This window comes from Crocosphaera sp. Alani8 (assembly GCF_038442745.1).
Classification (GTDB): domain Bacteria; phylum Cyanobacteriota; class Cyanobacteriia; order Cyanobacteriales; family Microcystaceae; genus Crocosphaera.
On sequence record NZ_JARVCN010000428.1, the window covers coordinates 1 to 57,671 of the forward strand.

Consider the following 57,671-nt stretch of genomic DNA (forward strand, 5'->3'; position numbering starts at 1 on the left):
TGTGGTCATTCCCTAAAGCATATTTTGGAACTTTTCAGAATGAAATAGCCCTGGGTACTACCTCCCATTAAAGTTGTATAATATTGATGTTTAACTGAGCCAAAATCTACTAAAAATACTTTTCCTTTTTCATCTCGAATAATGTTACTGGGTTTGATATCCCGATGAATAACAGGAGAGTTTAAACTATGTAAATAAATAAGAATATTGAGTATTTGTTCAGCAATATTTTTAACCTCTTCTTCTGTGGTACGCCATCCTTCATTTACCCAATCTTGTAATGATTTTCCAGGGGCTAATTCTCGGATGAGATAAAAGGTTTTACCTGTTTCTGTTTCAATATCAAAATAATCTAAATATTGGGGAATACTTGGATGTTGTAAATTCTCTAAAACTGCTGCTTCTCTCTCTAAACATTCTATATTTGTCCAGTTTTCTGATTCTTGTAAAGAAACTATTTTTAAGGCAACTTTTTCCTGGGTGTTTGTGTTTTCAGCTAAATAAGTAATTCCCATACCACCTTGACCTAAAATATCAAGGATACGATAAGGATGCTTGTCTATAGGTAAGTGAGGAAAAGGAGAAGAAGTTAACATGGGATGATTCAGAAAAAGTGTAATTAGAGAGTTAATCAGTTACAGCAATCAGCATTATCTTTAGGAAGTTAAAGAGATTCCTCGTACCTCGGAATGAAACCGACAGATTCAAACAATGTCTTAATTAATCCTTGTATTGCTATATCCCGATTATTCTAGCTAATCATTTCTGAAAAAGCATATAACATGATCCGCAGGGGTGAACGGCCGTTTACCCCTACAAGATAAACATCTTTAACTAATTAACAATCCACCCCAAGCAAGAAATAAAGAAAAAACGATCGTAGCGATCGCCTGTTTACCTAACAGTAATAAGGCAAATCGAGAATATTTTAAGAATAATTATTATTCTCAAAATATTCATAACACAACAATGCTTTGTCTTTATTTACAATTGGGTTGGGTTAGGTGCATCACCATATACGGCTTTTGGATCAAATGTTTTCTCGCTTTCAGTAAAAGTTAACTGTAGTGGTTGCTGGGAAGAAACAGCACTTTCTCCTGTAGGAATACGGCGATAGAAACAAGAACGATAACCCACGTGACAACTAGCACCCGAACCAGCTACTATAACCTGCATCCAGAGACAATCTTGGTCATCATCAATGGTTAACTGTGCTACTTTCTGCACCAGTCCACTAGATTGACCTTTATGCCATAATTGCTGACGACTGCGACTGTAATAGTGAGCTTCTCCAGTTTCAATGGTTTTAACTAACGCCTCTTCGTTCATATAAGCGTGCATCAGCACTTCACCCGTGTTTACATCGGTGGTAACCACTGGAATTAGACCGTTAGAGTCGAATTTTGGAGCAAGGAACAAACCTTCTTCTACTTGTTCTACTGAGGTTCTGGCAGTAAATAAGGGATTCATATTGGCTCAACCTTTCGATTATGATAATCATTATCATATAAAAGGAATTACCCTTTGGTAACAAGGCAAACGCATTTAATTTTTGTTAAAATTTTTCCACTATATGGGAATCACTACCACGGAGTTTAAGCTTTCTAATATTATGATTTTATGACAAGCTGTTTAATGGTAAGCGAGATAATAAGGAAAACATTCCAAATACAATTAGTGAAATACCACTAACAGGATTAATCCAAGCAGACCAACGACGTAATTCTAACAAGTTTTTTAAGGTAGCTGTAAAGGTTCCTGCTAAAATTAAAGGTAGGACATAACCCACCGTATAAGCTAATAATAATACGCCCCCTAAAATCAAGTCTTGTTTTGTGGCAACCCATGCTAATAATGTTGCTAAAACTGGGGTGCTACAAGGGGAAGCAACTAAACCAAAAGTTAACCCAAGAAGGTAGGAACGAACTACAGGAGGAAGATCTTCTGTTATCCAGTTTGTTTCTCCCAAAGAAGGAAACTGAAATGAGATAACTTCTAGCAGATTTAACCCCATTAAAATAGCAATTAAACTGACAACAATAGGCAAACCTATGCCAATTTGTCCGTAAACTTTTCCTAAAGATGCTGCTAGAATCCCTAACCCGGCTAAAGTGGTTGCCAATCCCAAAGAAAACCAAGCAGATTGACGCATTCCTTGTAACTTTCCTTGAGATTCGTAACCACCAATATAAGCGATTGTGATGGGTAACATGGACAGCATACAAGGGGTTAAACTGGTTAATAGTCCCGCAAAAAAGATGATAGCAACGCTAATCAAGCTAAGGTGATCGAGTTGTAAAGAAACCAAGCGATTAGCAAATTGTTGAAGCTGATATATTTGTGTTTGTAAGGATTCGAGCATAAACATTGCGGTTTTATTCCTAGCTTTATTATAGCTTAAGCCTTGGGAGATTTACTGTTATCCCATTGAAGATGGCCCAAAAGGTGACCAATTAGATACAAAGAACCTGCTACAACGATTATCTGTTGAGAATTTTGCGTATTCACGGCTTTGTCTAAAGCAGAAAAAACGGTTTCTCTTGTTTCAATTTGTGTTAGTTGAGGACATATTTTTTTTGCCAGTTGCGCTAAATCACGGGTATTGGCGGTGCTGTGGTCGGGGACAGGAACTAGATATAAGTTATCATTTGCTTTAAGTAATTCTTGGAAAACTTTATCGTGTTCTTTTGTAGATAACATCCCTATTATCCAGATAACAGATTTATCCAAACTATCAACATAACCACGTAACATTTTAGCGGCGGCTGGATTATGGGCCCCATCGATCAGGATAGGATTATTTTTCCATTCTATCCATTGTATTCTGCCTGACCAATAGGTATTTTTAATTCCTTGCTTAATATGATTTTCAGTTATTTTCCATCCTTTATCTTGCAATATTTTAACAGTTTTTATAGCCAAAGCAGAGTTATTCAGTTGCATTTCTCCTAATAAAGATAATCGATAGGTGATATTTTTATATTTTGCCAAATTTTCAGATAGATAACTACTAGGTTTAACCCAAGTGTAGGGACAGTTTAAAGCTTCAATTCGAGACTGAAAAATAGGTTTGACTTCATCGGAAACCTGACCCATAATGACAGGACACTGAGGCTTAAAAATACCAGCTTTTTCTTTAGCAATATCTTTAACAGTCGGGCCCAATTGTTGCCAATGTTCGCGACTAATAGAAGTAATCACCGTTGCCAAAGGGCGATCGCAAACATTGGTAGCATCTAAACGACCCCCTAAACCCACTTCAATAACGGCAATATCAACTTTTTGCTGAGCAAAATAAACCCAAGCTGCTGCGGTAATAATTTCAAATTGTGTGGGAATATCTTCAGTCGTATTAATAGAGTTTTTAATCTTAATTAAAATAGTTTCTAGTTCTGTTTCTGCGATGGGTTGATTATTAATGCAAATTCTTTCTGTCCAATGGATTAAATGGGGAGAAGTATAACGCCCCACCCTGTAACCTGCTTCTACTAAAATAGAAGATAAGTAAGCACACACAGAACCCTTACCGTTGGTTCCTCCCACATGAATCATCGGAATGTTTTGATGAGGATTGTCTAAGCTATGCAGTAAAGCTTTGATACGATCTAACCCTAAGTGAACACCAAAACGTTTGAAGCTTTGTAAAGTAGAATCAATACTCATTTGTAACTCTGATTGGAATCATTCCCCATCATTTAATAGATGCAAGTAGTCAATTAACAATAATAAACGTTAAGGTATACGAGACTCAAAATCAGTATGCCAGCTAGAGAGGTAGAACTATCAGATATGCTCAAATCTATCTGAGACTTTTATCAGTAAAAGTAATATCAAGGATAGCTTCACAAAAGTTAAACTTATATGTGAGCCAATCAAAAAAAGCTGTGTATAATGGGATGATGAGTGAGGCTATAAACTCTGTAGTCAACCTAATGGTGTGAGGAAAGCTGAAAATGCTAAAATTGTTATGGAAAACCCTGCTGGTTAGTCCAGCATTTATGGGAGTTGTACTAGCATCTAACTCGGCTGCTGCCGAAAGTACTTCCCAGTACGAATTTAATCATAGTGCAGACCAGGGCTTAGAAATAGCCCAAGCACGAGACGAATTATTAGACAAGCTCGAAAGCTACAGCCAAGAAGGCAACTCAAATAACCTTAATGAGCAGGTTACCAGCGTCAGTGAACTACGTGATGTTTCCCCCACTGACTGGGCTTATGAAGCATTGAGAAGCCTAGTTGAGCGTTACGGTTGTATTGTTGGTTATCCCGACAGAACCTTCCGTGGTAACCGTGCTACCTCCCGTTGGGAATTCGCCGCAGGTTTAAACGCGTGTTTGAACACCATGGAACGTTTGATCCAAGAAAACGTAGCGGTACTTCGGGAAGATATCGAAAAGCTCAAGCGTTTAATGCAGGAATTTGAAGCAGAACTAGCTGCTTTGGGCGCACGAGTCGATAACTTAGAAGGTAGAGTTGCTTTCTTAGAGGATCACCAGTTCTCCACCACTACCAAGTTAGTCGGTGAAGTAATCATGGCTGTGACCGCTGCTGGTGGTAGCCGTTCTTCTGAGGACAACCAAGCTGTCTTCCAAGATCGTATCCGTTTAGCTTTTAACACCAGTTTCAGCGGAGAAGACCTCTTAGTTACCCGTTTATCCGCTAGTACAGGTACTGGACAAGACCGTTTTACCCTAAACGAACCTAACCTACGGGTTCTCAACCCCAACACAGGTCAGCCCATTGGTATTGCCTTCGCAGAAAATACCCTAATCAACCCCACAGCTACCCAAACCTTCAACATCGGTCCTCGTCGTAACGAAAGCGATAACGACGTAACCATTGACTGGGTTGGTTATTATGCTCCCATCGAGCCGTTAAACGACTTTAGAATCAACACCTACATCAGTCCTTGGGGTGGACGTTGGCACCACTTCGTTCCTACCTTAAACCCCTTCTTCGAGGACTTTGACGGTGGTAAAGGTTCTTTAAGTACATTTGCTCAGCGTAACCCCATCTACCGTATTGGTGGTGGTGCTGGTGCTGGTATGAGTTTCCAACTTGGCTTCCTGGAAAGTTTGCTCGGTCCTACCTCTCTTAGCTTCGGTTACTTAGCAGGAACCGCTAACGATCCTTGCCTCAACGGTGGTGGAGAAAACCCCGACGGTAGCACTCGCGGTTGTCAAACTGGTAAAGCTATCAACCCCGCTACCGGTCAAGAGTACGCAGCCAGCGACGGTGGTAACGGTTTATTCAACGGTAACTACGGTGGCTTGGCTCAAATCAACGGTAACCTCTTTAACGTAGTCAATATTGCTTTCACCTACGTTCACGCTTACCACAAGCCAGACTCCCCCATCTTTGGTCAAGGTATTCCTACCGGACCTGGAGAAGTGGGAACCTCTTTTGCTAACTTCTCTCGTTCTCAGTTAAATAATGCCTTTGCGGCTGGTTCTGTTGGAGAACCCGGAACTCCTACTTTGGACTACAACACCAACGGTACGAACTCCAACGATCCTTTACAGGTCAACCCCTTCGACATCGGTGGTAAAGTAACCAACAGTTATGGTGGTCAAATGACCTGGCGTGTTGCTGAATGGATGAACTTCAGCGCATTTGGATCTTTCACTAACGTTCGTTTCATCGGTCGTGGAAAGAGTGCTGAAGTCTGGACTGGTGGTGGCGGTTTTGCCTTCCCCGATCTCTTCAAAGAAGGAAACCTATTAGGTATCTTTGCAGGGGTTCAACCCTATCATGGTGGTCGTCAACGTCCTTTCTTGGGCGAAAGACAAGGTTTCTTTAACCTTCCCAGTCGTAACCCCATCACTGCAGAAGTGTTCTACCGTTACCAAGTTACCGACAACATTTCCGTAACACCTGGCGTAATCTGGATCTCTAACCCTGACCAGTTTGTTAACATCCAAGGTGCTGACGATGAGGTAATTGGAACCCTCCGTGGAACCTTCTCTTTCTAGACTTTGATAGTCTTAAATTGATCTAAGCTCAAGTATGAATTAACCCTGTCACTCGCAGGGTTATTTTTTTTTATAATAAGAATTGAAATATAAAAAAATAGTTTAATTTATGTTGTTGAACCCCCATCAAAGAGAAAAACTTGATCCTGGTAACGATCGAGAATTTTATGCTTTTCCCCGTTTTGTGACCCATGTTGATGAGGGATTTATCGATCAATTGACTAACCTTTATCAACAACATTTACAACCCCAAACACGGGTTTTAGATTTAATGAGTAGTTGGGTGTCTCATCTTCCTGATGATCTACAATTTGACCATGTGGAAGGTCATGGAATGAACCAAGAAGAGTTAGCAAAAAATCCTCGTCTTGATCATTATTTTGTACAGAATCTTAACGATAATCCCAAATTACCTTTACAAGATAACGATTTTTCTGCTGTTTTGATTGCTGTTTCTGTTCAATATTTACAGTATCCTGAAGCTATTTTTTCAGAAATTCATCGCGTTCTCAAACCTGGTGGTATTGTTATTGTTAGTTTTTCTAATCGGATGTTCTATCAAAAAGCAATTTCTGCTTGGCGTGACGGTACAGATGCTCTGAGAATTCAGTTAGTTAAAAACTATTTTCGGTCTATTCCTGGGTTTAGTAAACCGGAAGTAGTTATGAATGTCTCTCCTCTGCCAAGTTTCTTACAAATGTTAGGTATGATGGGTGCTGATCCTTTTTATGCGATTATTTCCCAGAAAGTCTAGCTATTAATTTTTGGTGCAATTAATTAATTGCACCTATTTTAAGGTAGCATTGCTACCCACTGATGTTGAGCAAATCGAAGGGAGAAAGTAACTAGTAATAAGCTAAAAAATGCTAAAACAAAATAACCCCAACGGGAAGATTTGGAGACAGTTACACCTAAAGCAATAGGCAAAGAAACAATCCCATAAGCTAAACGATTTAAGGAGATAGTTCCCCCAGAAGATAATAATAGTCCCAACCCGCACAAACCATAGATATAAACAACTAAACTTAACTGTTTACGGGAACACCATAATAATACAAGTCCCCCTAAAACAGATAGGGTATTTAACAGAGAATCTCCGCCTAAAAGCCATAATAAAAAACATAAACTACACAAACTGTAATCAAAATAAACTTTAGGAATAAAAGCTCGACAATACCATAATCCGTACATCATAACCATGATTAATAAAAATAAGAAAGGATGCAAAGGATCAACAATGGTCCCAGCAGCCCAATTTTTTCCCCCGATGGTAATTTCTGCTAACATTTGACCCCATCCGTTCCAATCAATTCCTTGTTTCCGTTGCCATTCTGTATGTTGTACTGTAATAAATGCAAAAGGATTATCAAAATAAAACCAACAGTAAAGACTATACAAAAAGGTACCCCCACTACTAGCAAAAGCTGTAATATAAGCCATCCAAGATAGCTTTTTACGCCAAGCAATAAACAAAAAAGTAGGAATTAAAGCTAGTCCTGTAATTCGGGTAGCTGTTGCCAATATTCCCCAAACAATTGTTTGAGCATATTGTTTGTTTTCAAAGGTGCATAAAGCCAAACTACTAAATAATAAAAATACTCCTTCCGTATAGATAACTGTGCAAAAAATAGACAAAGGACACCAAGCTAAAATAGCCACAACCCAACGCGCAACTAAAAGACTATTAGTTTTTTTGATCCAGATATAAACGACAAATAGAGTTATAATAAATGCAGTATTATTAACAACAATACCAACAATATTAGCAGGAAATCCCAGCAGTATACCTAATCTAATTAATAAAGGAAATAAAGGGAAAAAAGCAATATTTGAACCAGGTTCAGATCCTGTTGTATCATAACTATTAACTGCGATTTGTTGATATAAAATGCTATCCCAAGCAGAAAATACTTCCCATCCAAAATTAATTGAACCATCCCCTGAATCGATATGAATTAAAGGAGCAATTCCTATCATTGTGGTAACGATAAGTCCCCTACTTAGTAACCCCATCAATAGAACAAAATACCATTCATTATTTAGTATTTGACGAAAAAAACACAGCATTATTTTCTCAGGCAATAAATCCACAACTCTAATATGTCATACTTTGAGACGGTTTTTACAAATTTAGATTTTAATCTTTTCCAACATCAAACTGATTAATTCTCTCTTGAAATTTGTTAACTTTTCCACTATATTTAATAGGTTGAATAAATTAAACATCATTATGTCTCTCGTCTTTTCTGATCGTCTTAGTCCCATGAATTGGATTAAAAAGAATCTTTTTAGTAGTTGGCTTAATGGTTTTCTTACTTTAGTTAGTCTTATTTTTATTTTTGGAGTTGGTTCACGGTTAATCTCTTGGACATTATCTCAAGCACAATGGGAAGTTATTACAGCTAATTTGCGTTTATTTTTTGTCGGTCAATATCCTGTAAGTTTATTATGGAGAGCGTGGGTAACTTTAGGCATTATTTTTAGTTTAATCGGTTTTTCTTGGGGCAATTTATCAAATTCTAATAACTTATTCAATACTATTAATTTAGCCTTTTTAGGACTAACTACCGTCCTATTAGCATTGTTAGCTATTCCTATTAGTTTAATTTCTAGTGCGAGATTATTAGGTATTTTACTATTATTCGTTTTCTTTGCGTTAGTCGGCAAAAAAATAAGGGACAAATCACCTAAATTTAGTAATTACTTATCCTTGATTTGGGGATTAACTTTCTTTTTTATATTAGGATTATTACAAGGAGCTTTGTTTTTACGTCCTGTTAGACTAGATGATTTTAGTGGTTTAATTTTAACCCTGCTTGTGTCGATAATTAGTATTATTTTGTCCTTTCCTTTTGGGGTATTATTAGCACTAGGAAGACAAAGCACTTTACTTGTTATTCGCTGGTTATCTATTGCTTATATCGAACTAATTAGAGGTTTACCCTTAATTGGTGTACTGTTCATGGCACAGGTAATGTTACCCTTAATTTTACCCCAGGAAATGCGCATTCAACGGGTCATTCGAGCCATTGCAGGATTTACTTTATTCAGTGCCGCTTATCTAGCAGAAAACGTTAGAGGAGGTTTACAATCTATTCCTAGAGGACAAACCGAAGCGGCTAAAGCATTAGGATTAAATACATTTTTCGTCTTAATTTTAGTAGTCTTACCTCAAGCACTAAAAGTTGTTATTCCTACTATTGTTGGTCAATTTATCAGTTTATTTAAAGATACCTCCCTACTAGCTATTGTCGGGTTAGTTGATTTATTGGGAATCTCTCAATCTATTTTAGCTAACCCTAAATTTATCGGTCGCTATGGGGAAGTATATATTTTTGTAGCGATCATTTATTGGGTATTTTGTTATTCTATGTCCTTATTAAGTCGTCGATTAGAAAAGGGGTAAAAATCATTTTTAATCATTTTTCACCCACACCCCAATCATGAAATCTTTAGTAATAATCGATCAACACTAGCATTATGATCGATAAAGGAAAATAAGTGCTTATATTCTATTTTTCCTGTTTTATCCAACAAAAACTGTGCTGGAAGTGGCGCACCCAAAGCCTGTCCAGTACGATACATTCTGAATACCCGACAATCGGGGTTACTCAGTAAAGGCATCTTTAAACCCAAATCTCGAACAACAATTTGACTTTGTTGAATATCCGTACTGGTAATCATTAAAACCTCTACCCCACGCTCAATAAATTTTTCATAATGTTTATTGAGACTGATAATGTGGGGATAACAAAAAGGACAATATTGTTTTTCTGTGAAAATACGAGTAAAAGCTAAAATAACCGGCTGTCGATCAAAATAATCATTTAATCTGACCTTCCGATTGTTCGTAATGTCCGGTAAAGTAAAATCAGGAGCTGTGCTTTCTAATAAGATCTGATTTGTGGCAGGAATAGGGAGAAAGTTATTAAAAAAACGCCGATTAATTAAACCAGAAAAGTCCGTAGATGTTAACATAACCCTGTCATCTATTGTTACTAAAGGATAAAAACTATCTTGATAATTTTCTACGGAAATCTTGAGCTTGTTGGGGATCAGGTATTTTACCTGCTAATGCCTTTACAAAATCTGCTGGAGAAATGCTCGGATTCTTTTTAAGAGTTTTCTGACATATTAAAGAAGCCATCGGTCCGATAAGCTCGGCTAACTCTGTTTGACACTGCTCAAGAAAACTAGCCTCAATCGTTTCTTCAACCTCATTAGACCCGAAAACTCCCGTTTTAGGGGGTAATGGCAAAGGCTGATTAGGAGGAGGTACGCGAGTGGGAACATCATCCGTATTATCACTGACTGGATTAACAGAAAAAGTACCTAAAAAGCTATCTGAGTCATACAAATTATGATATATCCTCTCTAGCTGGTTGAGTATAACCTGAGCCGAGGAAGGTCGTTGATTCGGTGAGCGAGCCATCATTTGGTCTAGCACATCGGCAAAATCAGAGGATGAGTCAGAAACCTCCTCTCGCCAATTTAACCGATCAACATGGGAATCATACAATTCACTGGGATGTTTTCCAGTTAACAGATAAATAAAAGTCCGTCCCAAAGCAAAAAAATCCGACTGAGGAACCGCCTTACCATTCAACTGTTCGATAGGGGTGTAGCCCGCCGAAAACAGCCCTGTAACCCCTCCGCTCGATTGTTTTGACAAATAAGTCTCCGTCACCTCTCTAGCGGTGCCAAAATCGATTAAAACCAATTGTCCCGTAGAACGCAACATGATGTTGGAAGGCTTAATATCTCGGTGGAAAAAATTATGATGGTGAATCTCCTCCAAAATGCGCAGCAGTTGCATCAACCACTGAACAGCCATTTTCTGGGAAATATATTTACCTCGTTGCACAATATACTGGCTCAAATTTAGCCCCTCTATTCTCTCCATGACTAGACAGTACAGAGGTTTATCGCTATCTTTTACATGGAACTGGAAATGAGCATCCGGCTCAACTTGAGGAATTCCCGGATGACTAAGACGGCTTAAAACCTTGATTTCTCTGTCGAATAGTTCAACGTACTTGGGATGATTATGAATTAGGACTTTGAGAACCTTACGAGCAGGCTGATTTTTATCATCAAAGTGACGACTGTCTTGTACCTCGTAGGTTTTGCCAAAACCGCCACCTCCTAGCTCTTTAAGAACACGGTAGCGTCCGTCGAGCAGCAACTCTGAGCCACAACTCTGACAAAATAAGGATACGTCCTGGTTTTCCGGATTAGAACACTGGGGGTTAATGCAAAGACTCATCTGGAGTTGCCACGGGTCAATCTTTCTCTAGTTTAGACTGCCTGATTCAGTTATACACTAATTTTTCTCAGGTTTTATCAGATGTTAATAATTGACACTATTAGTAGTGGTTAAATAGTAAAATAAATGGTATTATAGGAGATTGCAGTATTTATTAAATTATTTTTATGAGTTTAACCGCTAGGGAAAAGCAAACTCTGATTAGTGAATACCAAGTTCACGAAACAGATACCGGATCAGCCGATTTACAAGTAGCTATCCTCACTAAACGTATTACCCAGTTAACTGATCACCTCAAGCAAAATCCCAAAGACCACGCTTCCCGCAGAGGACTCCTAAAAATGATTGGTCGTCGTCGTCGCTTATTAGCCTACATCAACGGCAAAGACAGCAACCGTTACCAAGCATTGATTCAACGCCTTGGTATCCGTCGCTAAAAAAAAGAGGAAGTTTTCATAGGGTTAAAATGTTTCACCTCTGATCCTTCCTCCTCTCCTGACTGCTTGTGAGTAGCTAGACTCCTGCATGTCCTAAAGCTAATCCAGCTACCAACATTCCTAACACCAGAAAAGGTTGTGCGCTGGCTTGGTATTTAACATCATTTTCCAAGGGCGCACGCAAGAAATACATATCTTGGAAAGTAATCTGAGGGATCACCAATAAAAGCAAAATAGCAGCGTATAGATTTTGATGGATGTAAATCAAATAAGCCCCGATACCAGCTTGAAACACATCTATCATGATGACACACACCCAAGCCGCAGTATTAACCCCAAACATCACAGGTAAGGACTTTAACCCCAGTTGGCGATCGCCTTCTACACTCTTAAAGTCATTAACCACCGCAATACCCAGGCCAGCCAAACTATAAAATAGGGTCAAAATCACAATTGTCCAGTTCAACTCACCGAACAAAGCATGACCCGCCCACCAAGGTAAAGCAATATAACTAGCCCCTAAGGCATAATTTCCCAACCAACCGTTCTGTTTTAACTTCAAAGGGGGTGCCGAATAAATATAAGCAAGGAATGCCCCTCCCAAGGTTAAACACAACATAATGGGAAAATCATGACCCACCCATGTGTCCAAACCATAACTTAGAGCAACGGCCACACCTAGTAAAACTAGAATTTGTGTCACCACCTGAGGAACAGAAATAGCCCCAGAGGGAATAGGACGATAAGGTTCATTAATTGCATCGATCTCGCGATCGTAGAAGTCGTTGAGGGTTTGGGTGTATCCTGCCATTAATGGTCCAGACAAGAGCATACAAGCCGCTGCCATCAAAAACTTTTCCGGACTCCAGGTATAATTTCCCGATGAAGCAGCACCACAAACCACACCCCAGATTAAAGGTATCCAGGTAATGGGTTTCATCAACTGTAACCGTAGCTTCCAAATGGAAGTCTCTCCAGAACTCGCACCTTTCATCCCTAATAGTTGACGAGTCTTGCTACTTTTTTCGTTAATTTTGGAAGAAGAATCAGACATAGATAAATAGATAATGAATCATGGATAATTAATTTCCGGAATCACAGGGGTATTCGATATTGCCAAAATCATAACCCCAAGTTCTAAACTCAATTGCTGTTAATTAATCGAACCAACCAATATCGTCATTGGTTAATGGTTTACTGGTTAAAATTGGTGCAGCAAAAGGTTGCAACTCCTTTGCTTGACGAGTTAAAGCTGTTTCTTGTACCACTAATTCTTGAGATGAATCAGTGGAGGAAAGGGGAGGAGAATCTTCTTGTAATTTAGCTTGTAGAGAAGCAATTATTTCGTTCTTTTCCGCTAATTCTCCTGCTAATTCTTCTTTTTGTTGCAGTTGAGCATATAGTTTTTCTACTAATTTCTTTTGTTCGTTGAACTGAGATTGATAGTTCTCTGCTGCTTGTAATTCATTTTGCAGACGACTACTCAATTCCCTTTCATCTTTGATCTCGCCTTCTAAAGTATTAACTTGATTTTGTAAGGTATCAACTTGTTGTTTTTCTTGTTGCAAGGCTCGATTTAATTGGGTAATTAGTTCATCTAATTGTGCCTTGGTCATACGAGTACGATTATCGGGAACCGTCGGACTAACAATTGTTTCAGAGACGGTTTCTGATTGATTTTTTACTTCTTCTTGTATTAAATCTGATAACTTTTTTGTGGTCATAATTGATTCCAATCTCGTTGTAATTCTTCTACGACTCGACGATAATCAGCTTGCGCTTCTTTGGCATTTTTGCCACGCCATTCGGTAATAGGAACTCCCTCCAAAACCGCTCGCTCGTGGGCTTTATATTGACGAATAAAGGCATGACAAGCAGGAATTCCCAACTCCAGCAAAGTGTTTTGAGCCTCTAGAGTTTCCTTTAAACTGCGAGAGTCGACTTTTGTTAATAATACCCGATGAGCGACCTTTAGAGGCATCACTGCAGTTTTAACTGTTTCGATCAATGCCGTTAAATCCATGGCGGCAGGAGGTGTGGGTAAGATTAAGTAATCTGCACAGGCCATCGCCGATTTTAAGGCTTCGGAACGGAGGGCAGGGGGAGTGTCCACAACAATAACCTCGTATTCTTGGATTTTACGCAGTTTTTCCAGAATTTTAGGGTTATTCTCAGTGGTTAAATCAAAATCTATCCCCTCTTCACTTCGTTGTGTCCACCAACTCGCTGAACCTTGGGGATCGGCATCCACCAGTAAAACATCTTGTTTTTCGGCTAGAATAGCAGCTACATTAACCGCAGTGGTGGTCTTTCCCACCCCTCCTTTACCATTGATGATGCCGATAATGGTAGTTTTGGATGGATTAGACTCCGATGCAGAATTATCCTTACTCATGTTTTCCCATATCAACCCGCCCCATCATTATCCCATCTAATGTTGACATTTTTTATATTTCCTTGGGGTTAACTGTCTCACGGTGAGATAGTTCGCTGTCAAGGGTTTTAGCTATGGCAGGTAATTGTAGATAGCTGGGATAAGTTCCCTCGTCTTTTATGCGTTGAATTTCGTTTTCAGCAATGGGTAATTGATGGTGGGTAGCGATCGCTCGAACGATATCTCCACGATCAATAATTCCTGCTACGGCACCTGCAGGAGACAATACGCTAATAGAATGCTCATTGATAGCTTCTAGGGTCTTAATTACCGTAACTACAGGGGTTTTTTCTTCTACGGAGGCAATGGTATTTAAAGGGTGAACAATATCCCATAGGGTTAAGCTATCCCATTGACTGCGTTCGATATTTTGTAGATCTTCGACAACAATTAATCCTCGATAGCGTCCTTCTGAAGCGGCGAAATAGACAATATGATCCTGAAGTTCTCCTATAAGATAATCCTGGGTAAATTGAATCAAACTCAGATTAGCATTAACCACCCGAAACCTTCTTCCCATGATCTCCTGAGCAGTAATTGTTAGGAGACTTTCTTGTAGTTCGGTAATGTGTTGATAATTTTCTGCGTTGCGTCGCACAAACCAACCGATAAAAACGATCCAAAGTCCGCTTAGGGTTCCTGTTAAGAAAATGATGAATAACCCCAAACTAATGCCCAACCACCCTATTAACTGACCACTAGTGGCTGCCCAACGAACTCCCGTGAAGCGATCGCCTTTTAGTTTCCAGACAATAGCTTTGAGAACTTGTCCCCCGTCTAAGGGAAGGCCAGGAATTAAGTTAAAAATTCCTAACACCAGATTAATTCTGGCAGTATCTTCTATCATATAAATGATAAGACGGTGGATAGTGTCTGAGTTATGAGAAAATCGGACACCAGAGGAAAGGGTGAACAATAAAACCGATAATCCTAAGCTCACCAAAGGACCGGCAATGGCTACCCAAAACGCTCCTGTGGGATCTTCTGATTCTCTCTCCATGGCCGCTACTCCCCCGAATAAAAATAGGATTATGGAATTAACGTTGATCCCTTGGTACAGAGCTACTAAACTATGACCTAATTCATGGAGAAGTACGGAAATGAAAAGAAACAAAGCTAAAATTAGCCCTGCGATCCAGGCTAACCACCATGAATTTTCTACTAAATTAAGCTGAGTGATTTCTTGAGAATTGACTAGGGTAACTAATCCCAAAATAAAGAACCAAGAAGAGTCAACATAGAGGGGTATCCCCAATAAAGAACCAATTTGCCATTTTCCGTTCATGATCAAAGGGAGTGGGTTTTTAAATTTTTCTTAACAATTTTTAGACCAATGCCTTGCTATTTTTAGTTTTAGCTGTGGAGTGGTTTATTGCTCATCGCTACAATAAAGCTTCTACTTATATTTTAACCTAAACCCGTTTTCTTAAACAAGGAACAAATAATAACCGATATTACTATTTAATTAAGATTAAGTCCAAAAGCAAAAATTAATAGTTTTACCATGAAGGTGCTTTATAAACTTCGCACTTAATGTTTATCTAATTTTATTTCGTGTTTTTTATATACAATCCTAACTTCTAAGTCCAAGAATAGAATTTCTTCAACGGTTATACTGACATTTTGCACCAGTACATAAAAACTTAAATTACTAAGCAGTTCCTCACTCCGTAGGGCGCGCTATCGCACAGCGTTCGGCTTTCATGTCTTAGCTGAAAGCGTTAAGCTTATGTTTAATCTCACTCACAGTAGATGATAGAGATTGATATGTTTCAACTGATGGCTGATAGCTGATAGCTGAACCCTTACAAACTAGCCAGTTTTATCGAAGGTGCAAGATGTGAGTTATATTCTCTTGTTTTGCTTGGGTTACGGTCAGAACTTCGTCCCATTGCTGAGAAAACTCTTTTACTGATGACATCTCCTACATATTGCAAGATGTAGGAGAAAACATAATCTACTTCTATGGATAACTCAATGACCCAAAAACAACCAATTAGCGATATTTTCTAAAGGCTAATGTCACATTATGACCACCAAAGCCAAAAGAATTAGATAAAGCCACATCAATCTCTAAAGGGCGACTTTTGTAGGGGACATAATCGAGATCGCAATCAGGATCGGGGTTATCTAAATTAAGAGTTGGGGGAATGCGATCGTTAGCTATAGCCATTACCGTAGCCACCGCTTCGATGCCTCCAGAACCTCCCAATAAATGACCAGTCATGGATTTAGTAGAACTAATGGCAATGCGATAAGCGCAATCACCCAGAGCCTTTTTAATAGCCTTAGTTTCAGTCACGTCATTGGCTGCGGTGCTGGTTCCGTGGGCGTTAATATAGCTGACTTTTTCAGGAGAAATGCCACCATCTTTTAGAGCTAACTCCATAGCCCGAGTAGCCCCCCTACCGTCTGGTACTGGGGCTGTGATGTGATAAGCATCACAAGTCATCCCATAACCAACAATCTCCCCATAAATTTTAGCTCCTCGTGCTAGAGCGTGTTCTAATTCTTCGATGATCAAAATTCCTGACCCTTCCCCCATAACAAAACCGTCCCTATCCTTATCAAAAGGCCTGCTTGCTCTTTGTGGCTCATCGTTACGGGTTGATAAGGCTCTAGCTGAGGCAAAACCGGCCACAGACAGAGCGGTAACCGCCGCTTCTGTACCACCGCAGATCATGGCTTTAGCGTAGCCTCCTTGCACGATACGAAAGGCATCACCGATTGCATTAGACCCGGCGGCACAAGCGGTTACAGTACAGTTGTTTGGACCTTTGGCACCAGTATTGATAGCAGTCAACCCTGAGGCGATGTTGCCGATCATCATGGGAATCATAAAAGGACTACAACGACTTGGTCCCCGATTCAAATAAATTGCTTGTTGATCTTCGAGAACCTTGATTCCCCCCACCCCTGTACCAATAATTACCCCGATTTGTTCAGCATTAAGGTCATCAATCACTAACTCTGAGTTAGCTAAAGCCTGTAAACTAGCTGAAACTGCCAACTGAGCAAAACGGTCCATCCTTTTTGCTTCCTTGCGATCCAGATAATCGTGGGGGTCAAATCCTTTGACTTCACCAGCAATCCGACAAGCATGTTTGGATGAGTCAAAACGAGTAATCTCAGTGATACCACTTATTCCGTTCATCAAACCTTGCCAATAGTCTGTTAAAGTGTTGCCAATGGGGGTGATTGCACCTAACCCGGTTACCACTACTCGCTTTAATTGTGAATTTGTCATGATTTTCCCTTATTAAAAAACTGATCCGCCCTACATTGCACTTATGGAGGGAGATGGGGGGATTAAATATACTTATGGTTTCTATTTAGCTTCAGCCTTTTCCTTGTCGATATATTCTACAGCTGCTTGAACTGTGGAAATTTTTTCCGCAGCTTCGTCAGGAATCTCAATGTCAAATTCCTCTTCTAAAGCCATCACTAATTCTACTGTGTCTAAAGAATCAGCCCCTAAGTCGTTGGCAAAGTTAGCCTCTGGGGTGACTTCTGCTTCTGGCTTTTCCAGTTGTTGGGCAACGATGGTTTGTACTTTTTTAAATATTTCTTGGTTCATTAATCTTCAGGTGTACCGCTAACAACCCCGTTGGACTAACCATTACGGAGAGGAAATGGGGCGGAATTTACCATTCCCTAGAGTTGATTTTACAATTAAGGTTTATTGGCCATTATTCATATTAGTCTAAGATTGTACTTTTTAAAAGATCGCAAGTCTGGGTGGCATTCAGCCTCCTTGTTTTGGTCTCCACTGTTTCCTATTTTTTCCATACGCACTAAATTGGTTACCTTATCATTAAAATATAAAGTCCTCGCTTACTGTAGGAGGAACTAAACTGTCTACGTCTAGGATAAAAATAGTTAATAAGCGATGATTTTGCTGGACTCTGGTGACATGACTGGCTATTTCCAAAGTATCTCCGCGACGATAGGAATCTGGTAAAGTGCGGATCTGATTGAGGGGTAACTCAAACAGGGAAGGGGTTTGAGGCACTAAAATGCCAAACAGTTCTTCTGTGCTATTTTTCACCAAAATAAGAAATTGTCTCCCCTCGTTATGGACTTGGGATACTTTAAAAAGACGTTTATGAAGATCAATGGCCGTCAGTTCTCTTTCATCGACGTGAATCAGTCCTATGGCAGTGGTTCCACTACCCTGCATAGGTGTGTAGTGAGTGATCTTTTTTACCGACTCCACTGGCAAAGCTAGATTAAGCTTACCCATTTGGAAGACTAACAATTTACGAAAATTGCATTTCTGTTGTTGCGAATAGGCATCAATACTCTTTGTGTGAGGGGAATTTGTTTTAGTATTCATGGATTTTTAAAGGCAATAATTGAGATTATTAGTTGAATTAATTGATCACTTTTGATTGGCAATCATCTTTTCAATAGTTTCAAGGAATTGTTGTTCAATATATGGTTTGGTGAAATAAGCACTTGCCCCTAAATGGGTGGCTAACTGACGATGTTTTTCGCTACAACGGGAGGTCAACATAGCCACAGGAATACTCATCAATTGTTGATTAAGACGACGTTGACCTAAAAATTCAAATCCATTCATATTAGGCATTTCTACATCACAAATCACCAGTTTAATGCCTAAATTTTGTTGTAGTTGTTCTAGAGCTTCTCGGCCGTCCTTAGCTTGCATAACTCCATACCCCGATTTTTGCAAAGTTAGTACCAAAGTTCGTCTTAGGGTGGCTGAATCATCTACCACTAAAATAGTGGCATTTGGTATCATTGGTCGGGGGATAGCAGTTTCCTTACCAGCACTTTCCACTTTAATACCAGCAGATTTTTCTGAAGAATGATGAGAATTTAAACGCTCCTCCAGTAAGATGGTGCCATTGATGACAGGAATTAACGTTCCGTCCCCTAAAATCGTGCAACCGTAGGTGTATGGAGGGGCTGCGATGGCTTTCCCAAAGGGTTTAATTACTAATTCTTGTTCGGTAATCAAACGAGTCACCTCTAGTGCGTATAAATTCTCCCCTCGTCGTAACACTAGCAGGGGTTGACCCCAGTTATTGGGTGTAGAGATTCCCTGAAGAGACTGGGAATCAAAACCGTGGGTAAAAGGACTATGATAGTCGAGCAGGTTTTTAACGGGGTAAATGGGAATGATCTCCCGTTCCCAAGCCAAAAACTTTTGTTCTCCGGATACTTTAATTTGTTCGGGTTCCGGCATAATAATTTCTTCGATGCTATCGGAGGGTAAAGCAATGGCTGCTCCTTGATGGTGACTATCGTGTTGAATCAAACAGACTAACAGTTTGGCAATGGTGAGGGTAAAGGGTAAACGGAGGGTAAAAGTAGTTCCCTCCCCAGAAGTAGAATTCACAGAAACCGTACCTTTTAAAGCGGTTAGTTGTTCTCGGACTACATCCAAACCCACACCACGACCGGACAGTTCACTCACTTTATTGGTGGTGGAAAATCCAGGCTCAAAGATCAAACTTTGTAAAGCTTCTTTGGTCATTGTAGCCACCTGTTCTGGGGTCACTAAACCAGCTTCAACGGCTTTTTTGGCAATTTTATCCAAATCCAAGCCTCCGCCGTCATCGCGCATTTCAATGATGGTCTGGTTGCCTTGGTGATAGGCTCGAATTTCGATGTGTCCCTGCTCGGGTTTCCCTAACTGACGGCGAATTTCTGGGGGTTCAATACCATGATCGAAACCGTTTCTCAAGAGGTGTTGTAGGGGATCGTATAACTTTTCTAAAGCGGCTTTATCTACCAATACAGAGTTGCCTGTCAGCTTTAATTTAACGGGTTTTTGATACTTGTTGGATAAATCTCGTAAAACTCTGGGGAAGCGGTTTAAGACTTCTCCTAACGGTAACATTCTTGCCCACATCAATTCATCTCGAAGTGAGTTGAGCATTTGTCGTTGTTGTTCTAATGTTTGATTAGAGGTACGGGCAAATAAAACAATATCATCTACTGATTCTTCTAACTGCATCATTTCTTCGAGTAAAGTCTGCACAATAGAATAAACATTGCCATAAGAATCCATTTCTAAAGAATCAAAATCCGTAGTTTCTGAAAGGGAAGAAAGGTTCAAATTGGGTTCTGGAGTGAGGTTTTTGTTCCCAACATTCGCTGATTGATAATTTTCGGGAGCAACTACTATTTGGTCGGATAATTGTTTGAGGTTTTCTGTTATTTTTTGAAAGTGAGAAAATCGCTCGACTAAGTCTCTAACTTTATTTTGTAGTTGATCGTTTTGTAAGGATAAGCTATTACGATTAATGACTAATTCCCCAACTAAATTATTCATTTTTTCCAAGCGATCAAAGTCCACCCTAACGGACAGAGAAGTTCTGGTTTTCTTTGTTTGTGATCCCTCTTTTTTCCTCGAACTTCTTTTTTCTGTAGACGAATTTGAATCATTGGAACCACTACCTGGTTGGGGTTTAGGAGATAGTGGTTTTTCCACAACCAATGATTCACCTTCTTGTTCAACAGTGGGTAAGGTTTCAAAAATATCTTCTACTGATTCTACAAAGGTATGGAGATTTTCTTGGATTTGTGTTTCATCCACTGGTGGAGGTATTTCCCCAAACAGATGGTCTAAAGATGGAACAAAAGGCACCTCCTCCCCAGATTCTCCAAACACATCATCTAACCCTGGAGACTCTTCCCAGTTAGGTTCTTCAGCAGTGGCTACAGTAGTCTCAAAAATCTCATCTAAAGGAGGTGTCTGGTTAAACTCGAGAACCTCATTTTCTCCCTCAACCGTCTCTGTTTCCTGTCTAATCTCGAGGAGATTTCCCCCTGCTAGACTTAACAAATCTTGAGAAGGTTGACCCCCCGAAGTGCGATCGCCGTCCACCAAAACTAAATGCTGACTCTGTTTTAAATCCTTCAAAGCCACTTGAGCGATAGCTAGTGCTTCTGAAGGCAACGCCTCAAGAGCTTGCAAAGTCTGCTGAACAATCTCCCCAAACCCTGGTAAACCTAGGAGTTCAGCAAATCCACTAAACACTTCCCCTTGATTGCGTAAAGTTTGAGTAATTTGTTCATTGTCCCCAGAAGCCAAAACCCTTTCAATTTCTTCTAAACCCTGGACTACATCCACCTCAAACAAAGAAGAAACAATATCAACACCCAAATCAGCCGAAGACGGAATGTACTGTTCTCCTTGAGCCATACTATCCCCTAAAATAGCCTCAATAGCTTCAAACACAGGTACAGCAGTTGAGATCGCCCCCTCTTCATCGAAATTTCCTGCTTTTATTTGTGCTTGTAGAGGATCTCTTAAGCGGTCAAATGCTTCCAATAATAGGCTTTCTAGCTCATCATCGATAATTACTGTTTCATCGTAGAGAGCCTTAAAAATGTCTTCGAGACGATGAGCAATAATTTTGATGGTATTCAGTTCCACACTGGCAGCCCCACCCTTAAGAGAATGAGCCGCCCGCATGATTTCGTGAACAGTAGATGTATCACGTTCTTCTTTGAGAGTCAGTAGCCCAGTTTCAATAATATGTAGAAGTTCGGGGGCTTCTTCAATAAAAAATTGATAGGCTTGGTCGCGGATTTCAGGATTCATCATGGTTTTTAGGAAAATCAAGGCCAAAGAGGAAAGGGAAGACTTGAGTTGGGTGTTAGGAATTAGGGGCTGAATCTCTTGTTAGGAAATAAATAATGGGTGTTTGTGACTAATCAACTTTAAACTGTTCCACATTGGCTTGTAATTGTTGGACAAGGATGAGTATGTCTTTGAAGGAATCGGCTAAATGGTTAGCAGAAACAGAAGTATTCTGGGCAATGTCTACAACGTCCCCCATGATTTCATTCATAGATTCAGAGGTCAAAGATTGCTCTTTAGCGGCCTCAGAAATGCCCCCTACTAAGTCATTAATATGTTGAGAAGCTACCGTGATTTGCTGAAGACTAGAACGAGTTTCTTCCACCAACTGCGTACCTCGCAAAACTCTTGCAGTTCCAGCTTTCATGGTTTGGGTTACTTCTTTGGTTTCCCTTTGAATGCTATTGACCAAAGTTTCGATCTCTGCCGTAGCTTCTGCGGAACTGGTGGCTAAACCTCTTACCTCATCCGCAATAACAGCAAAACCTCGTCCCTCTTCGCCGGCACGGGCTGCTTCGATGGAAGCTTTGAGAGCCAGTAAGTGGGTTTGGGCAGCAAAACGGCCGATCAAACTCACCACCTTAGAAATTCTTTGGGAAGACTCTCCTAAGTGTTGCATTTTTGTCACTGTTTCCGTCACAGTGTCTTGAATGGAGATCATCCCGTCCACTGTTTCGTTGATTGCTTTTTCTCCTGCCACCACACTCTGAGATGCTTCTTGAAAGGCTGTTAATGTCTGTTGAGCGTTGTGGGTGACCAAACCAATAGAACTACTCATAGCGGTGAGGCGATCGCCGGCTACTGCGATTTCTTCTACTTGTTTGAGGGCTTTACTAGCTAAAGTTTCAATTAAATGCTCACTATTTTCGGTGGTGTTGGTAAATTCTTGAGCTACGGTTTTAACCTGAGTAACCAAAGATCTGAGATTTTCCACCGTTGCATTGTAAGAATCTGCAACAGTCCCAATTTCATCTTCTGTAACCTGAGCGCGAACCGTGAGATCCCCTTTACCGATGGGTTCGACCTCCATCAACAATGCTAAGGCTCTCTTTTGTAGTTGTTCTTTGGCTATACGTTGTTGTCTACAAACCAAGGTTTGCTCATCTAGAAGTCTTGTCCGTTCTAAAGCTACCCCAATTTGTAGAGCAACCTGGGTTAAAAAGTCAATTTCCACCTGTTCCCAACGACGAGGACTTTCGCAATGGTGAGCAATGAGTAACCCTAATAATTCTCCTGTCACTACAATAGGAACAACCAGATTAGCCTGAATCTCTAAACTTTCCAGTTGCTGGAGATAGCAGGGGTCTAAAGCCACCTCATGGATGTTAGAAAGAGCTTGAACTCGTCCTTGACGGTATTTATCCACAAAGGATTTAGCAAAACAAGGATCGGGAATATTTTTTCCTAGAGCTTTGGGATAGAGTGGATCAACAGATTCTGCGACAATGGTTCCTTTCCAACTGCCATCAAAACTGTACACAACCACTCGGTCTGTATTGAGGGCATCACGACTATGTTCTACCGCTAAATCAAAGAGACTTTGGGGATTCACTTCTGTGGAAATCCTTAAGGTAACTTCTTTGAGATCACGAGCTAACCCAGATTCTAATTGTTTCCTTTGAGCAAGGGTGACACGATTAATGGTGGCTTGTAGTTGGGTGACAAATTGTTTGAGAAAATTAATTTCCGTTTCTTGCCAAGGTTGCTCATGGTTGCAACGATGGGCAAACAAAAAGCCGTAAAGGGTTTTTTGATTAAAGATGGGGATAATCAATTGCTCTTTGACTTGAAAATCCTCTAAACTATCTCGATATTGGGAGTCTTTGGCGATAATATCTAGTTGTTCGAGGGTCCACTCTTGTGTTGATGGAGTTTCTCGTAATTGTTGTAATAAGTTGGAGGAAACCATCTCTCCATGATGGTCTTGTTTTGAAAGAGAGGCATAATCACCCCTAACCACTTCGTACTTTACTTGTCCTCTATTGTCTTGATCGAAGTGATAGATAAATAGACGATCCAATTGAATTAAACTACTTGCTCCCTCTAAACCTTGATGGAACCAACGATCTAACATAATGGAGTCGAGGGTTTGGGGGGAAGAAAGTTCGGCTAAGAAGCGAAACATTTGTGTTTTTTGTCGTAACCCTTGTTCGTGAGCGGCAATATTCGTGGCCATCTCGTTGAAATAAGTTCCTAACTCCCCCACTTCGTCTTGAGAAAGAACATCAACCCTAGCATGGTAGTTACCATTAGCGAACTGTTGGGTCACTTTTTGTAAACGTTTAATGGGTTTGATGATCGCAGAGGCAATAGTATTGGCCAGCACAACCACAACCCCCAAAACTATCACCGATAGACTCAGTTGTAACATTAAACTGTCTTTGAGGATCTTATTTAATCCTAGTTCTGGATCACCGTAAACTAAAACGGCAATTTCATCTCCTTGATAATTAGGAATGGCTCTTGCTGCTAAGGTGTAGTTGTGGTTGGTAATGTATCCTCTTTGCGCTACAGATCGGCCTTCAGCTGCCACCGCTCGTTGTAGGATTGATGGATCGGGAAGGGGTGTGTTGAAATTAGCGTCTCGCAACTCTGTTTTTTCAAAGGCAGTGGCGAGGGAAAATTCTTTATTTTCGGGATGATAGAGATAGACAGCACTGTAACCTACCCCTTGAAAAGTCTCTACTGTTTTTTTTACTATATCTAAATTGCCGTTAACAATATCCCCAGAAATGAGGCTACCAATCACGTTTTGTGTTCCTGGGAGTTTAACAGGGGTGATGGTATAACGCATCAAAGCAGGTTGACTATCTAATCCTGGAGGGAGAGGGGCGTTTTCTTTGGTCAATTCTTCCCAACTAATCAACTCACTGGTGCGAATTTGTTTTTGTTCTTTGGTGGCCTGAGTAACTAACCCTTGGGGGTTGAATACTTCCCCGTCACGTCTGCTGTTGGCATTGGCAATGATGCGCGAGTCTTTGTCCACTAAGGTAGCATATTCGAGATTGTATAGTTTTTGCTGATTTTTTAAAATAGATCGTAATTCGCTGCGAATTTCGGGGGATAAAGACTGTCCTTGACTTAAAATTTTAGTGGCTTCCACCACGGTAGGATGCTCAGATTCTGCTGTAAAACCCAAGCCCATAGTTTCTAGATCGGTATTATAATTGAGTTCTGTAACCGCTAATTGAGATTTTGTTTGATAAAGTAAATGAGAGCGCAAGCTACCCACCAAAGAAGTTGAGCCTAACCCAATTAATCCCCCTAGTGCTAGAAAAATTAGAGCGGTCATCATTTGAGTTTTGCGACTGATGGGCAAGTTAAAGAACTGCTCAACCAAAGGCAATACAGGGGCATGGGAATGATTTGGGGTAGTTGTAGTGTTAGAAGATAAAGGTGGGGATACCCTAGAAGGAGAATGATTATAAACTGGCTTAACAGGAGTTTGCATAATAATGGATCGAGAAAAATTAACAATTAAGAATTAAGAATTGAGATACCTACCCACTTAGGTGGTTTCGGTGATATTGAGTTCAGAGTTATGATTTTTTTAGGTAGATAATGAGGGTTCAAGACTTCTGCTTTCGGTCAGTTGTCTACAAGTTCCCTGATATCGAACCGAAGTTGACTTATATTCGTCGTCCGCTAAAAATGTTTAATTTTCTATAGGTAAATTTACTAAAATACCTCCCATGACATCTCCCACCTTAAACACTTTTTGGGGATAACGTTGTTTATGGACTGGATGTTGATTATGACAGTCGATACAAGCGGCAGAAACGGCTTTATCAGGATAAAGAGCTGAAAAGTATTTTTTACCATCTTTGACTTGATAATCTTTATAAGGTAAACCAGTTTCCAGGATATTCTGCATAGCCCTTTCCTCAAATTCAGTGTTAGGACTATTATTCTGATTGAGACTCCAAGGAGAAATAGCTCCGTAACTAAAAGCACTATTTTCTGAGGCCAACTCCGAACTCATGCGAAACATTTGTGCTGGTAGGGGCAACGATTTCTCCTGTTGCCAATGTTCAGAAGCCATAACCACATTTTCATCTTTGAGCCGCTGCACAACATGTTTACCGTAAATAGTGCGTTCGGACCAGATAATCCGATAAATGTAGTCAGCCACTAAATCAGCAGGTACTTTTGCTCCCAATTGCTTACCATCCAGGGTGCCACAAGAGACAACCACAAACCAACTGGCTACCCCTATGATCATCAAAGTAATTAGGCGTACAGGGAGTTTTATTCGTCGGAAATATCGGATTAGTCGATGTATCATGGTTTTTTAGCAATATGGAAGTGGGTTTGAGAACTTATGGGGCAATGGGAAGGACAGAGCGCATGGAAAGAATGGAAAAGTAGTAGTTTTTTTTGTGTCCTCCCTCTTCTCTATCCTTCATGGAACAGTATTGCTACTTAACTTTGAACTGTCGCACGCTCTCCTCTAAGGATTGAGCAACAGCTAAGAGTTCTCGGAAAGAGTCAGATACTTGAGCTGCTTCGGTAGAGTTTCTATCGGAGATGGCTGCCACTTGAGTCATAGTTTGTGTTACGGTTTCACTGGTTTGGGACTGTTCAATGGCAGAACGGGTAATAGCTTCGACCAACTCGCTAATTTGAATACTAGCTGCGGTGATCTGATTAAGACTCTTACGGGTTTCATCCACTAGTTTTGTTCCTGTTACCACCTGTTCTGTCCCTGCTTCCATAGCGGCTACTACTTCGTTGGTTTCGGCCTGAATGCTAGCCACTAAAGCTTCAATGTCTGCTGTGGCAGCTGCGGACTGACGGGCAAGGGATCGCACTTCGTCGGCAACCACCGCGAAGCCTCGTCCTTCTTCTCCTGCGTGGGCAGCTTCGATGGAAGCATTCAAGGCTAGTAAGTTAGTTTGGTCGGCAAAATCACTAATTAAGTTGACCACTTTAGAAATCTTCTGGGACGACTCCCCTAACCGTTTCACTTTCTTAGCGGTTTCGGCTACGGTTTGACGAATGGCCATAATTCCGTCCACTGTACGGTTCATGGCTTCTTCCCCCTGCTCTACGGTTTCAGTGGCTTGTTGCACGGTGGCTTCTGCTAACTCTGCATTAGCAGCAACAGCACTAATAGACTCGTTCATAGCTTGCAGTTTATCCAAGGCAGCAGAAATATCCTGTGCCTGTCCCAAAGCTTCTTGGGAGAAAGATCTAATAGCCGAGTCGTTGTGATGGGTTGTCTCTGAAAGTTGACCGGTGGCGTTTTGTACCTGGTTAACAATTTTTCTCAAGTTTTCTATGGTGGCGTTATAGGAGTCGGCAATGGTGCCAATTTCGTCTTCTGTCACCCTAGCTCGAATGGTAAGATCCCCTTGAGAAACGGGATCAACCTCCATCAGTAATTCCAATGCCCGTCGTTGTAGTTGTTCTTTGGCAATTCTTTGTTCTTCTTCCGATTGTTTCTGTTCTAAAAGTAGATCAGCCCTCTCTAGGGCAAAACCAATTTGGGCCGCTACTTGGGAGAAAAAGCTAATTTCTGAAGGATTCCAGTTTCTTGGCCCTGAACATTCGTGGGCAATATATAAGCCCAATAATTTCCCTTTATGTATGATGGGGGCAACCAAATTCGCACGGACTTCAAAGGTTTTGAGTTCGTTGAGGTGACATTCGGTTAATCCTGCGTTGTAAATATCTGAAGTCGCTTGGACACGACCATTTACGTATCTATCGACGAATTTTACAGCAAAACAAGGGTCCATAATTTCGGCGTTTAAGGCTCGGGGATATCCTTCGGCCACGTCCTCGGCGATGATAGTTCCTATCCATTTTTCATCGAAAGTATAAATTAGAACCCGATCAGTTTTCAGCGTCTGACGCATCTGCTCAACAGCAACTTGCATAATCTCTTGTGTATCGAGAGCACTAGCAATGTTCACGGTAACATCTCGTAACTGTTGACCGAGTCTGGCATCTCTGCGTTGCTGTTGCTGCAGGCCAATACGATCGAGGGTAATGGTTAACTGTTCGGCCACCCGCTCCATAAAGCTGATTTCTTGATCTTTCCAGGCATGAGGTTGTTGACAGTGATGGGCGATCAATAAGCCAAATACATCCCCTTGCTTGAGGATGGGAACCACTAAATTAGCCTCAATCTGGAAATCTTTCATCAGTTGATAGTGTTCAGGGTGGAACCCTGCTTGGTGGACATTGTTGGTAGGCACAACTCGCCCTTGACGGTATTGTTGAATGAGAGCAGCAGGAATACAGCGATCGCTAATTTGCAATTCTTTGGCACTGGGATAGGCTGGATCTAAGGATTCGTATGAAACAAAGGCACTACCGTCTAGATTAAATTCATAAATCACTACTCGATCGACTTTCAAAATATCTCGCAACCCTTCTAAAGTTCGCTCCAAAGTCTTTTGTAGGGCTTGACCGTCAGAAATGATACTACCTGCAATTTCTGCTAGCAGGTTGGCTTGTTGGGTGAAGAGGGTTTGTTTTTCCACTAACCCATAAATCCGTTGACTCATGGTGTTGACGTTTGTGGCTAAAATAGCCAATTCATCTTGTCCTGAGACTTCTATTTCCACACTTAAATCCCCCTCTCCAATTCTTTTCACTGCTCCAGTAACACGGCGTAGGGGACGGGTAATTTGTTCAGATAGTAAAATAGCCATAGCCCCTGTCAATCCCGCAGTGATTAAGGTTCCTAAAAAGATGGCGGATAAAAGTTTTCTTTGGGGAGCAAAAACTTCGGCTTTATCGAGAGCAATCACCGTATTCCATCCTAGGTTTCCTAGTCCATCGATTTTAGGAAGAGGGGCTAAAGCTAACACTTTTTCGTTGTCTATGGTAACTCCTGGTTTTTGCTGATCTGAAAGAGCATTATAGGCGGAGAACAAAGATGTGGCCTGAACAACTTCTTGCTGGGATTGCTCATCTCTCTGATCTATTTCTCCTATACTGTTCATGGAAGTCATTTGCACTCCTTCAGGAGCAAGAAACACCTCTTGATTTCGGTTAACTAAGTAAATATTTTCTTCGTTTTGATATTCTTGTTGTTGATTCTTTTGGTGAATCATTTTCTGTAGATTTTTTACTGGCATCCTCGAGCGAATAACCCCAACCATCTCACCTGTCTGACTATCCTTTACAGGGGCGGCAAAATAGACATTAAACGTTCCATCTGTAGCGGAAATAAGGGGTTGACTGATGGTAGCCGCTTTAGTTTTGAGAACCTCTTGAAAATAACTACGGTTCTGATAATTTTTGAGGGGATTCCCTTGGGATTGGCCAATAACATTTCCTTCCAAATCAAAGACGGCAATACTGTCGTACAACCCATAAATACTAATGTAACGGTCCAAAATTTTTTGTTTTTCTGCAGCAGAAACAGTATCTCTTAATTGCGCTTCGGTAAATACCTCCAAAGTTCCCAAGGCCTGGATATCCAAATAATGATCGCTCATAAAACGAGAAACCTGACCACTTAACCCTTCAACATGGGCGATTTCCGCATTTTTAATTTGACGGTAAAGAAGTTCACTAGAAATCTTATAGCCCAGAGAACCCACAACAATAACTGGGGTGATACCGATAACCGTGGCAGCCATAATACTTTTGGAGCGTAGGGTTAAATTTTGCCACCATTTCATCATCGGACTAGAATGCTGAGGAGAAGAAATTGAGAGGTTTGTCGGTGGTTCATCCGATAAGTCAAGTTCTTTTTCAATGGCTAAGATAGACTCGGTATCAGTGCTATCCAAGGATTCATTCTGATCTACTGAAACTGCTTGGTCAACAGAACCATTGTTTTCGTTATTATCTTGAGGATTGAGGTTAGGAGGAATCTGAGTCATGGTATTAACCAAAGTAATAAATATCAATAAGCGGGTGCTGTGCTGTTACATAGGAGGCAAAAAGAAGAAATTTTAAATCTGTAAAATTTAGAAAATAAGTGCTACAACAAAGGGAATCAAAGCTTATTACCCTGATTTTTTATTAAGTAATCTTTTAAGTTTTTACTTCAGTCCTGAAGAAGGTTGGGGCATAGCCGCCAGAATAGCCTCTGGGTCCAAAACCGCCCACATTTCAGACTGAGGGGGTAACCAATAACCGCGGAGAAAACGGGCTAAATTGGAACTAATAGTTGAGCCAAGGGGAGATCGAATCTCATCGGAAGGACACCATTCGATATCGTCAACTGCACTAACCACTGCTCCTAGATGTTGACCCTGAGCTTGAGGATTTTTTTGGGAGACTGTTCCCGAATGAAGGACAATAGTACGATAAATGGCTTTTACTTGATCCTGCTCATACCAAGGTGTTAACCCAAGTAATTGTCCCAAATCCATGATCCAGAGAATCTCTCCTCGCCAGTTATAGACTCCCATTACCCAAGAGGGCATATCAGGAATGGGAACGATCTGACCGAGAGGAATGGTAATCACTTCGGTGAGTTGAGTAACAGGCAAAAGTAGGGTAGTGTCCGGAACTAGGCGAAACTGCAAAAATTGTTCTAATCCATCGGGGTTTTGAGTGTTTAGGGAGGTTGTTGCAAAGTTGGTCTGAGAAAACTGAGGTTGAACCACAATAACGGACTCCTGATAAATTTAAGGAATTAGTTTTTGAATGGTGTTCAAAAAAGTATCTTGATCGATGGGCTTAGGTATATAAGCATCGGCTCCTTGTCGTTTACCCCAAAATTTGTCCATATCGGTGTCTTTTGTCGAACAAATAATAATCGGAATTCCACAGGTTCGTTCTTCCCCTTTAATAGCCCGACAAATCTCGAACCCACTTAGTCCTGGCAAAACCACATCGAGGACAATCAAATCAGGAAGCTCTCCCTGCAGTTTTTCGAGGCCTTCTTCTCCACTGGTGGCGATCGAAGGTGTAATTCCTACTAGTTTTAAATATTGGGTAATAATTTCTCTTTCGGTTAAGGAATCTTCAATAACAAGGACAGTTCCCATAATTATTTTTACCTCGGTTAATGATTAATTGATGTTGTTCGATTGGGATTCTCTAGTGTTAGGATTCCCTGAAAATCGAGGAAAGTAACATCTTTCACCCATAAGCGTGCGAGAATTGACAAGAGTGAAAAAGTATGTTTTCTAAGCAAAGGTTTCTGGTTTCAGGTGTTTGCGAATGGCACCTAAAACTAAGTCAGGATTGACGGGTTTACCCATAAACTCGCTTGCTCCAACCATTCTGGCCCGAACTCGATCGACAATGCCGTCATTACCGGTAAGAATAATAATGGGGGTATGACGGAACAAGGATAGTTTTCTCAGTTGTCCACAAATTTCGTACCCGTTGGCGTTGGGCATAACCAAATCTAGGAAAATAGCGGCCGGTTTACGGGCTAAAAGAATGGCGATCGCTCTGAGGGGATCGTTAATGCCCAAAAATTGATAGTTTGCTCCTACCAGGATTTTTTCTAGGGTTTGGCACATTAAGGGACTGTCATCAACACAGGCGATTAAGGGACCAGCAGGCACTTCTGGGGCGATTAAGGTGGGATTTTGGGGTGGTAGTGATATGGGAGGGGATAGATCTTGGATCGTGATCAATTCTACTAACCCCATCTGTACATAGGGCAACAGGGAACTGGTTAGGGTGACTACATCTCTCTTCATGCGCACTGAGAGATCCCGTAGGGTTTGATTACCGTCTAGGAGTTGTTTGAGGGTTTGATAGACTTGGGGGGAGGTACGTTGTTGTAATTCGTCCCCTTGGCGAATAATTGGGGCTGCGTTGGGGGAGCGATCTGCTACTTTTGCCCCTTGCCAAGCGTGCCATTGTTTTTGTGCTTCGTGAATCAGTTGATCGGCATCGATCAAAACTAATCGGGTGGCTAACAAGTTATCTTGTTTGAGTTCGCAAGTCACCTCCATGCTTTGAGTTATATCAAATAGCACTTCGATGATGACTGAACGAATCATTCTCGCTGCTTGTTCGCGACTCACTTTCTGTTGTTCAACCCACAAACAGAGCAGTTGATATTCCCAGCACAGTCGGAAGTCTTGATTCCCCAGACTGGCTAAATCTAGTTGTAGAGAAGATAATTTAGAGGCAACTTCGGGTAAATAGCGGGCAATGTGTCTTCGCCACCTTCTCACGGGATGGGTTCCTCCGGTGGCGTACATAATTCGCCCCAAGTACAAATAAAAAAACCATGTTTCTTGTCTGTTATTGGTTAGAATCAGTTGACCGCTAAATCTAGGTTGTTTGAGGCTATCAAAAAACCCTGCTTGTCTTGATGCTGTAAATTCTGGTATGGAAATTGGGGTTTGAAGGGGATAGGCAGCTGTCATCATTACATCTTGAATAAACTGAGTAATCACAGTGTTACGGTTATAGGATTCCCTGAATTTTCAAAAAAATAACATTAAGGAACAGCTAGTATTTTGATTGTGGAGAATTTTTTTTGTGATCGAGATAACAGGTTTCAAAACCTGGCTTTTGAAATTGCAATTTTTTTGAGGCAAGGCTTAAGTCCTCATCTCAAAAATAAGTTTTGATGTGAAATCAGCTTAATTACTTATCATGAAAATTATCAGTGCAAATCCTCACCTCTTGCTTCCTCTGCCGCCTCTGCTCCCCCTACTCAATTCAGTAAAAAGTATAGCGTTCAAACAGATTTTATCTAACTTCCAAGTTCGTTAAGATTGACGGTTAATTATCTTGATTTTCTGAGAGTTGTTGATAGGCGACGGCTTTCAATTTTCCGTAAAACTCTGAAGTGTCGTAAAGGGGAATGAATCGGTTAATGGGACAGTTTTTTTTCTCTTTTTCTTTACTGCTTTGGTTATATGATTGTTGTTGATCGATTACTAATTTTTCTTTTGGTAATTCTTGGAGATTAGTATTTTTTAATAACGTTTTACTGTTTGTTTTGCTGGTTAATATTTCTGAAGGAAAAGAAATAGGTACGGGAATTTTCTTTACTAATTCTTGAATTGGAGTTAGGGTAATGATACTCTGGTGGATGGATGGTGAAGGTTGTTCTGGAGTGGATGGCTTTTCTTGAGGTGGTTCTTCAGTTGTTTTACGACTGATAACGTCCTCGATAAATACATTCCGACTGATAAACCGTTCAAATTCGTAGGTAAAATGGTAAGTGGGGTGTCCCAATCGTTTCCAAAGGGCAAGAATATGGTCTACAGAAATGGCTTTGTAACGCCCTTGATAAATTGCTTCAACAATGGCTAAACGAATCCAGTAGGGGGAGTAAGATGCTACCCATTCTTCTATTAACTCAGAAAGGGGAACTTGTTTGACTTCAAATCCGTAGCGAGTCAATAGTAGTTTTATCTGATTGAGGTTTTTGTCATTGCATTGGTGCATCACATCTTTGACTATTCCTATCGATACTTTTTTAGCACATTTTTATTTTAGCAATGTAGCAATTTGTATTTCTTTTGGGGAAGGAAACAGGGATTCGAGCCATTGAAAGGTCCTATGGTTAGGACGGTCTGAACAGAGAAATATCTATTATTTTCATACATTTAAACACATAATACTATGACCATGATTTCGGTTCAAGAAGCTCAAACAATTATCCTGAATTTAGTCGACAGCTTACGGGAGACGGAAAACCTTGAGTTAGATGCGTTGACGGGAAGAATTTTAGCTAAATCTATTACTAGTAGTCTCGATTTTCCCTATTGGAATAATTCTGCTATGGACGGTTATGGAGTACGTTTTGAAGACGTTAATCAAGGAAATACAGATCAACCAATAACCCTAAAAATCGTCGATGAAGTTCCTGCAGGGGTTCAACCGAAAATATCCCTCAAATCAGGGGAAACTTGTCGCATTTTTACTGGTGCGGTGTTACCAGATGGGGTTGATACTATAATTATACAAGAGAATGTACAAAGACAAAAAGATAAAATTGTTGTTTCACAATCTCCTAAATATTGTGGTGAGTTTGTTAGAAAAAAAGGAGATTTTTATCGCTCAGGAGATACATTATTGAGTTTGGGAACTAAAATTAATGAGCCAGAAATTGCTATCTTGGCAACAGCACAATGTTTCCCTGTGACCGTATATCGTCGTCCTCGTGTGGCTATTTTATCTACAGGAAATGAATTAATTACCCCCACTGAAAAGTTACAACCTGGACAAATTATTGATTCCAATCAATATGCTCTCAAATCATTTATTCTCAAGAATGGGGGAATTCCTATATCTTTAGGAATTGTTGGAGATGATCGTGATCTTATTAAGAAAAAAATTATCGAAGGAATAAATAATGCTGATTTTGTTCTTTCAACTGGTGGAGTTTCTGTTGGTGATTATGATTATGTAGACAAAATTTTAGCAGAATTGGGCGGTAAAATTAAGATTAATAGTGTTGCGATAAAACCAGGGAAACCTTTAACAGTGGCTAAATTTGACAATGGATGTGTATACTTTGGTTTACCAGGAAATCCAGTGTCTGCTTTAGTGTGTTGCTGGCGATTTGTGAAACTTGCTTTAGATAAGTTATCAGGAATAGAAGGAGATCATAAACCAAAATTGATTACGGCAAAATCTGACCATGATTTATCTTCTGGTGGTCAAAGAGAAACTTACGTTTGGGGACAGTTAAAGTTGGTGGATGGTGAACACATATTTACTTTAGCTAAAGGGCATCAAAATTCTGCTAATTTAATTAATTTAGGATTAGCAAATGGTCTATCTATTCTACCTGTGGGGGTAACAAAAGTTAAACAAGGGGAGAAAATTCAAGTTCTTGCACTATAGAAAAAGTGATAAATATTTACATTTTTTTATCTTTTAAGAGAGTATTCTATGCTATTTTTGAATCAGTATTTAAGTTAACTAATTCAAAATGAATAGCAAGAGTGCATTCTATAGGAAATGGGTAAAAATATTTGTAATTATAGTAATAATCACTTTTTGTTTATTTCCCATCAAAACCCAAGCAGAAATAAATAACAGTGAGACTCGAAGTAAGCAAGTTGTCTTAGACATTGAAGAAGCTAATAAGAGTTTAGAAGAACCTATAAAATATGAAAAGTATTGTCGTCTTGCTAATGCTGCTTTTCCATTTTATCGAGCAACTAATTATTTATTTTGGAAAGATTTTTCAGAAGATAATAGTCTGAAGCAATTTTCTAGTACGCAAACAAAAACTTGGATATCTGGTGATTTGCACGTTGATAATTTTGGAACTTATAATAATGACGAAAATGAAGTTATTTTTGATCTGAATGACTTCGATGAATCCGTTATTGCTGACTATCAATATGATATTTGGCGTATGGCAACTAGTATTGTTCTTGCCATGAGTAATAGTCAACCCACTATTTTAAATTTAGACGAAAAAGAGAAGATAGCTGATGTTATCGATCAATTTACAGAATCATATCTAGATACTTTAGGGGAATACAAAGGCAACAATAAGGAAACAGAAACCTATTTTGCAAGAAAAAATACTAATGGTAAAATAAAAGACTTGATTAGTTACGCTGAGGAAAAAAGTAGAAAAAAATTACTTAAAAAATGGACAATTAAAGAGAATGATCAAAGACGCTTCAAAACTCCAGCAGAAAAAGACAAGTTAGGGGTTGCATCTTCGGAAGAAAAAGAAGAAATTATTTCACAAATGATTGCTTACAGAAACACTCTAGGGAAAAAAGACTACAATAAAGATTACTTCAAAGTAAAAGATATTGCCCCAAGATTAAAAGCTGGGTTAGGCTCTTTAGGAACCCCTCGCTATTACATATTAATTGAAGGAGAGTCAGATTCTTTGAAAGATGATCGCATTTTAGACATAAAACATCAATCTAAACCAGCACCTTATCAAGTCTTTAACATAGGAGAAAAAGCAACGTACAATGATTTTTTTGATAACGATGCAGAACGTCATGCGATCGCCTATCGTGCCTTAATAAAGCATACTGACGATCTCCTAGGTTGGATATATCTTTCTGATCAAAAAGCTAAATTTTCGGGTTATTATTCTGTTAGAGAAATATCTCCTAGTAAAGCATCTTTAGACGATCTTAAAGATGAGAATGGAAATAATTTTACTTGGGACGATGCTAAGCAGTCAGATTTACTAAGTATTGCCGAACTATGGGGTAAAATCTTAGCAACAGATCACGCTCGTGCTGACAAAGATTTTAAAGAAAAATATATTCCCTATTCCTTTGAAAAGGAAGTTACAAAATTGACAGATGGAAAACATAAAGAATTTCGTGAATTGGTTAAGAAAACTGCTTTTAATTACGCTAATCAAGTTGAAACAGATTATCAAAGCTTTGTCAACTTTCTAGCTGAACTAAAGCTAGAAAATGCAAACAGTGCTTACCCAGATTGTGAGTAAAAGATAGTAATTTTTATCCTGTAAAAAGGTAAAGATATTTTCTAAAAAACTAAACAATAATCTAGATTTAGATAGACTAGAAATGTTATGATGTTAAACGATAGAATTAGTTTTAATCTAAAAACATGGGTAACACCTTCGGCCATCTATTTCGTATTACAACATTTGGAGAATCTCACGGGGGAGGAGTGGGTGTTATCATTGATGGTTGTCCTCCTCGTTTAGACATATCAGAAAGCGATATTCAATGGGACTTAGATCGTCGTCGACCTGGACAAAGTAAGATTACTACACCTCGCAAAGAAACCGATACCTGTGAGATTATTTCAGGGGTTTTTCAAGGGAAGACATTAGGTACTCCTATTGCTATTTTAGTCCGTAATAAAGACGTGCGATCGCAGGATTATGATGAAATGGCGGCGAAGTTTCGTCCTTCCCATGCAGACGCAACCTATGAAGCAAAATATGGCATCAGAAATTGGCAAGGTGGGGGACGATCTTCCGCTAGAGAAACTATTGGTAGGGTAGCAGCTGGTGCTATTGCTAAAAAGATATTAAAACAAGTTGCTAATGTTGAAATTATTGGCTATGTAAAACGTATTAAAGATATAGAAGGAGACGTTGATACTAATACCGTTACCATAGAAGAAGTAGAGAGCAACATTATCCGTTGTCCCGATCAAAAAATGGCAGAGAAAATGATCGATCTCATCGACCAAACTCGGAGAGATAAAGACTCTATTGGTGGTGTGGTGGAATGTGTTGCTCGTCATGTTCCCAAAGGACTAGGAGAACCTGTTTTTGATAAACTAGAAGCAGATTTGGCTAAAGGTGCCATGTCTCTTCCTGCTAGTAAAGGGTTTGAAATTGGTTCAGGTTTTGAAGGAACATTATTAACAGGAAGCGAACATAATGATGAATTTTATATCGACGATAGCGGAAATATTCGTACTAAAACTAATCGTTCAGGAGGTATTCAAGGAGGAATTAGCAACGGAGAAAACATCATTATTCGTGTTGCTTTTAAGCCCACTGCTACCATCGGTAAAGAACAAAATACCGTTACTTCTGGAAGCGAAGAAACAACATTAGCTGCCAAAGGAAGACATGATCCTTGCGTTTTATCGAGGGCAGTTCCTATGGTAGAGGCGATGGTTGCTCTCGTATTGTGCGATCATTTATTACGTTGGCAAGGACAGTGCAAAGTGTTAGATTAATGATTTAATTTTAGGGTTCAAATTTCAACAGAGTGATATTACTAATCTTGATAATCAAGACGGGGAAAATGGAAAAAGTTAGTTGCTAAATATAATAAGAAAAGCACTTGGAAGTCTTGCCATGTTTCGACCCCAAGTGTTTTTCTTTTTGAGCTCTCACACCACACGATCACTCTTTCACACCACAATCGAATTCAATCGATTAATAATAAAGATAAGAATTTTATACTTGATGTTCAATCTAAAATAGACACTTTTAAAAGTGTCACATTATTGGTTTTAAATAATAAAATTTTTCTAAAAATAATCTATAGATTTAATAAAATTTTCTGGGTTATACTCAAATTTAAGCTAGTCATAATTGGGGTATTTAAAGAAATAATAAATTATTTACAATATCATAGTCTTTTTGCTGTATATCAAATGTTTGAAGAGATAGAATAATTTTTAGGAGCTATTGACACCATTGAAGGTGAAAAAATGAAAGATAGATGGAGTAGTTATAGAGAAAGAACTGAAAATGATTAGTCTAAATTAAAATATTTAGATTCCTTGTAAATGAATTTTTATTAATAAAAAATATTCATAAAAGAAGTAAAAAGTAATATTAAATTTCAGTGAATACAAACTGCTATAAAATAAAAGGTAGTCCTAAAAACTATCAATAATGATTACCATTGCACTTCCCAAAGGAGCATTATTATCAGATTCCATCGAACTTTTTAAAAGCGTTGGATTAGATTTTAGTGCTTTTTTAGACTCGAAGAACCGTCAATTACAAATAACAGATCCTACCAATACCGCCCAAGGACTCTTAGTTAGAGCAACCGATGTACCCGTTTACGTCGAATATGGACAAGCACAACTAGGAGTAGTAGGCTACGATTTATTACTAGAAAAAAACCCAGAAGTTGCCCACTTAGGAGATTTAAAATTTGGCGGTTGTCGGATGTCCGTAGCCGTTCCTGCTACCAGTCCTTACCAAACCCCCACAAAATTACCCCCTAATAGCAAAGTAGCCTCGAAATTTGTAAACTGTGCTAAAACGTATTTTCAGCAACTAGACCTACCCGTAGAAATTATCCCTCTCTATGGTTCTGTCGAACTCGGTCCCATTACCGGAATGTCAGAAGCCATTGTCGATCTAGTTTCCACCGGTCGCACCCTGAAAGAAAATGGACTGGTGGAGGTGGATACCCTATTTCAGAGTACGGCTCGCCTCATTGCCCATCCCCTCAGTTATCGGTTAAATTTAGATAATCTTAATGATTTGAGCGAACAAATCAAAAATTCTGTGTCAAAATCATAAAAACAATCGACCAAAAAACCCTATTAATGGAGGAACTAGGACACAGTAACTACAAGAAAACGCAAAAACAGTAGTCATTGCTACAAAATTTGACATAAGTAATCTCGACAAAAAAGCTGTGTTAAAATCAGCTTACAAGGGCAAGCAACAGGTGATGGATTAATAAAGATATGTTTGAACGCTTTACAGAAAAAGCTATTAAGGTAATAATGCTGGCGCAAGAGGAAGCTCGTCGCCTCGGTCACAACTTCGTTGGCACTGAGCAAATTCTTCTTGGCCTCATCGGTGAAGGTACTGGAGTAGCGGCTAAAGTTCTCAAATCAATGGGGGTTAACCTAAAAGATGCTCGCATTGAAGTTGAGAAAATCATTGGTCGCGGATCAGGTTTCGTTGCCGTAGAAATTCCTTTTACCCCAAGAGCAAAAAGAGTTCTTGAACTCTCCTTAGAGGAAGCAAGACAGTTAGGACACAACTATATCGGCACAGAACACCTTCTCTTAGGTCTAATAAGAGAGGGAGAAGGCGTAGCCGCCAGAGTTCTTGAAAACCTCGGCGTAAATCTCTCCAAAGTTAGAACCCAGGTCATTCGTCAGCTAGGAGAAACCGCAGAGGTAGCCGCCGGTGGTGGGACACCAGGACGCACGAAAACCCCCACTCTCGATGAGTTCGGTTCCAACCTAACCCAGTTGGCTGGTGATGGTCAACTTGACCCTGTAGTTGGACGACAAAAAGAAATCGAACGAGTAATCCAGATTCTTGGCCGTCGCACCAAAAATAACCCCGTTTTAATCGGTGAACCTGGTGTGGGTAAAACAGCGATCGCAGAAGGATTAGCCCAACGCATCGCTAACAAAGACATTCCCGACATTCTCGAAGAAAAACGAGTTGTTACCCTCGATATCGGCTTATTGGTAGCTGGAACCAAGTACCGTGGGGAATTTGAGGAACGTCTCAAGAAAATTATGGACGAAATTCGTCAAGCTGGAAACGTGATCTTAGTGATTGACGAGGTTCATACCCTCATCGGTGCCGGCGCAGCGGAAGGTGCGATCGACGCAGCTAACATTCTCAAACCAGCTTTAGCAAGGGGCGAATTACAATGTATCGGGGCAACCACCCTCGATGAATACCGTAAGCATATCGAACGAGATGCCGCCCTAGAAAGACGTTTTCAACCCGTCATGGTAGGAGAACCCTCCATCGACGAAACCATCGAAATTCTCTTTGGTCTTCGGGAACGTTACGAGCAACACCATAAGCTAAGAATCTTGGATGAGGCTCTAGAAGCAGCGGCCAAACTCTCTGACCGCTATATTTCTGACCGTTATCTCCCCGACAAAGCCATCGACTTAATCGATGAAGCAGGATCACGGGTTCGTTTAATCAACTCTCAATTACCTCCTGCAGCCAAGGAATTAGATAAAGAACTGCGCACTGTACTGAAACAAAAAGACGACGCAGTACGCTCCCAAGACTTCGATCGCGCTGGAGAATTGCGGGATCAAGAAATGGATATTAAAGAGCAAATCCGCTCTATTTCCACCGCTAAGAAGGGAGAAGGGGAAAGCGAAGAACCTTTTGTAGATTCAGAAGAAATCGCCCACATCGTTGCCTCTTGGACTGGAGTTCCAGTGAACAAGTTAACGGAAACAGAATCCGAAAAACTTCTTCACATGGAAGATACCTTACATCAAAGGTTAATCGGTCAAGAAGACGCAGTGAAAGCTGTTTCTCGGGCTATTCGTCGGGCTAGAGTTGGCTTAAAGAACCCCAACCGTCCTATTGCTAGTTTCGTCTTTTCAGGACCCACTGGTGTAGGTAAAACCGAGTTAACTAAAGCGTTAGCAGCTTACTTCTTCGGGTCAGAAGAAGCCATGATTCGGTTAGATATGTCCGAATACATGGAACGCCATACCGTGTCCAAGTTAATTGGTTCTCCTCCAGGATATGTGGGGTACAACGAAGGAGGACAACTCACCGAAGCAGTTCGCCGTCGTCCTTACACCGTTGTGCTATTCGACGAAATTGAGAAAGCGCACCCTGATGTCTTCAATATGCTTCTGCAAATCTTAGAAGACGGTCGTTTAACGGACGCGAAGGGACGTACCGTGGACTTCAAGAACACCTTATTAATCATGACCTCCAACATCGGTTCTAAGGTCATTGAAAAAGGTGGCGGTGGCCTCGGATTTGAGTTTGAAGACGACCAAAACGAAGCGCAGTACAATCGTATTCGTAACTTAGTTAACGAAGAATTGAAGCAATACTTCCGACCTGAGTTCCTCAACCGACTAGATGAGATCATCGTCTTCCGTCAGTTGAACAAGGAAGAGGTCAAGGAAATTTCCGAAATTCTCCTCAAAGAAGTGTTTGCACGCTTAACTGAGAAAGAAATCACCCTACAAGTGACCGACAAATTTAAGGAACGTCTTGTGGAAGAAGGGTACAACCCTGCTTACGGTGCAAGACCTCTACGTCGTGCTATTATGCGCCTTTTAGAGGATGTTCTAGCAGAAGAGATTCTTTCTGGAAAAGTTGGCGAAGGGGATGTAGCTGTGGTTGATATCGGCGAAGACGGAAAAGTTCAAGTCGTTTCTGGCGAAAAGCAACAACCTGTTTTAGCGAAAGCTACTGACTCGTAAATCATTTGGATTTAACCCTCAAGCAACGGTAGAAGTTTCTCAGCTTCTGCCGTTTTTTTATTTATATTCTTCTTCTGAAACTTCTTCTGAAACTTTAGGACTCAGGATGGTTAATTGATCACCGTTTCCACTTTCATAAATAATCACTACAGGTATGCTAGAATACTTATCTTTTTTTGGTAATGCTGGAAAGATATAAAAATAACCATCCCTATCGATTAATAAACGCCAAACTCTTGATTTTTCAAGGTCATTTAATTCTTGACCAACAAGGTTATTATAAAAGTTGTTATCACCAATAATACGAAAATCTGAGGGATCATCGGAAGCATTTAATTTTCGTCCTAGGGCCGCATTTTTATCAGAAATAGCAACAGTAACAATAGGCAGTCTTGAACTCTCATTGACTGCATCTCTCCAAGCATCTCTATTTTCTTGCCCAAATGCTAATATAAATAAAGCGATTAATACCCAAAAAACAACTACTAATTCATCTACTAAAGAAACAAGAAATTTCAGTAAATTTAATTGATCTTGATTCAATCTTAAAGCGTCTCCTGGGTAATATGTAGTAACTTGATTGATAACTGAGTCTAATAATTGAAAACTAATCAAAATAATAATAGGAATCATGACAAAGGTAATAATTGTCATGAACCAAGCTAGAGGATGTCCAAAAAGTGCTTGAAGAGCAGCTAAATAAAACGACTCTAAAGGTAAATTCAAGGTCATTACTTCTACTTGAAAAAAGCCAAAATAAGCCCATCTATAAACCCATCCAGTAAAGTAAAGTGCAATTGCTAATAAAGCAATTAAACTCGCTAATTTACCTAAAGGATTAATATCTTGATTGTTCTCAGGAGATGAAGTCACAATTTAATATGTTTTGAGAATTACAGTAGTAAATTGATTATAGTAGATCAATAAATTCATCAACAGTTAAACCTGCTTGACGAATAATATTACGCAGTGTCCCTTTAGCAATAGTCCGATGGTTAGGAATAGTAACTTGAGTGGATGAATTTTCTCTTATTAACGTGATATGACTACCACGCTGTCGATAAACTAAAAAATCTATTTTTTTCAATACTTTGACACATTCTTTACCAGAAATTGCGGGTAGTTTACTCATAAAAAATAGAAGTTACTTCAATATTATCTTCAGGAATTAACTCTCCTCTTTCTTGTAAGACTTCAATATGAAGATTTATAGCTTCTTGAATATTGTCTAAGGCTTCCTTTTTGGTTTGTCCCTGACTAAAACAACCCGGTAAACTCGGAACTTCAGCAATAATATAGCCATCTTCATCAGGATAAAGTAATATAGTACGTTTTTGAGAAATCGGAGTTAACATAATAAGTATGGCTTACAGCAATAGTTGACTTTTATTGACTATAGTATAATATACCTAAACATCAAGCTTACTCTTAAAAAGATGAAGTTTTTTACATACAGCCTAACTGTCACAATAACCATTATCTTATCAGTTACAGGATTGATGGGAAATACCAAAGACACCCCTAATCTAGAAATTAGTCAAAGTTCAACAGTTACTAATCAAAGACCTGCTATTAATTTATCGGTTTCAGACTTGGTTACGGTACGTTTAAATAAAGGATCACATACAGGGAAATTGATTGCTTTTAATGCTAATTATTTAACAATTGAAGGCAACGGTGGAGCAGAAAAAATTCTCATTTCTCAAGTAAAGGAAATAGAATTTAAAGGTGATGTTTGGGTCAAGAATTCTGATGGTACAATCATAACATTTCCTTGGCGTGGAGGTGATAAAATTTTATCGAAATTGCCAATAAATGCCTTAATAGTAGACAAAGGTATAAAAAAAGCAACCCTAAATTTAGATAGCTTAAGTGAGGGGGGATACAACAGATTTATACAAGATACTACAGGAAAAAATTATGGAATAAAAATGATAACTTTCGATTCATCAGGAACAATCACAGTCAAAATAAAGCAAATTATAAAGTAGATTAATTAACGCTATAATGGTGAGTTACGTTATTGATCACTAATGCCTAAGAAAATTTGAGAACTGAAACAAATGTTAACACAAGCAGGATTTATTTCTCGTACTGGTAAAGTTAGTCATTCAAACTGGTTTAACCCCTTGTATGCAGGGATAATTACTATTTCAGTAAAAGATGGTTCTGATGCGAGAGAATATTTAGAGAAAGAAGTTTTAAAAGCAATTTAAGAAGTTAACAAGAGAGACAAAAATAGATAAACTTAAATATCAGATGATTATCCAATGGTTAGATAAAGATAATTGTTATTTAGTTGGATTACCCGACTTTACAGGACAAAAATGGAGAACTCATGGTGATACTTATAATGAAGTAGTAACTAATGGGGTAGAAGTTCTAGATTTATTAATTGAAGATTACAAATTAACAGGAGAATCGTTACCAATACCGACTACTTATTGCTCTGAAGTTGCTTAGATATAGTAATAAAAAAATAGGTTAGGATATTTCAAGTGTCTTTAATTATCATTCCGAAGCAATGAGGAATATTATAGATGTTCTAATAATCATGCGTAGGGTTATATCTGTTTAATTAGATTCATGACAAGGGTAGAATTTTTGCCAGATTTACCAGTTGAAATTTAAGAAATTGATTAGACTGTAATTGGACAAAATTATCGGAATTTTCTAATGTTTCCCCTGAGACAGTCTCTCCCTATCTCAATCATCACTGGTTTAGGTTTTATAACCGTTACTGCCTCCCAAGCAACCACCCATAATAATTTTATTCCTGTTGGGTTTAATAAGGAAACCCAACCTACCCATAATCAGACTTTAATTGCTCAAAAACAGTCTAAAGTTGCGCTGGTTATCGGGAACGCTGATTATAAAGAAAAACCTTTATCTAATTCTGTAAATGATGCAACAGATATAGCAAAAGCGTTGGAAGAATTGGGATTTGAGGTAACGTTGGTGAAAGACACAGATTTACCGACGATGGAGGAAGAAATAGATAAGTTTAGCCAAGAATTACGATATGGTGGGGTTGGTTTGTTTTATTATGCGGGACATGGGATACAGATGGGGGGAGAAAACTATTTGACTCCCCTCAAAGCGCAACTTAAGCGAGAAAAGGACGTAAAACGTGAATATCTTGACCTGGAAACGGTATTAGATGCAATGGAAACAGCGCAAACTCGCATAAATATCGTTATTATTGATGCTTGTCGAGAGGAGCCTTTTTATAGTCAATTGCCTTCTTTTTATAGTCACTTGCTTTCTTCTTATCGTAGTTTATCAAATCGGGGTTTAGCAGAAGTCAAGTCGCTCCCCGAAGGAACCGTTATGGCATTTGCCACTGCACCAAATGAATTAGCAGCCGATGGAATAAATACTAGAAATTCTCCTTTTACTTCAGCATTACTGCAACACATCAAGACAGCAAATTTAGATGTACAGTTAATGTTGAGACGGGTTAGTCAATCGGTTCACAAAAAGACAAATAAAGAGCAAAAACCTTGGACAATCGCTAATTTAGTTGGGGGTGAGTTTCATTTGAATCCTCAGTCAATTAGTACTATTCCCGTTTTTGAACCTCCTATTGTACCAACCCCAATAGATAAAAATAAACCATCAGATTCAGATGATGGTCATAATGATGATTTTAAGCCACGTCGTCCTCCTACAATAGAATCAAGCCCAAGTACTATAACTTGTCCAGGCTATGAAGAAAAGTGTTAAGATGTTTTGACATAAAAAAAGGTAAATTATATGTAAAAAAAAACTTTTGTAATGGTAGCTTTCAGCTTGCTTACAATCACTCACTTGTTTATAAAAACTAATTATGCTTTGGCTGAAAAATCAGAAGGATCAATTATAGAGGATGATCTTAATATCCAAAATTTATTGCCTTGGGGTCTCCCAGACTTGCCATATAGTCAAGTTCTTGATATTCAAGACAGTTTAATCAATTCATCTATTGGTAAGGTGGTTATAGACAAGTATGAAGATACAAATGGTGGCCTTATTGTATTTACTAATCCTCCACATCCTGGAAAACAAAATTTTATTTCTCTTTGGGGAAGTAAAATTGAGGGCTGTTTTGTTAGATTGATTTTTCAATACGCATCTTCTTCTAATCCAATTGATCATCAAAAATTGACTCCCATTCGACTTGATATTGGAGTTGATGGCACGATTATCAGGTTACGACGTGAAGGTATTGCTAATGCTCAATACTGGAAGCAAAATTATACCTATAAAGTGAGTAACAACCAAATTTCTTATAATAGAACAGGAGTTTTATATGTAGGAAAACAAAGCTTTCCTATAAACTCTGAACAAGTTAATCATTTAAGGTCATCTTCACCACAAGAAGTTAAAGGTAGAATAACTTTTTCTGATGGTTCTACTATAATCTTTCCTATTGGAGTAGAAACAGTTAAGCGGTGGAAAAATGTTTATAGTTTTAATCCTTCCTGCAAACCTATTAATTAAGGAATGAAATATATTTATTCCCAAATGGCGAAATTGTTACCCTGCAATGGATGCTTGAACCATGAAAAAACTGACATAGATTTAACAAGAGTCTGCAAGAATTAACGAAACTGTAAGGGTGTAAGGAAGAAAGTTCAACCCATGCCATTACACGGTGCTGATAAAATGGCAGGATTACGCTTAAAAGGCATTTATCCGGCGACAATATTAGAAGGCGATCGCCAGTTTTGGCTATAGTATTAATTTATCCCTCTCAGACCATGATACTCTCAAGCCTAAGATGCTCCAGAAACTTTAATCATTAAGTCGATGATTTTTGATACGCTTAGCATAGCAGATCGATTTGTAATCTGCTTATGAAGCTTATGGAAGATATCAAAAACTATCGTAACCAATCTCCAGATCTCCGAGACAGTCTAATAAAAGCCCCCTTTTTCAGTGAGTTACCAGAACAGAGTCTAAAACTGGTGATGAACCATGCCGTACTTCGTAGTCATCCAGCCAATCGTGTCATTCTCCTAGAAAATGACTGGGGGGGGTCTGTTTACTTTATCTTAGACGGATGGGTAAAGATTCGCACCCATAATGTTGACGGGAAAGAAGTAACCTTGAATATCGTGGGAAAAGGAGAAATTATCGGTGAAATGGCGGCTTTAGAAGAAGCCCCTCGATCGACCGATGCCATTACTTTAACCCCTACCACCATCAGTAGCATTCCTGCACAGGATTTTGTGAGCTTGCTCAATATTGACCCCGTGGCAGGGATTAGATTAGCTCAGGTTATGGCCAAACGTCTGCGGCAACTAAACCGACGATTGAGGTTACGGGAAGCCGACAGTCTCTCACGGGTTGCTGATACTCTTTTATTCTTGGCTGAGGGACAGGGAAAGCAAACCAGCAAAGGTGTAGAAATCCCTAATTTACCCCATCGGGAATTGAGCAGTATTAGTGGATTAGCCCGAGAAACAGTGACACGATCTCTGACTAAATTAGAAAAAAAAGGTTTAATTAAACGAGAAGACGATATCTTGTGTATCTTTTCTTTGAACAATCTAGAACAAATTATTTCCTAACATAATGGATGATTCCAACTGGGTAGACGAAGGGGATGAACTACTCAATAAACCTGAGTTGACCCCTGCAAAAATCCCCACCTCTCCCCTAAACCCAAAATCTGCTAAGATTCAGCAAACACTGGCTATGGTAGAAACAGCCTTTCTAGCCAGTGCAGGTAGTTTGATCTGGTTAATCAACTACTATTTCCCCCTCGGTCCACTATTTAGGATATTTTTCCCTCTTCCCATTGCTCTGCTTTATTTACGGTGGGGAAACCGCGCAGCTTGGATGGGGGCTTTAGTATCTGGGTTATTACTAACAGTATTAATGGGGCCTACCCGTAGCATTGTGTTCTTAATGCCTTATGGATTTATAGGGGTTCAGTTAGGGGCGTTTTGGCGCAGAAATGTACCCTGGGAGTTTTCTATAATTACAGGGTCTTTATTGAGTACATTCGGTTTATTTTTTCGTTTTTGGTTATTTTCTATTCTTTTAGGGGAAGATCTCTGGCAATATATCACCAATCAGATGGCAGGGTTCGCCGAATGGATATTTTTGAGAGTCGGTATTTTAGCTCAGCCGAGTTCTACCTTCATTCAAGGCTTGGTAATTTTTACGATTTTTGTAAATAGTCTTATTTATCTATTGTCGGTACATTTGGTAGCCTTATTAGTGCTAGATAAACTAGGTAATCCAATCCCTCGTCCTCCTAAATGGGTACAAATTATTTTAGATTACGAGTAATCATGTGTGAAAAAGTAAGTAAAACGGGATCCCAAAACAAAGGATCTTAAGCTCAAGTAGATAGACAAGGAAAACAAATAGGGCTGAAAAACTAAAAGTCAGCAAAAGGGATCAATCCTCCGCTACTTTTAGGATCACCTCGGTTGCTATTATCCCAGTCTTCGTGGTCTTTTTTAGCATCAGTGGTGGGAGAATCAGGAGAAAGCTCAGTGGATAGTTCATATTCGAGATTTTCAGAAATAATCCCATCGCTTTCTTGCACATCCCAAGACCACTGTTGATTTGTTTGGCTTTCTAAACCCTCTAAATCTTCCCAAGTCCCTGTAGGGGTTTCTGGGGGTTCGAGGGTTTCTACCGTGGTAAGCGAGGGTTCATTGGCTAGTACGTTGGGTAAAGAAGCCACGATCGCACTCAAAATAACCATGCTCACAAAAGCAGGCCAAATGTAATTCACGAGTCTTAAAGGGTTCATAGGTCATTCGGTCCTTCAATCAAGATCAAGCACTGGGCTAAATTGCCCCACCTATCTAAGATAATCAAAACTTAAAAATATGCAATGTATCAAAAGTGACCGATGAACAGTTAACGCTTCATCCACAACTAAATAATGCCCCAGTTAAAATGTAACTAAAGTTGCTCTTTTGCCAGAGCATTAAGGTTAACAATAAGAAGAAGATCCCTATTTAGTACATCAACGTGGAACTAAAACAAGTTATCATCGCCTACAAAGCAGGAGACACCCATAGTCAAACATGGGCTCAACGTTGCGCTAAAGAACTAGAAGCCCTGGAGTGTAAGGTATTAATGGGGCCTAGTGGCTATAAAGACAATCCCTACCCAGTGTTTCTTTCCTCTGCTTCAGAAAAGATCGATTTAGCCATTGTTTTAGGGGGAGACGGCACAATTTTAGCTTCCGCAAGACAACTGGCCCCCGAAGGAATACCCATCTTAGCGGTGAATGTGGGGGGGCATCTCGGATTTTTAACCGAACCCTTTGAACTATTCAAAGATACTGCACAAGTTTGGCACCGTCTGCAAAGCGATCGCTACGCCATGTTACAAAGGATGATGTTGGAGGCGCGAGTCTGTGAAGGAGATCGCTGTTCCCCTGAGTCTGGAAGCGATCGCTTCTACTGTCTTAACGAAATGTGCATCAAACCAGCTAGTATCGACCGAATGCCCACTGCTATTTTAGAACTGGAAGTAGATGGAGAAATTGTCGATCAATATCAAGGGGATGGGTTATTGGTTGCTACCCCGACGGGTTCTACTTGTTACACTGCTTCGGCTAACGGGCCAATTATTCATCCTGGAATGGATGCGATCGCTGTTACCCCTATTTGTCCTTTGAGTTTGTCCAGTCGTCCCATTGTTATTCCACCGCGTTCTGTTGTCAATATTTGGTCTTTGGGAGATTATGAATTGAATACCAAATTGTGGACAGATAGTTCTTTGGCCACTTCTATTTGGCCTGGTCAATGGATATCGGTTAGAATGGCTCCTCGTATGGCTAGGTTTATCGTTTTACGAGAAAATTACTCTTTCTATCAAACCCTACGGGAAAAGTTACAATGGGCGGGGACAAGAATTCATTTTGATAATAATCATCGAGTTAATTAGACCGAATGGTGTAATATTGAGACTTTAAGGTTAAATATTCTTCGGGGAAAAGTTAACAGTAGGTCATAAATTAAACCAGGAACTGATGACTGATAACCGAGTATTAAAGATCAAAAAATATTAAGTAAAATCCTATGCCGTCACCCTCTAAGCGAATATTATTCATCAGCAATGGTCATGGGGAGGATAATCACTCTTCCTACGTCATTGAAGCTCTGCTACAACTGTACCCCAATCTGGAGGTGATGGCTATGCCCATTGTGGGGGAAGGGAATGCCTACCGACGCTTGGATGTCCCCATTATCGGACCGACCCAAAATATGCCCTCTGGAGGCTTTTCTTATATTAATCGTTTACGTTTGTTGACGGACTTAAAAGCGGGGTTAGTGGGGTTAACCTGGCAACAGTTACGGGCGGTTTGGCAGTGCGCACCTAGTTGCGATTTAATTATGGCAACCGGCGACACCGTATCCCAAGGATTTGCTTATTCTACGGGTTATCCTTATGTTTCTTTTATTTCTTGTCTATCTGCGTTATACGAAGGGACATTGAAAGTTGGCCCATTCATCGGCACTTTTCTGCGATCGCCTCGCTGTTTAGGGGTGTTTACTAGAGATCCTTACACCGCCAAAGATTTGAAGCAACAGGGTATTACTAAGGCTAAATTTGGGGGTATTCCTTCCCTCGATAAATTACAGCCTACTAACAAAGATTTACAACTGAAAGCTGATATTCCCATGGTTGCTTTATTGCCAGGATCAAGACTACCCGAGGCGGTTCGCAACTTTAAATTACAACTGAATCTTATTCGAGAAATTATTCAAGTTATCCCCTTGGAAAAAATACAATTTCGAGCCGCTTTAGTCCCGAAGTTGATGACAGAATTAACAGCAATAGCTGAGAGCGAAAACTGGCAATACGAAAACAATAAATTGAGTTATAAAACTCCACAGGGAACCGTAGAAGTTCTTTGTTATTCTGATGGTTTTAATGATATTTTACACCACTGTACAGTAATGTTAGGAATGGCAGGATTAGCTGTGGATCAAGGGATTGCATTGGGTAAACCAGTGATTCAAGTACCAGGAGAAGGTCCCCAGTTTACCTACGAGTTTGCTGAGGCACAAACCCGTTTAATTGGTAGTTGCGCTCAAACTATAGGTACAGGTCCTGCTACATCTGAAACCCTCAAAGAAGCAGCCCGATGTGTGGCTAAAACTGTTGTTAATAAGGGTTATTTAGAAGATTGCGAAATCAAGGGAAAAGCCCGTTTTGGTCCCCCAGGTGCTTCTGAAAGGATTGCTCGTTTTTTAATATCTAATCTGGGAGTTCAGAGCAAAGATAATTCTTAGATTATTTTTTCTTAAATTTTCCTTTTATCTAGTTGTTTTGTGTTATAATATGCACTTAATTTTGCTGAATCCATAATTCTAATGAAAAAACGATCAAACTGGTGGAGATTATTACCTTATTTATTAACAGAATGGCCGTCATTATTAAAGGGATTTTTGTGTATCTTAGGATTTGTTTTAGTCACATTGGCTTTACCTTATTTAGCAGGACAGGTTTCTTTAAATATTGGGCAAGGTAATCTTGAAAAAGTAGCTTACTGGTTGGGTTTAGGAACCCTAGCTTTTTTAGTTAGAGGTATTTTTCAGTACGGACAAAATATCTTTATGATTGATGCCTCTTTGGAGATGGTGCTAAATGTTCGTAAGCAGGTTTATGCTCATTTACATCAGCTAGGACTTGATTATTTTGAAACAGCAAAGACAGGAGATTTAACCTACCGTTTAACAGAAGATATTGACAAGGTTGGTGAGATTGTCGATAAATTATCTCATCAATTTGTATCTAATGTACTCCAATTAATTGTTATTCCTGCTTATATGTTTTATCTCAATTGGCAGTTAACTATTGCTAGTTTAGTTCTAGCTCCTCTTATGGCAACATTAGTGAGTATGTTCGGAGAAAAACTATTAATACTATCCCGTCGTAGTCAAAATCAAATATCTAACCTTTCTTCCCTACTAACAGAAGTTTTTAGCGGTGTTCGTGTGGTAAAAGCTTTTGCCGCACAAGATTATGAAGTAGAAAGATTTACCAAGGAAGCTAAACAAAATCGTCAAGCTAGATATAGAGCAGAAAAACTAAAAGCAACCCAATATCCTGTAGTGGGATTTTTAGAAGCAGTTAGTTTTATGTCTCTCTTCTTTATTGGAGGATGGCAAATTTCTCAAGGTAATTTACAATCACAAGAATTCGTTAGTTATTTAGCTGCTGTTGTATTATTAATTCATCCTATCGATTTAATGACCAGTAATTATAACGAGTTTAAACAAGCAGAAGCGTCCGTAGATCGAATTTTTGAATTAATGGATGAAAACCCCACAGTCATTGAAAAAGAAAATAGTTTAACTTTCCAAGAAGTAACAGGAAAAGTAGAATATTGCGACGTTAGTTTCGCTTACAACTTAGATAAACCCGTCCTTAGGAAACTTAGTTTATTAGCACAACCAGGGCAAATTATAGCCTTGGTAGGTTCATCTGGTGCAGGAAAAACAACCTTAGTTAATTTACTTCCTCGCTTTTATGATCCCCAAGACGGACAAATTTTAATCGATGGTATTGATATTAAAGAGGTTAGCTTAAAAAGTTTGCGTCAACAAATTGGAATTGTTCCTCAAGAAACTACATTATTTTCAGGAACTATTGCTCAAAATATCGCTTATGGGCAAGAAAAATTAGATTATGAAGCAATAGAAAATGCAGCAAAAATAGCTAATGCACATTCATTTATTAGTCAATTTTCTCAAGGGTATCAAACTTGGGTAGGAGAAAGAGGAGTTAATCTTTCGGGGGGACAAAAACAAAGAATTGCGATCGCTAGAGCTGTCTTATTAAATCCCCATATTATGATATTAGATGAAGCAACATCTGCCCTCGATTCTGAATCAGAAGCGTTGGTACAAGAAGCACTAGAAAGAGTTATGAAAAATCGTACCGTTTTTGTCATTGCTCACCGTTTAAGTACCGTACGTCGCGCTGATTGCATTTTAGTTTTACAAAAGGGTCAAGTTGTAGAGTCAGGAAATCATGAAGAATTATTAGCAAAAGAAGGCCGTTATGCCAAATTTTATCAACAACAATATGCTAAAGGTTCAGAAGAATTTTAGGTTAAATATTAAACAAAATAAATACGAACATACCTCAATGATTGTGTTTCTTGATAAACGAATTTTAAAATAATCAGTCAGTTTATTTATATTGGATTCTTATATGAGTATTGTTGTTTTTGGTAGCATTAATATGGATATGATTGCACAAACTCCTAATCTTCCCCAACCTGGAGAAACAGTCATCGGTAGTAATTTTATGACTTTACCAGGAGGGAAAGGAGCAAATCAAGCCGTTGCAACAGCAAAACTAGGTTGTTCAACTTACTTTGTGGGACGGGTTGGAAGCGATAGTTTTGGGAAAGATTTATTAAGAACATTAGAAACATTTAAAATCAATACTGGAGGCATTTTTATTGATCCGAAAATATCATCAGGAGTAGCAATGATTAGTGTAGAAAAATCGGCAGAAAACACTATCATAGTTATTCCAGGTGCTAATGGGAATATTGATGAATCCGATGTTAATCGATTAAAGTTAGTTTTACCTAAAACTAGCTTTTTGTTATTGCAACTAGAAATCCCCTTAATAGCAATAGAAACGGCAGCCAGAGAAGCGAAAAAACTAGGAGTAACGGTAATGCTAGACCCTGCACCTGCTCCTGATAACTTTCCCAATTGCTTATATCCTTTAATTGATATTATTACTCCTAACCGAACCGAAGCCGAAAAATTAGTTAAATTCCCCTTAAATAATGATCATAGTATTAAGAAAGCCGCCAATGTTTTACTCAATCAAGGTGTGAAAAATGTTATTATTAAACTAGGAGAAAAAGGTGCATTTTATGCTACACAAACCGATCAATGTTTTGTGCCTTCCATCACAGTTAAAGCTATAGATACGGTGGGTGCAGGAGACGCATTCAATGGGGGAATAGCAGCGGCTTTGGATAGGGGATTGTCCCTGAAAAAAGCCTTAAAATGGGGAACAATTGCCGGTGCTTTGACCACAACAAAAGAAGGCGCACAGGCCGCTTTACCAGATTTAGCAACCGTTCAACAGTTCAGCGAAGTCGGAAGTTAAATGAACTCAGATGGGCAATTTTTAGTTAAAAATTCTAACTATTAACTAAAAGGTTTGCAGAGTGTCTTACAAAACAATAAATGTTGACTTTTACAAAAATTGATTCGGCTGTTTGAACAAAGTTGCCTATAATAAAAATTGGTGGGACGTTGACCTACTCTACTTTTGAAGGTTTATTGTATTTATGACTAGCATCGAAGATCTTAAACCTGCTCCCAAAGGCGAAATAATGATTTATCAGCCTTACTATCCTAAAGACAAGCATAAAGTTCTTCCTTATGCTATTTCTTTATATTCCCAAGGACACCTAGAAGGAACAAGACGAATTGAAGGAGGAAAGGGTATTCCTTTTGTTGCTTCCTGGTACGTCTCTAAGTTACCCTCGGAGCTTACTCGTTGCCGAATACAGTTCGACGGACAAGCAGAATTGAGCTACGAAATTACAATTCCTAATTCAGAACTTATCGATTATCTTATTTCAGCCCTGAGAATTTATCGAGAAGGACAAATAGCAGATTTTCCTCAAGGATTCTATCGCCAGTTACTAAACTGCAAAGAATCTGCCTCCTAAACCCATAGAAAATAAAATACTAACAGGATGGCACAGTCGACTAAACATTTAATCATCGCCTCAATTGAACCTTATACAGGTAAGTCAGGAACCATTTTAGGGTTAGCCCGTGAATTTCAAAACAGAGGTCTCTCAATTGCTTACAGTAAACCCATTGGGACTTGTTTGAAGAACCAAAACCCTAACTACAAAGAAGCAGACGTGGAATTTGTGGCTGAAAACCTGGGGTTAAAAGAAGCTCAAATAGCACAACCTCTAGCTGATTTACAGGCCTCAACTGTAGAAAAGCGTCTCAAAAAGGAAGATGAAAAGGATTATGGAACCCTATTGCAGAAAAGCCTCGAAAGTATAGAGGCTGATGTTATCTTCTTGGAAGGAGCAGGAACTCTCTGGGAAGGGGGCCTTTTTGGTTTATCTATTCTCGACATGGCTACCACCTTAAATGCTTCTGTATTATTAGTAGCCCGTTATGGTTCTCCCTTGGTGGTGGATGGTCTTGAAAGCGTCAAACTAGCACTAGGGGAGCGTTTGGCTGGTGTTATTGTTAACAATATTCCCACAAACGAACTGGACAAAGCCCAGACGGTGATTAAACCCTACCTGGAAAGTCGTGGAGTACCTGTATTGGCTTTATTGCCCACCAGTCGCTTGTTGCAGAGTGTTAGCGTGCGAGAAATTGCCCGTCAGTTGAATGCTGAAGTCTTGTGTCGGGGAGATCGCTTGGATTTAATGGTAGAAAGTCTCACTATCGGGGCAATGAACGTTAACTCAGCGTTGGGTTATTTCCGACAAGGACAAAATAAAGCTGTAGTAACAGGGGGCGATCGCACCGATTTACAATTGGCTGCTCTAGAAACCTCTACCAGTTGCTTGATTCTAACGGGACATATGAACCCTCAACCCTTGATCATCAGTCGTGCTGAAGACTTGGAGGTACCAATCCTCTCTGTAGCTCTTGATACTTTAAGCACCGTTGAAATCGTGGATGAAGCTTTTGGCAAAGTACGACTACAAGAAAAAATCAAAGTAGGCTGTATTCAAGAACTAATTGCTAAAAACTTTGAGCTTGACCGTTTTATGGCAGAACTTGGCATAATCACAGGTTAAAAAGATTTGGTAAGAAAAGGGGAACCGGAATAATCCCCTGTTCCTTCTAGTAATTAATACTTAATCACTAGCGTTGTTACCATCATTTTTATCCTCTTGATCGTTAGAATGGGATCTGCCACGAGAAAAGGAACGAGACGGTCTTTGACGAAATTGACGGGCGTAAGCTTGATTCCGTTCTGCTTTTTCTTTCTTCAAATTACGACGTTTGGCCACGATTGATTCCTCTGTTAAATAATAAAAACTACGAACACAGTTAGGGATGGGAGATTGCTGTTAAGTTTCTCTGGAGACTAGATAACATAACATAAAAAAGACTAAGTCAGTAACTTTGGTGCTTATCCCCAAAGACGGGTTTTCCTCAATTGTATCTAACCTTACTAAGTTTCCAGGCTTTTCCAAGGTCACCTCAATCCCTAGATATTTTAGTTACTCCGATGCAATTAGTTCCAAAAAGAAGCTTTATTTTTATCACCGACGCTTATTTTAGCATTTTATTCTTTGCGAGGTCAAATTGGTAGGAAAAAATGATAAATTAGATTCATATTGTTTATCTCCATCAACTGTTATTCTCGACATTAGTAACATAAAATTCAACAATTGTCTACTAATCAGGACACAGAAATTAGAAATTATCCTTGACTTTTGAGCTTTAAAAATGATTAATGGTTGATCAGCCACATTGTTTACAGTTACTATCCATTACTTTATAGAGAAGTCAACTTATGTCTAGTGAAAAGCCTTCTGCTAAGTCTTCAAATATTCCTGATGTTTCTTTATCTTCCTCTAAAGAAATGTCTCAACAGGAATTAATAGATGTGATCAAAAATACTATCACAAAACTAGATTTGATTGTAGACAAAATCAGTGACCAAGAGATAATAAACCTACCTAATCAAGAAAGGTTAAATGCACTTATAAATAGCACAGAAATGCTGGCGGATTCTTTAGAAAGTGAAACAGAAAAAAACGAATCTCAAACAGTTTCTTTATCGGAAGAAAATATAGAAAGTGAAGGACTAGATGAAATAGAAAACTGGGAAGATGATCTTACTTCGACAGAAGCAAACTATACAGACGTAATCGAAGAACCTGTCAGAGAGCTAGAAAAGTCTAAGGAAGAGGAATTTGATTCTTCTTCTAATACCAAAAGTTTATCGGTGGGGAAAATAGCAGGAATTTTAGGATTATCGATCATTATTCTTTTGTCGGTTTATGTTTTCGTTTTTAAACCAGAATTACCTAATCTAGAAATTTTTGAGCGTTCTTCAGAACTTTCCCCACCCCAAATAGTAGAAACCCCATCACAACTAGAAGAACCTGACTTACCACAACCAATTAAAAATATACCTTCTCCCCAACCCAAATTAACCCCAGAACAAAGTTTAATTGCCGCTCTGCAAAAAGAAATCACCGACTTAACAAATCAATATCCCGAGGATTTGATCGGGAGGATAGAAGCTAATTTTCTCAGGAGTCGTCTCCTTGTTACCGTAGGGGATCAATGGTATGACTTAACAACTAAAGAACAAGATAATCTCGGTAATAATATTTTAGAGCGATCGCAAAGTTTAGATTTTCGTAAATTAGAAGTCCTAGATTCTCGGGGAGATTTAGTTGCTCGTACGCCAGTGGTGGGGAATAAGATTATTATCTTTAAAAGGAGTCTTTACATTCAATAGAGTTAACTTAAAAGTATGGTAGATTCAATCATGTATCAAGAGGATGGTTTTGTTGTCCTCGAACCCGATCAACCCGAACAAATCCTTACCTCTCAAGAATTACTAGAGAAGCTTAAAGGAATTTTAGTCAATCGCCAAGACGATTTACCCAGAGAACTGGAAAAATTTACCACAGTAGAAGCTCAAGCAGAATATTTAATGGAAAATTTCTGTGATCTAGATGTGGGAGCCAACGGTTATTTACAATGGTACGTTATTCGCTTAGAAAAATAGGGTTATTCTTCTGTCTTTTCTGAGGGAACCTCTGTCCCTTCCTCTGTCTTTTCTGAGGGAACTTCTGTTGCTTTCTCGTACAACATAGCTGGTTGTCGTTGGATATTGTCAGTAATAGGAATAACTCTATCAATTACGTTGATTAGTTCCTCATAATTAGGAACATCAGCATTAGTGATATATCCCACGGAAGAAGAAATCATCGGAGGAGCAGTGATCAAAGTCTCATACAATGCTTCTTGTTCAATTTGAGGAAGTCGGTTGGACACTAATATGGAGCCACTGGGAACCGAATGAGTATCTTGATGTAAGACACGGAACTTTTTTTCTGGAATGGTAGCACGATAAAGATTGTATTGCTCGAGGGACATAGCTGCTGCGGCCACTTCTCCATCAGCAATCCATTCTAGAGCTTGTTTTGGTGTAGCCGCCAGGAGAATTTTGTTTAAAGTGAGTCCATAAAGGTTCAATAGAGGAAAATAATAGCCTGTAGCCGAGCCTGCTTGTCCCAGAGCAACCCCTTTACCATTTAAGTCAGAAAGTTGCTGTAAAGGACTGTCCTCGGCAACAACGAAGATAGAACGGTTATTGATTCCTCCCTCGAGAGATAAAATAGGAACATAAGCGGATTTTTGACTGGCAATGGCCGCTAAGCCAGGAGAGGCAAACACTAAGTCCCAACTTTCGTTATTGATTTGAGCAATAGCCT

General features: G+C 39.4%; 52 protein-coding genes (1 of these 52 running past the window's edge). 24 read left to right on the forward strand and 28 right to left on the reverse strand.

All coding sequences use genetic code 11. The features are described 5' to 3' along the window. Positions 1–5 precede the first annotated feature (5 nt). The 4 genes from P9B04_RS20885 to P9B04_RS20900 form a co-directional block, all read right to left on the reverse strand. Positions 6–596 carry a serine/threonine protein kinase gene (locus P9B04_RS20885; protein ID WP_342056899.1) on the reverse strand — a complete coding sequence of 197 codons (591 nt, stop codon included), beginning with the start codon at positions 594–596 and terminating at the stop codon, positions 6–8. A gap of 388 nt (positions 597–984) precedes the next feature. After that, positions 985–1,470, reverse strand: a complete 486-nt coding sequence (gene hisI, locus P9B04_RS20890; RefSeq protein WP_342056900.1) for a phosphoribosyl-AMP cyclohydrolase — start codon at positions 1,468–1,470, stop codon at positions 985–987. 148 nt (positions 1,471–1,618) lie between these two features. Further along, positions 1,619–2,362: a cytochrome c biogenesis protein CcdA gene (locus P9B04_RS20895; RefSeq protein WP_342056901.1), complete on the reverse strand. Its 744-nt coding sequence runs from the start codon at positions 2,360–2,362 to the stop codon at positions 1,619–1,621. Between the two features lie 35 nt (positions 2,363–2,397). Then, the gene (locus P9B04_RS20900; RefSeq protein ID WP_342056902.1) at positions 2,398–3,663 is read right to left on the reverse strand and encodes a bifunctional folylpolyglutamate synthase/dihydrofolate synthase; all 1,266 of its coding nucleotides are present in this window, start codon (positions 3,661–3,663) and stop codon (positions 2,398–2,400) included. A gap of 290 nt (positions 3,664–3,953) precedes the next feature. Between P9B04_RS20900 and P9B04_RS20905 the strand changes: the two genes are divergently transcribed. Both P9B04_RS20905 and P9B04_RS20910 read left to right on the forward strand, forming a co-directional pair. After that, positions 3,954–5,972, forward strand: coding sequence for an iron uptake porin (locus P9B04_RS20905; RefSeq protein WP_342056903.1), 2,019 nt, complete (start codon positions 3,954–3,956; stop codon positions 5,970–5,972). A 109-nt stretch (positions 5,973–6,081) separates the two neighbouring features. After that, positions 6,082–6,726, forward strand: a complete 645-nt coding sequence (locus P9B04_RS20910) for a class I SAM-dependent methyltransferase (RefSeq protein WP_342056904.1) — start codon at positions 6,082–6,084, stop codon at positions 6,724–6,726. 38 nt (positions 6,727–6,764) lie between these two features. On the opposite strand, the gene P9B04_RS20915 is transcribed toward P9B04_RS20910, so the two are convergent. Then, positions 6,765–8,039, reverse strand: a complete 1,275-nt coding sequence (locus tag P9B04_RS20915; protein WP_342056905.1) for a hypothetical protein — start codon at positions 8,037–8,039, stop codon at positions 6,765–6,767. A gap of 163 nt (positions 8,040–8,202) precedes the next feature. Between P9B04_RS20915 and P9B04_RS20920 the strand changes: the two genes are divergently transcribed. Further along, positions 8,203–9,378: an amino acid ABC transporter permease gene (locus P9B04_RS20920; protein WP_342056906.1), complete on the forward strand. Its 1,176-nt coding sequence runs from the start codon at positions 8,203–8,205 to the stop codon at positions 9,376–9,378. 35 nt (positions 9,379–9,413) lie between these two features. Here the strand turns inward: P9B04_RS20920 and P9B04_RS20925 are convergent, their stop codons facing one another. Then, the gene (locus P9B04_RS20925; RefSeq protein ID WP_342056907.1) at positions 9,414–9,950 is read right to left on the reverse strand and encodes a peroxiredoxin family protein; all 537 of its coding nucleotides are present in this window, start codon (positions 9,948–9,950) and stop codon (positions 9,414–9,416) included. 34 nt (positions 9,951–9,984) lie between these two features. Next, positions 9,985–11,238, reverse strand: a complete 1,254-nt coding sequence (locus P9B04_RS20930; protein WP_342056908.1) for a serine/threonine-protein kinase — start codon at positions 11,236–11,238, stop codon at positions 9,985–9,987. A 167-nt stretch (positions 11,239–11,405) separates the two neighbouring features. Here P9B04_RS20930 and rpsO point away from each other — a divergent pair, with 167 nt between their 5' ends. Beyond that, positions 11,406–11,675, forward strand: coding sequence for a 30S ribosomal protein S15 (gene rpsO / locus P9B04_RS20935; protein ID WP_342056909.1), 270 nt, complete (start codon positions 11,406–11,408; stop codon positions 11,673–11,675). Between the two features lie 76 nt (positions 11,676–11,751). On the opposite strand, the gene chlG is transcribed toward rpsO, so the two are convergent. The 15 genes from chlG to P9B04_RS21010 form a co-directional block, all read right to left on the reverse strand. Beyond that, positions 11,752–12,729, reverse strand: coding sequence for a chlorophyll synthase ChlG (gene chlG / locus P9B04_RS20940; RefSeq protein ID WP_342056910.1), 978 nt, complete (start codon positions 12,727–12,729; stop codon positions 11,752–11,754). Between the two features lie 103 nt (positions 12,730–12,832). Next, positions 12,833–13,399: a hypothetical protein gene (locus tag P9B04_RS20945; protein ID WP_342056911.1), complete on the reverse strand. Its 567-nt coding sequence runs from the start codon at positions 13,397–13,399 to the stop codon at positions 12,833–12,835. Continuing rightward, positions 13,396–14,070, reverse strand: coding sequence for a ParA family protein (locus tag P9B04_RS20950; RefSeq protein WP_342056912.1), 675 nt, complete (start codon positions 14,068–14,070; stop codon positions 13,396–13,398). Before P9B04_RS20950 ends, P9B04_RS20945 begins: the two co-directional genes overlap by 4 nt. A 52-nt stretch (positions 14,071–14,122) precedes the next feature. Beyond that, positions 14,123–15,394: a site-2 protease family protein gene (locus P9B04_RS20955; RefSeq protein ID WP_342056913.1), complete on the reverse strand. Its 1,272-nt coding sequence runs from the start codon at positions 15,392–15,394 to the stop codon at positions 14,123–14,125. A gap of 711 nt (positions 15,395–16,105) precedes the next feature. Next, on the reverse strand, positions 16,106–17,356 hold the full coding sequence (gene fabF / locus P9B04_RS20960; RefSeq protein ID WP_342056914.1) for a beta-ketoacyl-ACP synthase II: 1,251 nt from the start codon (positions 17,354–17,356) through the stop codon (positions 16,106–16,108). A gap of 81 nt (positions 17,357–17,437) precedes the next feature. Continuing rightward, positions 17,438–17,686, reverse strand: a complete 249-nt coding sequence (acpP, locus tag P9B04_RS20965) for an acyl carrier protein (protein WP_342056915.1) — start codon at positions 17,684–17,686, stop codon at positions 17,438–17,440. A 237-nt stretch (positions 17,687–17,923) separates the two neighbouring features. After that, a complete protein-coding gene (locus P9B04_RS20970; protein WP_342056916.1) occupies positions 17,924–18,445 on the reverse strand; it encodes a chemotaxis protein CheW in 522 nt (173 codons plus the stop codon). Between the two features lie 45 nt (positions 18,446–18,490). Beyond that, positions 18,491–21,691 carry a hybrid sensor histidine kinase/response regulator gene (locus P9B04_RS20975; RefSeq protein ID WP_342056917.1) on the reverse strand — a complete coding sequence of 1,067 codons (3,201 nt, stop codon included), beginning with the start codon at positions 21,689–21,691 and terminating at the stop codon, positions 18,491–18,493. Between the two features lie 106 nt (positions 21,692–21,797). Beyond that, the gene (locus P9B04_RS20980; RefSeq protein WP_342056918.1) at positions 21,798–25,178 is read right to left on the reverse strand and encodes a methyl-accepting chemotaxis protein; all 3,381 of its coding nucleotides are present in this window, start codon (positions 25,176–25,178) and stop codon (positions 21,798–21,800) included. Between the two features lie 204 nt (positions 25,179–25,382). Continuing rightward, on the reverse strand, positions 25,383–26,012 hold the full coding sequence (locus tag P9B04_RS20985; RefSeq protein ID WP_342056919.1) for a Tll0287-like domain-containing protein: 630 nt from the start codon (positions 26,010–26,012) through the stop codon (positions 25,383–25,385). A 133-nt stretch (positions 26,013–26,145) separates the two neighbouring features. Continuing rightward, on the reverse strand, positions 26,146–29,571 hold the full coding sequence (locus P9B04_RS20990) for a methyl-accepting chemotaxis protein (RefSeq protein ID WP_342056920.1): 3,426 nt from the start codon (positions 29,569–29,571) through the stop codon (positions 26,146–26,148). A 162-nt stretch (positions 29,572–29,733) separates the two neighbouring features. Next, positions 29,734–30,303: a chemotaxis protein CheW gene (locus tag P9B04_RS20995; RefSeq protein WP_342056921.1), complete on the reverse strand. Its 570-nt coding sequence runs from the start codon at positions 30,301–30,303 to the stop codon at positions 29,734–29,736. 21 nt (positions 30,304–30,324) lie between these two features. Then, a complete protein-coding gene (locus tag P9B04_RS21000) occupies positions 30,325–30,687 on the reverse strand; it encodes a response regulator transcription factor (RefSeq protein WP_342056922.1) in 363 nt (120 codons plus the stop codon). Positions 30,688–30,828: 141 nt separating this feature from the next. After that, positions 30,829–32,034 (reverse strand): response regulator, encoded by a 1,206-nt coding sequence (locus P9B04_RS21005; protein ID WP_342056955.1) that lies wholly within the window; start codon positions 32,032–32,034, stop codon positions 30,829–30,831. Between the two features lie 358 nt (positions 32,035–32,392). Beyond that, a complete protein-coding gene (locus tag P9B04_RS21010) occupies positions 32,393–33,064 on the reverse strand; it encodes a hypothetical protein (RefSeq protein ID WP_342056956.1) in 672 nt (223 codons plus the stop codon). A 183-nt stretch (positions 33,065–33,247) separates the two neighbouring features. Here P9B04_RS21010 and P9B04_RS21015 point away from each other — a divergent pair, with 183 nt between their 5' ends. The 5 genes from P9B04_RS21015 to P9B04_RS21035 all read left to right on the forward strand — a co-directional run bounded on the left by P9B04_RS21015 (position 33,248) and on the right by P9B04_RS21035 (position 41,227). Continuing rightward, positions 33,248–34,468: a molybdopterin molybdotransferase MoeA gene (locus P9B04_RS21015; protein WP_342056957.1), complete on the forward strand. Its 1,221-nt coding sequence runs from the start codon at positions 33,248–33,250 to the stop codon at positions 34,466–34,468. 88 nt (positions 34,469–34,556) lie between these two features. Continuing rightward, positions 34,557–36,059 carry a DUF2252 domain-containing protein gene (locus P9B04_RS21020; RefSeq protein ID WP_342056923.1) on the forward strand — a complete coding sequence of 501 codons (1,503 nt, stop codon included), beginning with the start codon at positions 34,557–34,559 and terminating at the stop codon, positions 36,057–36,059. A 125-nt stretch (positions 36,060–36,184) separates the two neighbouring features. Next, the gene (gene aroC, locus P9B04_RS21025; protein WP_342056924.1) at positions 36,185–37,276 is read left to right on the forward strand and encodes a chorismate synthase; all 1,092 of its coding nucleotides are present in this window, start codon (positions 36,185–36,187) and stop codon (positions 37,274–37,276) included. A 667-nt stretch (positions 37,277–37,943) separates the two neighbouring features. Beyond that, positions 37,944–38,585, forward strand: a complete 642-nt coding sequence (hisG, locus tag P9B04_RS21030) for an ATP phosphoribosyltransferase (RefSeq protein ID WP_342056925.1) — start codon at positions 37,944–37,946, stop codon at positions 38,583–38,585. Between the two features lie 170 nt (positions 38,586–38,755). Further along, entirely contained in the window at positions 38,756–41,227 is a 2,472-nt protein-coding gene (locus P9B04_RS21035; protein WP_342056926.1) for an ATP-dependent Clp protease ATP-binding subunit, read from the forward strand. 57 nt (positions 41,228–41,284) lie between these two features. On the opposite strand, the gene P9B04_RS21040 is transcribed toward P9B04_RS21035, so the two are convergent. From P9B04_RS21040 to P9B04_RS21050, 3 genes are read right to left on the reverse strand one after another with little or no spacing between them, the layout of a single operon-like run. Next, positions 41,285–42,100, reverse strand: coding sequence for a hypothetical protein (locus P9B04_RS21040; RefSeq protein WP_342056927.1), 816 nt, complete (start codon positions 42,098–42,100; stop codon positions 41,285–41,287). A 37-nt stretch (positions 42,101–42,137) separates the two neighbouring features. After that, complete coding sequence (locus P9B04_RS21045) at positions 42,138–42,359, reverse strand: type II toxin-antitoxin system HicA family toxin (RefSeq protein ID WP_342056928.1); 222 nt, start codon at positions 42,357–42,359, stop codon at positions 42,138–42,140. Next, on the reverse strand, positions 42,352–42,582 hold the full coding sequence (locus tag P9B04_RS21050) for a type II toxin-antitoxin system HicB family antitoxin (protein ID WP_342056929.1): 231 nt from the start codon (positions 42,580–42,582) through the stop codon (positions 42,352–42,354). The genes P9B04_RS21045 and P9B04_RS21050 overlap by 8 nt, the downstream gene beginning before the upstream one ends. A 144-nt stretch (positions 42,583–42,726) precedes the next feature. Here P9B04_RS21050 and P9B04_RS21055 point away from each other — a divergent pair, with 144 nt between their 5' ends. The 7 genes from P9B04_RS21055 (at position 42,727) to P9B04_RS21085 (ending at position 47,509) form a co-directional block, all read left to right on the forward strand. Continuing rightward, positions 42,727–43,218, forward strand: a complete 492-nt coding sequence (locus tag P9B04_RS21055) for a hypothetical protein (protein WP_342056930.1) — start codon at positions 42,727–42,729, stop codon at positions 43,216–43,218. Between the two features lie 72 nt (positions 43,219–43,290). Further along, entirely contained in the window at positions 43,291–43,443 is a 153-nt protein-coding gene (locus P9B04_RS21060) for a type II toxin-antitoxin system HicA family toxin (RefSeq protein WP_342056931.1), read from the forward strand. 43 nt (positions 43,444–43,486) lie between these two features. After that, on the forward strand, positions 43,487–43,690 hold the full coding sequence (locus P9B04_RS21065; RefSeq protein ID WP_342056932.1) for a type II toxin-antitoxin system HicB family antitoxin: 204 nt from the start codon (positions 43,487–43,489) through the stop codon (positions 43,688–43,690). A gap of 213 nt (positions 43,691–43,903) precedes the next feature. Next, the gene (locus P9B04_RS21070; protein WP_342056933.1) at positions 43,904–44,953 is read left to right on the forward strand and encodes a caspase family protein; all 1,050 of its coding nucleotides are present in this window, start codon (positions 43,904–43,906) and stop codon (positions 44,951–44,953) included. 66 nt (positions 44,954–45,019) lie between these two features. Beyond that, complete coding sequence (locus P9B04_RS21075; RefSeq protein ID WP_342056934.1) at positions 45,020–45,709, forward strand: hypothetical protein; 690 nt, start codon at positions 45,020–45,022, stop codon at positions 45,707–45,709. A gap of 365 nt (positions 45,710–46,074) precedes the next feature. Beyond that, positions 46,075–46,782, forward strand: coding sequence for a Crp/Fnr family transcriptional regulator (locus tag P9B04_RS21080; RefSeq protein ID WP_342056935.1), 708 nt, complete (start codon positions 46,075–46,077; stop codon positions 46,780–46,782). A 4-nt stretch (positions 46,783–46,786) separates the two neighbouring features. Beyond that, entirely contained in the window at positions 46,787–47,509 is a 723-nt protein-coding gene (locus tag P9B04_RS21085) for a DUF2232 domain-containing protein (RefSeq protein ID WP_342056936.1), read from the forward strand. Between the two features lie 91 nt (positions 47,510–47,600). On the opposite strand, the gene P9B04_RS21090 is transcribed toward P9B04_RS21085, so the two are convergent. Next, positions 47,601–47,963: a hypothetical protein gene (locus P9B04_RS21090; RefSeq protein WP_342056937.1), complete on the reverse strand. Its 363-nt coding sequence runs from the start codon at positions 47,961–47,963 to the stop codon at positions 47,601–47,603. Between the two features lie 242 nt (positions 47,964–48,205). Between P9B04_RS21090 and P9B04_RS21095 the strand changes: the two genes are divergently transcribed. The 6 genes from P9B04_RS21095 (at position 48,206) to P9B04_RS21120 (ending at position 55,007) form a co-directional block, all read left to right on the forward strand. Continuing rightward, a complete protein-coding gene (locus P9B04_RS21095; protein WP_342056938.1) occupies positions 48,206–49,129 on the forward strand; it encodes an NAD(+) kinase in 924 nt (307 codons plus the stop codon). Between the two features lie 134 nt (positions 49,130–49,263). After that, positions 49,264–50,481, forward strand: a complete 1,218-nt coding sequence (locus tag P9B04_RS21100; protein ID WP_342056939.1) for a lipid-A-disaccharide synthase-related protein — start codon at positions 49,264–49,266, stop codon at positions 50,479–50,481. 81 nt (positions 50,482–50,562) lie between these two features. Continuing rightward, entirely contained in the window at positions 50,563–52,305 is a 1,743-nt protein-coding gene (locus tag P9B04_RS21105) for an ABC transporter ATP-binding protein (protein WP_342056940.1), read from the forward strand. Positions 52,306–52,408: 103 nt separating this feature from the next. Beyond that, positions 52,409–53,329 (forward strand): ribokinase, encoded by a 921-nt coding sequence (rbsK, locus tag P9B04_RS21110; RefSeq protein WP_342056941.1) that lies wholly within the window; start codon positions 52,409–52,411, stop codon positions 53,327–53,329. Positions 53,330–53,513: 184 nt separating this feature from the next. Beyond that, complete coding sequence (ebsA, locus tag P9B04_RS21115) at positions 53,514–53,900, forward strand: type IV pilus biogenesis protein EbsA (protein WP_342056942.1); 387 nt, start codon at positions 53,514–53,516, stop codon at positions 53,898–53,900. 27 nt (positions 53,901–53,927) lie between these two features. Continuing rightward, positions 53,928–55,007, forward strand: a complete 1,080-nt coding sequence (locus tag P9B04_RS21120; protein WP_342056943.1) for a phosphotransacetylase family protein — start codon at positions 53,928–53,930, stop codon at positions 55,005–55,007. Positions 55,008–55,067: 60 nt separating this feature from the next. Here P9B04_RS21120 and P9B04_RS21125 read toward each other — a convergent pair whose 3' ends face one another. Continuing rightward, positions 55,068–55,223, reverse strand: coding sequence for a hypothetical protein (locus P9B04_RS21125; RefSeq protein ID WP_342056944.1), 156 nt, complete (start codon positions 55,221–55,223; stop codon positions 55,068–55,070). Positions 55,224–55,732: 509 nt separating this feature from the next. Between P9B04_RS21125 and P9B04_RS21130 the strand changes: the two genes are divergently transcribed. Further along, positions 55,733–56,689 (forward strand): hypothetical protein, encoded by a 957-nt coding sequence (locus P9B04_RS21130; protein WP_342056945.1) that lies wholly within the window; start codon positions 55,733–55,735, stop codon positions 56,687–56,689. 15 nt (positions 56,690–56,704) lie between these two features. Further along, positions 56,705–56,962 (forward strand): chlororespiratory reduction protein 7, encoded by a 258-nt coding sequence (locus P9B04_RS21135; RefSeq protein WP_342056946.1) that lies wholly within the window; start codon positions 56,705–56,707, stop codon positions 56,960–56,962. Positions 56,963–56,964: 2 nt separating this feature from the next. Here P9B04_RS21135 and P9B04_RS21140 read toward each other — a convergent pair whose 3' ends face one another. Beyond that, positions 56,965–57,671: the 3' portion of a phosphate/phosphite/phosphonate ABC transporter substrate-binding protein gene (locus P9B04_RS21140; RefSeq protein ID WP_342056947.1), read on the reverse strand. Its footprint extends 208 nt past the window's final position; 707 of the gene's 915 nt are visible here — the last part of the coding sequence; the start codon falls outside the window, past its right edge; it ends in the stop codon at positions 56,965–56,967.

Coding starts and splice junctions, on each gene's coding strand:
- P9B04_RS20885 (WP_342056899.1), bottom strand. CDS start 596: ATGTTAACTTCTTCTCCTTTTCCTCACTTACCTATAGACAAGCATCCT.
- hisI (WP_342056900.1), bottom strand. CDS start 1,470: ATGAATCCCTTATTTACTGCCAGAACCTCAGTAGAACAAGTAGAAGAA.
- P9B04_RS20895 (WP_342056901.1), bottom strand. CDS start 2,362: ATGCTCGAATCCTTACAAACACAAATATATCAGCTTCAACAATTTGCT.
- P9B04_RS20900 (WP_342056902.1), bottom strand. CDS start 3,663: ATGAGTATTGATTCTACTTTACAAAGCTTCAAACGTTTTGGTGTTCAC.
- P9B04_RS20905 (WP_342056903.1), top strand. CDS start 3,954: ATGCTAAAATTGTTATGGAAAACCCTGCTGGTTAGTCCAGCATTTATG.
- P9B04_RS20910 (WP_342056904.1), top strand. CDS start 6,082: ATGTTGTTGAACCCCCATCAAAGAGAAAAACTTGATCCTGGTAACGAT.
- P9B04_RS20915 (WP_342056905.1), bottom strand. CDS start 8,039: ATGCTGTGTTTTTTTCGTCAAATACTAAATAATGAATGGTATTTTGTT.
- P9B04_RS20920 (WP_342056906.1), top strand. CDS start 8,203: ATGTCTCTCGTCTTTTCTGATCGTCTTAGTCCCATGAATTGGATTAAA.
- P9B04_RS20925 (WP_342056907.1), bottom strand. CDS start 9,950: ATGTTAACATCTACGGACTTTTCTGGTTTAATTAATCGGCGTTTTTTT.
- P9B04_RS20930 (WP_342056908.1), bottom strand. CDS start 11,238: ATGAGTCTTTGCATTAACCCCCAGTGTTCTAATCCGGAAAACCAGGAC.
- rpsO (WP_342056909.1), top strand. CDS start 11,406: ATGAGTTTAACCGCTAGGGAAAAGCAAACTCTGATTAGTGAATACCAA.
- chlG (WP_342056910.1), bottom strand. CDS start 12,729: ATGTCTGATTCTTCTTCCAAAATTAACGAAAAAAGTAGCAAGACTCGT.
- P9B04_RS20945 (WP_342056911.1), bottom strand. CDS start 13,399: ATGACCACAAAAAAGTTATCAGATTTAATACAAGAAGAAGTAAAAAAT.
- P9B04_RS20950 (WP_342056912.1), bottom strand. CDS start 14,070: ATGAGTAAGGATAATTCTGCATCGGAGTCTAATCCATCCAAAACTACC.
- P9B04_RS20955 (WP_342056913.1), bottom strand. CDS start 15,394: ATGAACGGAAAATGGCAAATTGGTTCTTTATTGGGGATACCCCTCTAT.
- fabF (WP_342056914.1), bottom strand. CDS start 17,356: ATGACAAATTCACAATTAAAGCGAGTAGTGGTAACCGGGTTAGGTGCA.
- acpP (WP_342056915.1), bottom strand. CDS start 17,686: ATGAACCAAGAAATATTTAAAAAAGTACAAACCATCGTTGCCCAACAA.
- P9B04_RS20970 (WP_342056916.1), bottom strand. CDS start 18,445: ATGAATACTAAAACAAATTCCCCTCACACAAAGAGTATTGATGCCTAT.
- P9B04_RS20975 (WP_342056917.1), bottom strand. CDS start 21,691: ATGATGAATCCTGAAATCCGCGACCAAGCCTATCAATTTTTTATTGAA.
- P9B04_RS20980 (WP_342056918.1), bottom strand. CDS start 25,178: ATGCAAACTCCTGTTAAGCCAGTTTATAATCATTCTCCTTCTAGGGTA.
- P9B04_RS20985 (WP_342056919.1), bottom strand. CDS start 26,012: ATGATACATCGACTAATCCGATATTTCCGACGAATAAAACTCCCTGTA.
- P9B04_RS20990 (WP_342056920.1), bottom strand. CDS start 29,571: ATGACTCAGATTCCTCCTAACCTCAATCCTCAAGATAATAACGAAAAC.
- P9B04_RS21000 (WP_342056922.1), bottom strand. CDS start 30,687: ATGGGAACTGTCCTTGTTATTGAAGATTCCTTAACCGAAAGAGAAATT.
- P9B04_RS21005 (WP_342056955.1), bottom strand. CDS start 32,034: ATGATGACAGCTGCCTATCCCCTTCAAACCCCAATTTCCATACCAGAA.
- P9B04_RS21010 (WP_342056956.1), bottom strand. CDS start 33,064: ATGCACCAATGCAATGACAAAAACCTCAATCAGATAAAACTACTATTG.
- P9B04_RS21015 (WP_342056957.1), top strand. CDS start 33,248: ATGATTTCGGTTCAAGAAGCTCAAACAATTATCCTGAATTTAGTCGAC.
- P9B04_RS21020 (WP_342056923.1), top strand. CDS start 34,557: ATGAATAGCAAGAGTGCATTCTATAGGAAATGGGTAAAAATATTTGTA.
- aroC (WP_342056924.1), top strand. CDS start 36,185: ATGGGTAACACCTTCGGCCATCTATTTCGTATTACAACATTTGGAGAA.
- hisG (WP_342056925.1), top strand. CDS start 37,944: ATGATTACCATTGCACTTCCCAAAGGAGCATTATTATCAGATTCCATC.
- P9B04_RS21035 (WP_342056926.1), top strand. CDS start 38,756: ATGTTTGAACGCTTTACAGAAAAAGCTATTAAGGTAATAATGCTGGCG.
- P9B04_RS21045 (WP_342056928.1), bottom strand. CDS start 42,359: ATGAGTAAACTACCCGCAATTTCTGGTAAAGAATGTGTCAAAGTATTG.
- P9B04_RS21050 (WP_342056929.1), bottom strand. CDS start 42,582: ATGTTAACTCCGATTTCTCAAAAACGTACTATATTACTTTATCCTGAT.
- P9B04_RS21055 (WP_342056930.1), top strand. CDS start 42,727: ATGGGAAATACCAAAGACACCCCTAATCTAGAAATTAGTCAAAGTTCA.
- P9B04_RS21060 (WP_342056931.1), top strand. CDS start 43,291: ATGTTAACACAAGCAGGATTTATTTCTCGTACTGGTAAAGTTAGTCAT.
- P9B04_RS21065 (WP_342056932.1), top strand. CDS start 43,487: ATGATTATCCAATGGTTAGATAAAGATAATTGTTATTTAGTTGGATTA.
- P9B04_RS21070 (WP_342056933.1), top strand. CDS start 43,904: ATGTTTCCCCTGAGACAGTCTCTCCCTATCTCAATCATCACTGGTTTA.
- P9B04_RS21080 (WP_342056935.1), top strand. CDS start 46,075: ATGGAAGATATCAAAAACTATCGTAACCAATCTCCAGATCTCCGAGAC.
- P9B04_RS21085 (WP_342056936.1), top strand. CDS start 46,787: ATGGATGATTCCAACTGGGTAGACGAAGGGGATGAACTACTCAATAAA.
- P9B04_RS21100 (WP_342056939.1), top strand. CDS start 49,264: ATGCCGTCACCCTCTAAGCGAATATTATTCATCAGCAATGGTCATGGG.
- P9B04_RS21105 (WP_342056940.1), top strand. CDS start 50,563: ATGAAAAAACGATCAAACTGGTGGAGATTATTACCTTATTTATTAACA.
- rbsK (WP_342056941.1), top strand. CDS start 52,409: ATGAGTATTGTTGTTTTTGGTAGCATTAATATGGATATGATTGCACAA.
- ebsA (WP_342056942.1), top strand. CDS start 53,514: ATGACTAGCATCGAAGATCTTAAACCTGCTCCCAAAGGCGAAATAATG.
- P9B04_RS21120 (WP_342056943.1), top strand. CDS start 53,928: ATGGCACAGTCGACTAAACATTTAATCATCGCCTCAATTGAACCTTAT.
- P9B04_RS21130 (WP_342056945.1), top strand. CDS start 55,733: ATGTCTAGTGAAAAGCCTTCTGCTAAGTCTTCAAATATTCCTGATGTT.
- P9B04_RS21135 (WP_342056946.1), top strand. CDS start 56,705: ATGGTAGATTCAATCATGTATCAAGAGGATGGTTTTGTTGTCCTCGAA.